53 protein-coding genes and 1 pseudogene (2 of these 54 only partly in view) are annotated in these 57,671 nt (G+C 56.7%); 50 read left to right on the top strand and 4 right to left on the bottom strand.

Annotated elements, in window-relative coordinates; genetic code table 11:
- From kdd to C7459_RS00990, 19 genes are all read left to right on the top strand, one after another.
- Positions 1–313, top strand: the end of a protein-coding gene (kdd, locus tag C7459_RS01085) for an L-erythro-3,5-diaminohexanoate dehydrogenase (RefSeq protein WP_109685390.1). Its footprint begins 728 nt before the window's first position; only the last 313 of its 1,041 coding nucleotides appear in the window; its start codon lies off the left edge, out of view; the stop codon is at positions 311–313.
- A gap of 32 nt (positions 314–345) precedes the next feature.
- On the top strand, positions 346–1,719 hold the full coding sequence (kamA, locus tag C7459_RS01080; protein WP_109685389.1) for a lysine 2,3-aminomutase: 1,374 nt from the start codon (positions 346–348) through the stop codon (positions 1,717–1,719).
- 5 nt (positions 1,720–1,724) lie between these two features.
- Complete coding sequence (gene kamB / locus C7459_RS01075; protein ID WP_109685387.1) at positions 1,725–2,768, top strand: lysine 5,6-aminomutase reactivase subunit KamB; 1,044 nt, start codon at positions 1,725–1,727, stop codon at positions 2,766–2,768.
- Between the two features lie 2 nt (positions 2,769–2,770).
- Positions 2,771–4,408 (top strand): MutS-related protein, encoded by a 1,638-nt coding sequence (locus C7459_RS01070; RefSeq protein WP_109685385.1) that lies wholly within the window; start codon positions 2,771–2,773, stop codon positions 4,406–4,408.
- Between the two features lie 5 nt (positions 4,409–4,413).
- Positions 4,414–5,985, top strand: coding sequence for a lysine 5,6-aminomutase subunit alpha (gene kamD, locus C7459_RS01065; protein ID WP_109685383.1), 1,572 nt, complete (start codon positions 4,414–4,416; stop codon positions 5,983–5,985).
- On the top strand, positions 5,982–6,758 hold the full coding sequence (kamE, locus tag C7459_RS01060; protein ID WP_109685381.1) for a lysine 5,6-aminomutase subunit beta: 777 nt from the start codon (positions 5,982–5,984) through the stop codon (positions 6,756–6,758). The genes kamD and kamE overlap by 4 nt, the downstream gene beginning before the upstream one ends.
- A 1,144-nt stretch (positions 6,759–7,902) precedes the next feature.
- A complete protein-coding gene (locus C7459_RS01050; protein WP_109685377.1) occupies positions 7,903–8,313 on the top strand; it encodes a hypothetical protein in 411 nt (136 codons plus the stop codon).
- Between the two features lie 103 nt (positions 8,314–8,416).
- Positions 8,417–9,631, top strand: coding sequence for a DUF2515 family protein (locus tag C7459_RS01045; RefSeq protein ID WP_170119192.1), 1,215 nt, complete (start codon positions 8,417–8,419; stop codon positions 9,629–9,631).
- Positions 9,632–9,727: 96 nt separating this feature from the next.
- The gene (locus tag C7459_RS01040; protein ID WP_109685373.1) at positions 9,728–10,156 is read left to right on the top strand and encodes a hypothetical protein; all 429 of its coding nucleotides are present in this window, start codon (positions 9,728–9,730) and stop codon (positions 10,154–10,156) included.
- Positions 10,157–10,321: 165 nt separating this feature from the next.
- Positions 10,322–11,566, top strand: a complete 1,245-nt coding sequence (locus C7459_RS01035; protein ID WP_109685371.1) for an AAA family ATPase — start codon at positions 10,322–10,324, stop codon at positions 11,564–11,566.
- Positions 11,563–12,228 carry an RloB family protein gene (locus tag C7459_RS01030; protein WP_170119191.1) on the top strand — a complete coding sequence of 222 codons (666 nt, stop codon included), beginning with the start codon at positions 11,563–11,565 and terminating at the stop codon, positions 12,226–12,228. The genes C7459_RS01035 and C7459_RS01030 overlap by 4 nt, the downstream gene beginning before the upstream one ends.
- A gap of 207 nt (positions 12,229–12,435) precedes the next feature.
- Positions 12,436–14,475, top strand: a complete 2,040-nt coding sequence (locus C7459_RS01025) for a (Fe-S)-binding protein (protein WP_109685367.1) — start codon at positions 12,436–12,438, stop codon at positions 14,473–14,475.
- 189 nt (positions 14,476–14,664) lie between these two features.
- Positions 14,665–15,849: an acetyl-CoA C-acetyltransferase gene (locus C7459_RS01020; protein ID WP_109685366.1), complete on the top strand. Its 1,185-nt coding sequence runs from the start codon at positions 14,665–14,667 to the stop codon at positions 15,847–15,849.
- Positions 15,850–15,907: 58 nt separating this feature from the next.
- On the top strand, positions 15,908–16,759 hold the full coding sequence (locus C7459_RS01015) for a 3-hydroxybutyryl-CoA dehydrogenase (protein WP_109685364.1): 852 nt from the start codon (positions 15,908–15,910) through the stop codon (positions 16,757–16,759).
- A gap of 21 nt (positions 16,760–16,780) precedes the next feature.
- On the top strand, positions 16,781–17,563 hold the full coding sequence (locus C7459_RS01010) for an enoyl-CoA hydratase-related protein (protein ID WP_109685361.1): 783 nt from the start codon (positions 16,781–16,783) through the stop codon (positions 17,561–17,563).
- Positions 17,564–17,599: 36 nt separating this feature from the next.
- Complete coding sequence (locus C7459_RS01005; protein ID WP_109685359.1) at positions 17,600–18,742, top strand: acyl-CoA dehydrogenase; 1,143 nt, start codon at positions 17,600–17,602, stop codon at positions 18,740–18,742.
- Positions 18,743–18,766: 24 nt separating this feature from the next.
- Positions 18,767–19,912, top strand: coding sequence for an acyl-CoA dehydrogenase (locus C7459_RS01000; protein WP_109685357.1), 1,146 nt, complete (start codon positions 18,767–18,769; stop codon positions 19,910–19,912).
- 4 nt (positions 19,913–19,916) lie between these two features.
- Positions 19,917–20,861: a methylmalonyl Co-A mutase-associated GTPase MeaB gene (gene meaB / locus C7459_RS00995; protein WP_109685355.1), complete on the top strand. Its 945-nt coding sequence runs from the start codon at positions 19,917–19,919 to the stop codon at positions 20,859–20,861.
- A 178-nt stretch (positions 20,862–21,039) separates the two neighbouring features.
- On the top strand, positions 21,040–21,885 hold the full coding sequence (locus tag C7459_RS00990; protein WP_109685353.1) for an arylamine N-acetyltransferase: 846 nt from the start codon (positions 21,040–21,042) through the stop codon (positions 21,883–21,885).
- A gap of 49 nt (positions 21,886–21,934) precedes the next feature.
- Here C7459_RS00990 and C7459_RS00985 read toward each other — a convergent pair whose 3' ends face one another.
- The 3 genes and pseudogenes from C7459_RS00985 to C7459_RS00975 form a co-directional block, all read right to left on the bottom strand.
- Complete coding sequence (locus tag C7459_RS00985) at positions 21,935–22,282, bottom strand: DUF4870 domain-containing protein (RefSeq protein WP_211320315.1); 348 nt, start codon at positions 22,280–22,282, stop codon at positions 21,935–21,937.
- An 83-nt stretch (positions 22,283–22,365) separates the two neighbouring features.
- Positions 22,366–22,476: a cortex morphogenetic protein CmpA gene (gene cmpA / locus C7459_RS00980; RefSeq protein ID WP_109685349.1), complete on the bottom strand. Its 111-nt coding sequence runs from the start codon at positions 22,474–22,476 to the stop codon at positions 22,366–22,368.
- Between the two features lie 82 nt (positions 22,477–22,558).
- Positions 22,559–22,972 (bottom strand): annotated as a pseudogene (locus tag C7459_RS00975) (ComE operon protein 2); the annotation flags it as partial.
- Positions 22,973–23,289: 317 nt separating this feature from the next.
- Here C7459_RS00975 and spoIIE point away from each other — a divergent pair.
- From spoIIE to C7459_RS00825, 30 genes are all read left to right on the top strand, one after another.
- On the top strand, positions 23,290–25,872 hold the full coding sequence (gene spoIIE, locus C7459_RS00970) for a stage II sporulation protein E (protein ID WP_109685345.1): 2,583 nt from the start codon (positions 23,290–23,292) through the stop codon (positions 25,870–25,872).
- Between the two features lie 136 nt (positions 25,873–26,008).
- Positions 26,009–26,749 carry a vWA domain-containing protein gene (locus tag C7459_RS00965; RefSeq protein WP_109685343.1) on the top strand — a complete coding sequence of 247 codons (741 nt, stop codon included), beginning with the start codon at positions 26,009–26,011 and terminating at the stop codon, positions 26,747–26,749.
- Positions 26,721–27,662: a protein kinase domain-containing protein gene (locus C7459_RS00960; RefSeq protein WP_170119190.1), complete on the top strand. Its 942-nt coding sequence runs from the start codon at positions 26,721–26,723 to the stop codon at positions 27,660–27,662. Before C7459_RS00965 ends, C7459_RS00960 begins: the two co-directional genes overlap by 29 nt.
- 78 nt (positions 27,663–27,740) lie before the next feature.
- Positions 27,741–28,517 (top strand): threonine/serine exporter family protein, encoded by a 777-nt coding sequence (locus C7459_RS00955; protein ID WP_109685339.1) that lies wholly within the window; start codon positions 27,741–27,743, stop codon positions 28,515–28,517.
- The gene (locus C7459_RS00950) at positions 28,514–29,017 is read left to right on the top strand and encodes a threonine/serine exporter family protein (protein WP_109685337.1); all 504 of its coding nucleotides are present in this window, start codon (positions 28,514–28,516) and stop codon (positions 29,015–29,017) included. Before C7459_RS00955 ends, C7459_RS00950 begins: the two co-directional genes overlap by 4 nt.
- Positions 28,971–30,452 (top strand): tRNA lysidine(34) synthetase TilS, encoded by a 1,482-nt coding sequence (tilS, locus tag C7459_RS00945; RefSeq protein ID WP_109685334.1) that lies wholly within the window; start codon positions 28,971–28,973, stop codon positions 30,450–30,452. Before C7459_RS00950 ends, tilS begins: the two co-directional genes overlap by 47 nt.
- 4 nt (positions 30,453–30,456) lie before the next feature.
- Positions 30,457–30,996, top strand: coding sequence for a hypoxanthine phosphoribosyltransferase (gene hpt / locus C7459_RS00940; RefSeq protein WP_109685332.1), 540 nt, complete (start codon positions 30,457–30,459; stop codon positions 30,994–30,996).
- A 24-nt stretch (positions 30,997–31,020) separates the two neighbouring features.
- Positions 31,021–32,946 carry an ATP-dependent zinc metalloprotease FtsH gene (gene ftsH / locus C7459_RS00935; protein ID WP_109685330.1) on the top strand — a complete coding sequence of 642 codons (1,926 nt, stop codon included), beginning with the start codon at positions 31,021–31,023 and terminating at the stop codon, positions 32,944–32,946.
- 186 nt (positions 32,947–33,132) lie between these two features.
- A complete protein-coding gene (locus tag C7459_RS00930) occupies positions 33,133–34,218 on the top strand; it encodes an HD-GYP domain-containing protein (RefSeq protein ID WP_109685328.1) in 1,086 nt (361 codons plus the stop codon).
- A 30-nt stretch (positions 34,219–34,248) separates the two neighbouring features.
- Entirely contained in the window at positions 34,249–35,943 is a 1,695-nt protein-coding gene (locus tag C7459_RS00925) for a formate--tetrahydrofolate ligase (RefSeq protein ID WP_245884356.1), read from the top strand.
- Positions 35,944–36,102: 159 nt separating this feature from the next.
- Entirely contained in the window at positions 36,103–37,053 is a 951-nt protein-coding gene (gene nadA / locus C7459_RS00920; RefSeq protein ID WP_109685326.1) for a quinolinate synthase NadA, read from the top strand.
- Between the two features lie 33 nt (positions 37,054–37,086).
- Complete coding sequence (gene nadB, locus C7459_RS00915; protein WP_109685324.1) at positions 37,087–38,697, top strand: L-aspartate oxidase; 1,611 nt, start codon at positions 37,087–37,089, stop codon at positions 38,695–38,697.
- 3 nt (positions 38,698–38,700) lie between these two features.
- Positions 38,701–39,543 carry a carboxylating nicotinate-nucleotide diphosphorylase gene (nadC, locus tag C7459_RS00910; RefSeq protein WP_109685322.1) on the top strand — a complete coding sequence of 281 codons (843 nt, stop codon included), beginning with the start codon at positions 38,701–38,703 and terminating at the stop codon, positions 39,541–39,543.
- Between the two features lie 15 nt (positions 39,544–39,558).
- A complete protein-coding gene (locus C7459_RS00905; RefSeq protein WP_109685320.1) occupies positions 39,559–40,338 on the top strand; it encodes a type III pantothenate kinase in 780 nt (259 codons plus the stop codon).
- Position 40,339: 1 nt separating this feature from the next.
- Positions 40,340–40,834: a peptide deformylase gene (gene def / locus C7459_RS00900; RefSeq protein ID WP_109685318.1), complete on the top strand. Its 495-nt coding sequence runs from the start codon at positions 40,340–40,342 to the stop codon at positions 40,832–40,834.
- A gap of 120 nt (positions 40,835–40,954) precedes the next feature.
- Positions 40,955–41,143 (top strand): hypothetical protein, encoded by a 189-nt coding sequence (locus C7459_RS00895; protein ID WP_109685316.1) that lies wholly within the window; start codon positions 40,955–40,957, stop codon positions 41,141–41,143.
- Between the two features lie 152 nt (positions 41,144–41,295).
- The gene (locus C7459_RS00890; RefSeq protein WP_109685314.1) at positions 41,296–42,312 is read left to right on the top strand and encodes a LacI family DNA-binding transcriptional regulator; all 1,017 of its coding nucleotides are present in this window, start codon (positions 41,296–41,298) and stop codon (positions 42,310–42,312) included.
- 83 nt (positions 42,313–42,395) lie between these two features.
- A complete protein-coding gene (locus C7459_RS00885; RefSeq protein ID WP_109685312.1) occupies positions 42,396–44,492 on the top strand; it encodes an amylo-alpha-1,6-glucosidase in 2,097 nt (698 codons plus the stop codon).
- A 19-nt stretch (positions 44,493–44,511) separates the two neighbouring features.
- Positions 44,512–45,759: an ABC transporter substrate-binding protein gene (locus tag C7459_RS00880; protein WP_109685310.1), complete on the top strand. Its 1,248-nt coding sequence runs from the start codon at positions 44,512–44,514 to the stop codon at positions 45,757–45,759.
- A gap of 63 nt (positions 45,760–45,822) precedes the next feature.
- Complete coding sequence (locus C7459_RS00875) at positions 45,823–46,698, top strand: carbohydrate ABC transporter permease (protein ID WP_109685308.1); 876 nt, start codon at positions 45,823–45,825, stop codon at positions 46,696–46,698.
- 16 nt (positions 46,699–46,714) lie between these two features.
- Positions 46,715–47,524, top strand: coding sequence for a carbohydrate ABC transporter permease (locus tag C7459_RS00870; protein ID WP_109685306.1), 810 nt, complete (start codon positions 46,715–46,717; stop codon positions 47,522–47,524).
- Positions 47,525–47,621: 97 nt separating this feature from the next.
- Complete coding sequence (locus tag C7459_RS00865) at positions 47,622–49,310, top strand: glycoside hydrolase family 13 protein (protein ID WP_109685304.1); 1,689 nt, start codon at positions 47,622–47,624, stop codon at positions 49,308–49,310.
- A 223-nt stretch (positions 49,311–49,533) separates the two neighbouring features.
- Positions 49,534–49,905: a response regulator gene (locus tag C7459_RS00860; RefSeq protein ID WP_109685302.1), complete on the top strand. Its 372-nt coding sequence runs from the start codon at positions 49,534–49,536 to the stop codon at positions 49,903–49,905.
- 19 nt (positions 49,906–49,924) lie between these two features.
- On the top strand, positions 49,925–50,323 hold the full coding sequence (gene kal, locus C7459_RS00855) for a 3-aminobutyryl-CoA ammonia lyase (RefSeq protein ID WP_245884355.1): 399 nt from the start codon (positions 49,925–49,927) through the stop codon (positions 50,321–50,323).
- Positions 50,324–50,325: 2 nt separating this feature from the next.
- Positions 50,326–51,153 carry a 3-keto-5-aminohexanoate cleavage enzyme gene (kce, locus tag C7459_RS00850; RefSeq protein WP_109685300.1) on the top strand — a complete coding sequence of 276 codons (828 nt, stop codon included), beginning with the start codon at positions 50,326–50,328 and terminating at the stop codon, positions 51,151–51,153.
- A gap of 87 nt (positions 51,154–51,240) precedes the next feature.
- Positions 51,241–52,098 (top strand): class II fructose-1,6-bisphosphate aldolase, encoded by an 858-nt coding sequence (fba, locus tag C7459_RS00845; protein ID WP_109685298.1) that lies wholly within the window; start codon positions 51,241–51,243, stop codon positions 52,096–52,098.
- Between the two features lie 53 nt (positions 52,099–52,151).
- Positions 52,152–52,796 carry a fructose-6-phosphate aldolase gene (gene fsa / locus C7459_RS00840; RefSeq protein WP_109685296.1) on the top strand — a complete coding sequence of 215 codons (645 nt, stop codon included), beginning with the start codon at positions 52,152–52,154 and terminating at the stop codon, positions 52,794–52,796.
- Between the two features lie 80 nt (positions 52,797–52,876).
- A complete protein-coding gene (locus tag C7459_RS00835; protein WP_109685294.1) occupies positions 52,877–53,536 on the top strand; it encodes a hypothetical protein in 660 nt (219 codons plus the stop codon).
- A 47-nt stretch (positions 53,537–53,583) separates the two neighbouring features.
- Complete coding sequence (gene dapD, locus C7459_RS00830) at positions 53,584–54,300, top strand: 2,3,4,5-tetrahydropyridine-2,6-dicarboxylate N-acetyltransferase (protein ID WP_109685292.1); 717 nt, start codon at positions 53,584–53,586, stop codon at positions 54,298–54,300.
- A 12-nt stretch (positions 54,301–54,312) separates the two neighbouring features.
- Positions 54,313–55,443: an N-acetyldiaminopimelate deacetylase gene (locus tag C7459_RS00825; RefSeq protein WP_109685290.1), complete on the top strand. Its 1,131-nt coding sequence runs from the start codon at positions 54,313–54,315 to the stop codon at positions 55,441–55,443.
- Positions 55,444–55,498: 55 nt separating this feature from the next.
- On the opposite strand, the gene C7459_RS00820 is transcribed toward C7459_RS00825, so the two are convergent.
- The gene (locus C7459_RS00820) at positions 55,499–57,013 is read right to left on the bottom strand and encodes a M1 family aminopeptidase (RefSeq protein ID WP_109685288.1); all 1,515 of its coding nucleotides are present in this window, start codon (positions 57,011–57,013) and stop codon (positions 55,499–55,501) included.
- A gap of 150 nt (positions 57,014–57,163) precedes the next feature.
- Here C7459_RS00820 and glpX point away from each other — a divergent pair, with 150 nt between their 5' ends.
- Positions 57,164–57,671, top strand: partial view of a class II fructose-bisphosphatase gene (glpX, locus tag C7459_RS00815; RefSeq protein WP_109685286.1) — the 5' portion only. The gene runs 461 nt beyond the window's last position; 508 of the gene's 969 nt are visible here — the first part of the coding sequence; it begins with the start codon at positions 57,164–57,166; the stop codon falls past the right edge of the window.

Raw genomic sequence — 57,671 nt, 5'->3', positions numbered from 1 at the left:
GAAGCCGGTCGATGTGCTGCAAGCGGTGGAAAAAGCGACGGAGGGTCGCATGGCCGATGTCACGATCAATTGTGTAAACATCCCAGGTACGGAGATGGCGTCGATTCTCTCGACGCGCGACGAAGGCACGGTTTACTTTTTCTCGATGGCCACGTCGTTTACAGCGGCAGCCCTTGGAGCAGAGGGCGTCGGCAAGGACGTGAACATGATCATCGGCAATGGCTACACCAAAGGCCACGCCGATCTGTCGTTGAACCTGTTGCGCGAGTCGAAACAACTGCAAGCGCTTTTTGAAGCCAAGTACGGGATGTAAAAATACACCTACTTTGAGAGGGGATTTTTTTCATGAGCATTCTCGAACCGACCCAAGATCGTCTGCCACAGCACCACTATGGCAAGCAAAACCGTCACTTCCGCGACATCGAACTGTGGAAGGATGTCACCAACGAGCAATGGAATGACTGGATGTGGCAGTTGACGCACACGATCAACGACATGGAGTCGCTCGGCAAAGTCATCAACCTGACTGATTCGGAGAAGGAAGGCATCGAGAACATCAAGCTGTCGATCCCGCTGCGCATCACGCCGTACTACGCGATGATGATGGACCCGGAAGATCCGGAGTGCCCGGTGCGCCTGCAAGCCGCACCGAAGTCGGATGAGATGACCCGTGCCCCGTGGGATATGGAAGACCCGCTGCATGAGGACGAAGACGCGCCGGCACCGGGCCTGACGCACCGTTACCCGGACCGCGTGCTGTTCTTGATCACCAACCAGTGCTCGATGTACTGCCGTCACTGTACGCGCCGTCGCTTCTCTGGGCAAGTTGGCCACTCCGTGCCGAAGCCGCAACTGGACGCGGCGATCGACTACATCCGCCGCACCCCGCAGATCCGCGACGTACTGCTCTCCGGCGGTGACGGGCTGCTCGTCAACGACAAGACGTTGGAATACATCATCTCCAACCTGCGCGCGATCCCGCACGTCGAGATCATCCGCATCGGCACTCGTGCCCCGGTTGTCTTCCCGCAACGCATCACCGACAACCTCGTCAACATGTTGAAAAAGTACCATCCGATCTGGATCAACACGCACTTCAACCACCCGGATGAGCTGACCCCGGAAGCGATTGCCTCCTGCCACAAGATCGCGGATGCAGGCATTCCGCTGGGCAACCAGACCGTCCTGATGCGCGGCGTGAACGACTGCGCACACATCATGAAAAAACTGGTACACGACCTCGTCTACAACCGCGTGCGTCCGTACTACATCTACCAATGCGACCTCTCCGAAGGCATCCAGCATTTCCGTACCACCGTTTCGAAGGGTCTGGAAATCATGGAGCAATTGCGCGGCCACACCTCTGGCTATGCGGTTCCGACGTTCGTCGTCGACGCACCGGGCGGTGGCGGCAAGATCCCGGTCATGCCGCAATACGTGCTCTCACAAGGTCACTCGAAAGTCGTTCTGCGCAACTTCGAAGGTGTCATCTCCGTCTACCACGAGCCGACCTACGAAGACAAAGGGTGCCCGCCGACCTGCACGCATGACCACAGCACCGACAATGAGATCGGGATCGCTCGTCTGCTCAACGACAAGCAACTGTCGCTGGAGCCGAAGGGTCTGAAACGCCGCCGTCCGAAGGAGCAAGTTGTGATGCAAGAGACGGCTGCGGCTACGATCAACGACCATCTGTTGCAAGCAGACGGCGAGGAGTAAGCGCGATGATCTACCGGGCGATTCAGCAGGCAAACGCCCGCCGCGTCGCCATCGTCGGCATCGCCAAACACGCTGGCAAGACGACGGCGATGAACAGCCTGATCTCGGATGCTACTGCTGCGGGACGTCGGTTGGGCATCGTGTCCATCGGTGTCGACGGTGAGCGCCGCGATGCGATCATGGGGGTGCCGAAGCCGGACGTTTACGTCCCGATCGGCGCCCTCGTGGCGTCTGCGGGGGATGTGTTGAACACAGGAAGTGCGGTGTTGAGCATCGTCGAGTCCACCGGCTATTCTTCAACGCTTGGAGATGTGTACCTCGCACGGGTGGAGCGTCCGGGGACCGTGTTGCTGGCAGGTGTCAGGTATGCCGCACAGGTACATGCCGTTTTGGAAAAAATGGAGCGGCTCGGCGCAGACTTGTGTTTGGTCGACGGAGCGTTTGATCGGATGATGGCCGCGTCGCCAGAGCTGACTCATGGTGTGGTGCTGGCGACGGGGGCTGTTGTGGCTCCGACGGTGGAAGATGTGGCGCGCAAAAGCGCGTTTTTCGTCCAGCGGTTTGCGTTGCCCGTGGCAGAGGAGCGCGTCGGACACTTGCTCGATCTGGCGGTGGCGCGTGGCGGGATGGTTGTGGGCTGTCCGGTCGGGGAATCCGGCTGGGACCCTGTCGTGTTAGAGCGCACCTCCTCCTTCGTGGCGAACCCGCTGACCGATCCGATGTGGCCCGGTGCTGATCGGGCGCGTGTGCTGGCAGTGGCCGGTGCGGTCACCGATCGATTGCTTGCGATGGTGGAGGGCTTGCCGCGCGGGTTTGTGGTAGTGCTGTCGGATACGACGCACTTTTTTGCCACACAGCAGGCTTGGCGAAAGTTTCTGCGCCGTGGGCATCAGGTGTTGGTGCGCTGTCCGGTGCGGGTGTTCGGCTTGACTGTAAATCCACACTCCGTGGCTGGCTATGACCTGCCGCGCCACCAATTGGCGGCTGCGGTACAAGCGGCAGTCGGCGCGGAGTTGTTGGTTCAGGATGTGCAAGGGGAGGAGGCGTGACGGTGTTCTGGGACGAGACGACCAAGGAAGCGATCGGATGGACGGACATCTGGGGGCAGTTTCTCCCGCTCTCGAAACCGGGGCAACGCGTGCGCCGACAAGCCTGTGCCTACTTACCCGATCAACGGGAAGCTTGGGAAGTCGCGATGCGCGATTGGCAACAAGTGCGTGAGGCGGCACGCGATGCCCAGTGGGCGAAGTCGTGCCGGGATGCATTCGCTCGGTTGCCAGATGTGTTGCCGATCCTGAACTTGCTGCGCCAAGGGGCGAGTGTGCGGGTGGTGGACGTTTTTGAGTTGAAAACGTTCCTCTGGCACGGGCGTGAGTTGCAGGCCTTGCAAACGTTCGCGTGGTGGCCAGCGCTCGATTGGGAAGTGTTGTTGCGCTTGCTCAATCCGGGCGGTACACTGGTGCCGACCTTTTCGCTGGCAGATTTACAAGATCAGACGTTGAACGCGTTGCAGGATGACTTGCAGCGTCTCGACGCCGAAGTGTATCGGGGTAGAAAAGAACAGACCGACTCCTTGTGTCAAAAGTTCGGGCGGGCTCCCACTCGCGATGGACTCTTTATAGTAGAGAAAAATCAAGCAGACCTCGAACATCCAGACCTTCGGTTGCAGAGTGTCAATCTGTTTGAAGCTGTATTTGAAGTGATCGAGCCGCCGCGAGTGCGCGAATTGCAGGCGGAGCGTGAGCGCGTGCTGATGCGGATCGAAGACCGTGAGGCAGAGGTTTTGCAAGGGCTGGTCGAGCAGCTCGCACCCCACGTAGAAGTCGTTGAAAAAATGTACGATGCTTGCGGGCGTTTCGACTGGGCGTTTGCGAAAGCGACGGTGGCGATGAAGTGGGAGGCGGGTGTGACAGCATGGCTGGACGGCCAGCGCGATGCGGAACCTGCATCGGCTGACGGGAACTCCGTCGAGGCAAGCACCGCACTCGCACCGTGGTTCGTCCTGAGCGGGTGGCATCCTACCGCTCGCACCACAGTTGAGTCCCGTGGCGGGACGTTTACGCCGCTCGACCTGACTTTGTCCCCGGGCGTCGGTCTGATCACCGGGCCGAACATGGGGGGCAAGACCGTTTCCTTAAAAACGCTCGGCTTGCTCCAAGCCCTCGCGCAACACGCCTTGCCCGTACCGGCAGCGGAGTTTCGCTTCCATCCAGTGGAGCGCATCGGATGGTCTGGCGGGGACGAGCAAAGCCTCGTCAGCGGCTTGAGTTCATTTGGCGCGGAGATGCAACGACTCGCGACGTTGCTACATACACCGGGCCATGCCTTGCTCCTCCTCGATGAAGTGGCACGAACCACCAACCCTGAGGAGGGCGAAGCATTGGCGGTCGGCCTCGCGAAGTATCTGCGATCCAGCGCCCACACGGCGCTTTTTGCCTCCCACTTCCCTGGGGTGACACAGGTCTCAGGGCTGCAGGGTTTCCGCGTGGCGGGCCTGCGCCCAGATGTGCTCACCGCGTGGGAGTTGACTGGACACCCACCTGACCCCGACCGTCTGCTTGCCGATTTGCAACAGGCGATGGACTACCGCCTCCTCCCGGCGCAGGGTCTGGAATTCCCGCGCGATGCCTTGCGGATTGCGCGCCTGTTCGGACTGCCGGAGGAGATCACTCGAAAGGAGGGCCAATGAGTCCTATGAGCAAACTGTACCTCGACCCGCAACTGATCGACCGGGCCCGCACGGCGGCGTCCGACATCGCTGACTCGTTGCAATCGTTTATCCTCGAACGCACCACCGTCGCTGTCGAGCGCACCGTCCTCCGTCTGTACGGATTGGATGGCGTGGATGCTGACTATGTGCCACTCCCGAACGTCGTCGTCGACCACCTGAAGGAAGGCGGCCTGCTCGAACACGGTGCCGCCCGCTACGTCCTGAACGCAGTGCTGCAAAAAGGCCTGAGCATCCAAGAGATCGGCGAGAGCGTCGCCGCGGGCACGCTGAACCTCTGCGAACTCCCGCTGGCCTCCGACGATGAGATTCGGCAAAAAGGTCTCGAACTCGCGCACGCGAGTCTCGACCTGATCCGTGCCAACCGTGCCAAGCGTGATGACTATCTCTCGCGTCTCGGCGAAGGTCCACAACCGTATCTCTACGTCATCGTCGCGACAGGCAACATCTACGAGGATGTCGTACAAGCGAAAGCAGCCGCTCGCCAAGGGGCGGACATCATCGCTGTCATCCGCTCGACTGGTCAATCGTTGATCGACTACGTGCCCTACGGTGCGACGACAGAAGGTTTCGGTGGCACGTATGCGACGCAGGAGAACTTCAAAGTCATGCGCGAGGCGCTCGATGAAGTTGGCGAGGAAGTGGGACGCTACATCCGCCTGTGCAACTATTGTTCCGGTCTGTGTATGCCGGAGATCGCGGCGATGGGCGCGATTGAACGTCTCGACGTGATGCTCAACGATGCGCTCTATGGCATCCTGTTCCGCGACATCAACATGCAGCGCACGATGGTGGACCAGAACTTCTCGCGGATGATCAACTCGTTTGCAGGTGTCATCATCAATACGGGTGAGGATAACTACCTGACCACCGCCGATGCGGTCGAGCAGGCACCGTCTGTGCTGGCGTCGCAGTTTATCAATGAACAGTTGGCGTTGCGCTCTGGCTTGCCAGAGGAGCAGATGGGTCTGGGTCATGCCTTTGAGATGAGCCCAGAATTGGAGGATGGCTTCCTATTGGAACTGTCACAAGCGCAGATGGCGCGTGAGATCTTCCCGCGCGCACCGCTGAAATACATGCCGCCGACCAAGCACATGACCGGGAACATTTTCAAAGGGCACGTTCAGGACACGCTGTTCAACATGGTCGGTGTGATGACCAACCAAGGCATCCAGTTGCTCGGGATGATGACCGAAGCGATTCACACCCCGCTGATCCACGACCGTCACATCGCGATCGAAGGGGCGAAGTATGTGTTCAAGAACCTGCGCAACTTCGGCGAGGAGATTGAATTCAAGCGGGACGGCAAGATCGTGGCGCGTGCCCAAGATGTGCTGACGGACGCCGCTGGCAAGTTGGAGGAGATCCGCGACATCGGGATGCTGGAAGCGATCTCGCGCGGGATGTTCGCCGATGTGAAGCGCACGATGACCGGCGGCAAAGGTTTGCATGGTGTGTTCATGCGGGCAGAGGATTATTGGAATCCGTTTGAGACCTTGTTGCGGGCGGAGTTGGGGTTGGAGGCGATGGCACGATGAGCGAAACGAAGCGCTACGAACCGTGGAAGGACCGCGACATGACCAAGGTGCGCCCGTATGGGGACACCTTCGATGACGGGATGATCCAGCTCTCGTTCTCAATCCCTGTCCCGCCCGGTGAGGAAGCGGCGGAAGCGGCACGGCAGTTGGTCACGCAGATGGGGTTGCACGAGCCGGCGGTGGTGCATCAGCACGATCTCGGTGAGGACTTTACCTTTGTCGTGATGTACGCCAAGACCAAAGCGATGATCGACTACACCAAGATCAAAGTGGCCAAAGTCGATTCTCCGCGCATGTCGTTCTACGAGATCAACGAGTATATAAAGGAACAAATCGGTCGCAAGATCACGATCATCGGCGCTTGCACGGGGACGGACGCGCACACGGTCGGGATCGACGCGATCATGAACATGAAGGGGTACAACGGCGAGTATGGTCTGGAGCGCTACCCGATGGTCGAGGCGTACAACCTCGGCGCGCAGGTGGAAAATGAAGAGATGGTGGCGAAGGCGATCGAGTTGAACGCCGACGCGATCCTCGTCTCGCAGGTCGTCACGCAGAAGGACGTACACATCCCGAACCTCGCGCAGTTGGTCGAGTTGCTAGAAGCGGAAGGGCTCCGAGAGAAGCTGATCCTGATCTGCGGCGGCCCGCGTCTGGGCCACGAACTGGCGCTGGAGCTCGGGTATGATGCGGGGTTCGGTCCTGGGACACTGGCACCGGATGTGGCAAGTTTTGTCGTACAAGAGTTGGTGAAGCGGGGATTGAAGTAGGGGCAAGCATGTATAGGAAAAAAGAGAACCACTCCGATGGGAGGGGTTCTCTTTTTTATCGAGAAGAATTTATAATATTCAATGAAATAGAGTTCACAAAAAACATAAGACATGTATAATTGGGTATGGTTGATATAATTCAACAGCACGGATGCATGTGGTAAAATACGATGAAAATAGAATTAATCAGTGTCGACATCATTTTGGCACTATGCACATCGAAGTAGGACAATAACTTAGAATTATACAAGTACAAAGGGAAACTATTCTAGTAGTAGAGTAAGTAATCTGAGGAGGTAGAGATCTATTCAATTGATCTGGACGATAAGTAGATACTTGCTTTCCACGTTATGTTGTTCGGTTCTTGCAATTATCTACGTACTCCTACTTTTGAGGTATGATGTGATTCATATCAGATGGGAAGAAGACGTAATGTCGGGCTCATCAAAGGTTGAGTATGCCTATCTTATAGTATGTAGTGGACCAGTTGCGGGGGTCATTTATGCGACAAGGCGCAAAGGAGCACGTCTTCTATTTCTTTTTATCGCCTTACTCTGGATATTGCCTTTCATAACGGATTAGAAAAAACTAGCTACTATCTTATCAAGCAAAATGAGAGGGAGCACGAGCCTCATGTAGATCAGGTTGCGGTGGTAAATGTGTCTGCTGAAAGAGAGTATCAGGGTCTACTTGATTGGAATTTGCATCAATTTATGATCCAGATCTCATTTTTGCCCGATAGGAAGGAGGCTGTTATCTTGCGTTTCGTTCTGTACACAGTAGGCACGTTTTTCGTATATCTACTGTATGCGTTTTTGTTGCTAAAATTGGAATTTGCAACTCTCTATAACCCTGATCACGATCAAGTGTATGAGCTGAACAATGAATCGTTGAAAATCATGATGTATACAGTACCGTTTATCGGCATCATGTGGGCATCTAGGAGTAAAATAGTGCGAATCGTAGCGGTTCTCCTGATCCTATTCTTTTGGATTTGGCCACTTTTTCATTGGTGTATGATCGGGGCCCCCAATCCAGCTAGAGTATGACAAAAAGGACCGCTGTCCGCATAGGACGATGGCATTTTTACACCTGGGGCAATCAATACAAGACGCTTTTTCAGGAGCAAAGGAGGCTAGCATCCATGTTCAACCGCTTGAGCGAAGCGTGGCTAATCTTCTATAAGCGACTGAGGATGCGGGTGCCCGACTTTTCAAATGTAACTGAGGTGGGAAGTGTGAAACCTAACATAATGCGCATCATAAAGATCTTCCTACGTTATTGTCTGTTTCTGATTGGTTCTGTTCTCGCCATGCTCCTGTACCAATTGTGGTTACTACATCTCGGATTTTTCACCCTGATCAGTTCAGTGCCGAACAGCGGCACGGCCCAACGGTTGGATCAATACTTTTATTACATGTTCTACTCCTGTTTGCCGATTGGATTCTTGTTGGCCACAAGGGGGAAGATCGTTCGCATCATCGCAGTGTTGGGGATTTTCGTTATCTATGTGGCACCCGTGCTTATCTGGTATTGGAACGGTGCTCCATCGTAATTAGGAAGTAAAGACCACAGTAGGCAAGCAACTGTGGTCTTTTTTTCATCCAGGGCATACCATACAAGACCGCATGTTCAGGAGCAGAGGGGGCCAAGCATCCATGTTCAACCGCATGTGTGAAGCGTGCCTGATGTTCTGCAAGCGATTGCGGGCGCGGGTGCTCGGCTTTTCCAACGCAGCGGAGATTCGAGAGATCCGCCGCCAACTCGACGCGTGTTTAAAAAAAGGCCCTCGCCAGCCAGCCGACCCTGCTGCGCTGACCGGAGCCGACCGCGCTCTCTACGAGCGCATCCAGACAGAAACGAAACGACTCAACCGCAACAACATCACCCGCACCCAAGCCTATTGGGAGCTCTACGAACGCGTCCCCGAAGTACACTGGGCCTTGCTCGCCCACATGGTTTCGCGCAACGGGGGCTACAGCATGACCGACTTGCGTGGCGATCTGCTCGCACGGGTGCTGGAGGGTGACGAAGCGGAGCGTTTTTTCCAATTCCTCGAGCGGGCGAATCATTTGATTTTTGGCGATGCTTATCCGCAACTGTTACTTTATGAAGCGAGCCGCGACGCAGGTCGGCCGCTTTTTCACCTGCTGCCGTACTTTGGGGTATCGCAGTTTATGGGTATCGTGTGGGAGCGGTTCTGGGAGACCCATGATTCGGAACTGTTGACGATGGCGTTGGTCGTCAATGAACAGAATTTCATCGAGCACCGCGTCGTGCGTCACCCGAAGTATCGTCCGGTGGTCACCTCGTTTGAATTCGCGGCGCAGACCCTGCTCAATTTGACGCAGGTGGTGTTTCCATATGAAAGCCCTAGCGCGACTCCAGAGGTGCAGTTGGCGGGGGTGACGGTGGATACGTTCCTCTCGCTGACGGAGCGCATCGACACGGGGCGGCGGTTGTATGCGATCTTGTTTGGCCGCTCTGAGGTGTATGAGGGCGTGATGCGCTGGGCTGCTCGAACACCGCATACCGGCTCACGAAGCGACTATTGGCCACATCTCTATACCTACAAAGCCCCGCAGGAGAGCCCGAAACGCTACCACCCTCGCCTGAACGGACTGTTTTTGAAAAAAGGAGCGTCTCCCTTGCACTCGCCGCACCTAGTTGATGTATGGCCTGATGTACGTGACCCAGAACCCGCAGATGGACACGACTGGTGTGGGACTCCTGAGGCTGCGGAGGAGTTGTTTGGCACCAAGCCAGCGAGCGGGTTCAACATCACCGTCGCGTATGGCAAAACGCTCGCGCTCGTCGAGCGAGCAGTCGCCACCGAAACGTGGTGGGCGGAGGAAAAACACAACCGCGAGTGAGAAAAAAGCCTGTGCCCGGTCGATGCGGGCACAGGCTTTTTTTGCAACATCGTGGTGGGTGTTGGGCATTCTAGAGGAAAAGTGAGGTGTGAGTGGATGTGGAAGCGCGTGGTGACGAGCCTGCTGTTGGTGGTGACTCTGGTGAGCGCAAGCCCTGTACAGGCGGCCTTGGAACCGGAGAAGATTCAGGTGTACGACGTGAAAAAGCAGGAGGTCGTGAAGAAAATTGAGAACACCGAGCAACTGCAAGCCGAAGCGAAAAAGTGGCTGGGCTCGATCACGGGCCCCTCACCTCGGGTGAACATGGGGGCGGACAAGGGCCTCCTCGTGAAGATTCCCATGGACCCGCCGACCCGCGTGGACAACGAATGGCTGGCCGCCCAGATCACGGAGATCAACCTCATCCTCCGTCCAGGGGACAAACCCGCGCTGCTGCTGTACAGCGACCAGAACCAAGCGCAAGTGTTCGAGTTCACGCATGACGTGACGAAGTTTTTGAAAAAGGTGCACTTGCAGGTTCCGTGACTGCGAGTGCACCTTTTTTATATGAAGATGTATTGCTTTCGAAAGTCTGTGTTTCATCTTAGAGAGGAACGGCAACCATTTGTTGTATAGGAGGTGTTCTATGTTCCTTTTAGGAACATAGAGGTATACTAGTAAGAGGTCTGAACGGTGGAGGGATAGCAGTCTATGATCCTTGAATTTAGCGTGAAAAACTTTCGTTCCATTCGGGAACAGGTGAAAGTAAGCTTGTCAGCCTCCGATGAGAGTGGGCACACATCCAATCTAGTAGATTTGCCGGATGATCTAGGTTCTGTTTTGAAGACAGCTATTATCTATGGGGCCAATGCGTCAGGGAAATCCAATGTCTTGAAGGCTATGGCATTTGTTTATGAATTGATAACGCGTTCGCATTTGATCCAGTCTGGAGATAAAATAGAGGTTACGCCTTTTCGTTTAGATGGAAAGTCGGAGCAGGAACCTAGCGAATTTGAGGTTTACTTTCTAGTAAATAGCACGGAGCATTGCTACGGACTTTCAGTAACCCAAGAACGGGTCCTGGAAGAATATTTGTATGCCTACCCAAGCGGACAAGAGACGATGATCTTCGAGCGAAAAGACTCAAATACCTATACATTTGGCGAAGACGTGGAAAAGCAAAAGACGATTGCGGAGATGACACTCGATAACAAGTTGTATCTCTCCAACGCCACCCAATTCAATTATAAGCCGATTAAGGACGTTCATGATTATTTTAAAAATAAAGTGGTGATCGCGACTGATATCGAGGCGATGAAATGGGATACATATACCAAAACGAAGTTACATGAAGACACGGCGGCGATTGATTTGGCTCGTGAGCTTCTGAGAAATGCGGATACTGGAATTGATGATATTAGCATTACGCGTAGAGCTAAGAGGGTTCTTGTAAGCGGGGATGATGGGAAAGCACCCTATTTCAGAACTGTGAATCGCCCGGAAGTGAACTCCTACCACAAGTACCTCGACGACCAAGGAGTCGAGCAACGTGTACAATTCAGCCTCACCGACGAATCCAAAGGTACACAACGCATGTTTGAATTGCTTGGGCCGTTGATTGATGCCTTGCGCGAGGGCAAGGTTTTGGTGATCGACGAATTGGAATCCAGCCTGCACCCATTGCTTACCGAGCAACTCATTCAACTCTTCCACAATCCTGAGATCAACACGTTGGGCGCTCAACTCGTGTTCACCACGCACAACACCAATTTGTTGAATGAACTACTGTTCCGCCGTGACCAAGTTTGGTTTACCGAGAAGGACTCGAAAACAGGCGCAACTTCTCTCTACTCACTGGTCGACTTCAAGCCGCGAAACAACGAAGACATCGAAAAAGGCTATCTGATTGGGCGCTACGGTGCGATTCCCTTCTTCAAGGGAGGTTCGTTGCTGTGAGCCGTTCTCGAAGCCGTGAGCGTCGAACTGTGGGAAGCAAGGAAACCCGGGACACCATCCTCATCGTGTGTGAGGCTAAAAATCAAACCGAACGCATCTATTTCCGCAACTTCGCGACTACCGAAAAATCTGGGGTACGCGTACAAGTGGCGGAAGAACATAAATACTCAGTACCTGCTGATCTGGTTGACTACGCTCAAAAATTGGCTGTGGACACCTTCAAACTCGATCTTCAAGACGGGGATCAGGTGTGGTGTGTACTTGATGTGGATGCTCAGCAAAACAGCGGTCCGCGAGATGAGCAATTGCGAACTCTACGGGACCGTGCCAATCGCAGAGGTGTTTCCTTAGCGATCTCCAATCCCTCCTTTGAAATTTGGTTCCTCGCGCATTTTGAGTACAGCACCCGAAACTACACCAACCGAGAACTGCTCGACAAGTTGAACTCCCGCGAGGAACTAGGTGGATATCAGAAGACCAAGTGCGTTTTTTCCAAGATCGTCAACCTACAATCAACCGCCGTCCGCAACGCGTTGCGTCTTGACCAGCATCATCGTGACTTGGGCCGCAACTTGGATCTTTCGGAAAGCAACCCGTCGACGCAGGTGTACAAGCTTATTGAACAGATCGACGCCGTGGCTCGGAAAAATTCCACTCGATAACGATTGCAAAAAAGCGACTCTTCACGCTAGCGTGAGAAGAGTCGCTTTTTAAGACTGGCTATCCTAAATTTCACTCTCGAATTTTTCCCGCAAATCGTGTATAAATAGAGTAGGACATTTTACGCTTCGAAAACCGACCGTTCGGTCGAATCTGAATGAATGATGCTTCATTCAACCATATGAGCGTACAGAAGGAGTGAGGAGTACATGGAGTGGATTCGCGTTCTGCTGTTTTTGGTATTGGCAGGGACGGCCGGGTATTACAGCTTGTCGGCTTTTTACAAGCGTTATCAATACCTGATGCTCGGCGCCCAAGAAGATCGTTTCGACGATCGTGACGCCCGGATCGGCGGCTTCTTCAAATACGTTTTGGGTCAGGCGAAAGTCTTGGCTGAACCGTCTGGTATCGCCCACATGATCATCTTCTACGGCTTCATCATCATCTCGATTGGTGCGATGGACTTTTTTGTTTTCCATCTGACCGGTGGGCACCACATCCCAGGCTTAGGCTCGGATGTATTCGTTTTCTTGCACGAGATGGCGAACATCCTCGTGCTGATCTCGCTCGCCATCGCCGCTCTGCGTCGCTACGTGCTCAAGCCGATGCGCCTCGACGTGACGATGGAAGCAGGTCTGATCGTCGGCATGATCGCCTTCCTGATCCTGACCGACTACGTGTTCTGGGGCGCAACTGACGCTCTGGACGGCCACAATCCGGGCTTTGTCGCTCCGGTCGCAGGCTGGGTTGCCACCTCGATTTTTGATGGCATGTCGGAGAACTCGCTGACCGCTGTGAAGGAAATTTTCTTCTGGCTGCACTCGGCGATCCTGTTCTACTTCGCCGTCTTCATCCCGCGCTCCAAGCACTTGCACATGGTCGGCGCGATGTTCAACACCTACTTCCGCAAAACGGATGCAACCCGTCCGAAGGGCCGCTTGAAAAAGCTCGATCTCGAAGACGAATCGATCGAGGAATTCGGCGTCGGCCGCATCGATCAATTCTCCTGGCGTCAACTGCTCGACGGGTACGCGTGTACCGAGTGTGGCCGTTGCCACGTCAACTGCCCGGCGACACTGTCCGGCACGGAACTGTCGCCGAAATACCTGATCCTCAAAATGAAAGACCACCTGCTCACCGTCGGTGACACGCTCGTCGCCCAAAAAGCAGGCACCGTAACCGGCGCTGACGGCACGCAAGTCGAAGTCGCTGCCACCGCTGAACTGCCGATGCTGATCGGGGACGTCTACACGGAGAACGAGATCTGGGCTTGCACCACCTGCCGCGCTTGTGAGGAAGCCTGCCCGGTCTTCAACGAGCACGTCGACAAGATTATCGACATGCGCCGTTACCTCGTGCTCACCGAAGGCAAGGCAGAACCGGAAATCAACCGTGCGTTCCAAAACCTTGAGCGTCAATCCAACGAGTGGGGCCAAAACCGCAAAACTCGTGGCGATTGGGCGAAGGAGATGGGCGTGCGCACGATGGCAGAAGTCGACGGAGAAGTCGATTGGCTGTACTACGTCGGTTCCTCCGCATCGTTTGATGCACGCAACCAAAAAATCGCGCAAGCCTTCGCAACCCTGCTCCAAGAAGCGGGCATCGACTTCGCGATTCTCGGCCAAGAGGAAGAGTCGGACGGCGATACGGCACGACGTCTCGGCAACGAGATGCTCTACCAATCGCTCGTCGAAGCGAACATCGAAATCTTCAAGGAATACGGGATCAAGAAAATCGTCACAACCTGCCCGCATGCCTACAATACGTTCAAAAACGAATACCCGGACTTCGGTTTTGAACTCGAAGTCGTGCTCCACCACACCGAGTTGCTGGCGCAACTGGTCGATGAAGGCAAGCTGAAGCCAGAGCATGAAGTCAACCACACGTTGACCTTCCACGATTCCTGCTACCTCGGTCGTTACAACGACATCTACACCGCACCGCGCTACCTGATCTCGATCATTCCGGGCGTCAAGCTCGTCGAGATGGAACGCAACCGCAACAAGTCGATGTGCTGTGGTGCAGGCGGCGGCGGTCTGTTCAAGGAAGACACCGGTGAACAACGCATCAACGTGATGCGCACCGAGCAAGCGATGGAAACCGGCGCTACGGCGATCGGCACCGCCTGCCCGTACTGCATGACGATGATCACCGACGGCACCAAGGCGAAAAACGTCGAGGAGAATCTCCCGGTTTACGACGTTGTCGAGCTGCTTTCGATGTCTGTATTCGGTACCGAAAAACACTAATCGCGGAAAAGACCGGGGCGTGCCCTCGGTCTTTTTTTGTGCGCGGGATTCGTTATCTGATTTTTCGCTCTCATCACGCATCACCACATTTCGTGTATAATGGAAAAGAAACCGTTTCCAAGCGAAACGACTGTTTGGTTGCAACTGAATGATTCTTCATTCATCACATAACGTAAGGGAGTGAGTCACATGCGCAAGACGGTCATTGTCAGTTCCGCACGTACTCCGTTTGGCAAGTTTGGTGGGGCGCTCTCCTCCTTGACCGCCACCGACCTCGGGGCGATCGCGATCAAGGAAGCGCTTACTCGTGCGGGAGTCTCCGGCGAGCAAGTCGAAGAAGTGATCATGGGCATGGTGCTCCAAGGGGGCGCCGGTCAGGTCCCGTCCCGCCAAGCGGCGGTCAAAGCGGGCCTTTCTTGGGAAGTCCCGACCCAGACGATCAACAAAGTCTGTGCGTCCGGGATGCGAGCTGTCACGCTCGCTGACCAGATCATCCGTGCGGGTGACGCAGACGTGATCGTCGCAGGCGGGATGGAGTCGATGTCCAACGCTCCGTACATCCTGCCTAAGGGCCGCTTCGGCCTGCGCATGGGCGATGGACAGATCGTGGATCTCATGCAATACGATGGTCTGCGTTGTGCCTTCCACGATGTCCCGATGGCGGTCCACGGCTCTGTCGTCGCCAACGAGTATGACATCTCCCGCGAGGCACAGGACGAGTGGGCGCTACGCTCGCAACAGCGCGCCTCGGCTGCACTGGAATCCGGCAAGTTTGCAGAGGAGATCGTCGCTGTTGAAGTTGCCGGGAAAAAGGGCGCGGTCACGGTGGTGGATCAGGACGAAGCGATTCGCCCGGACACCACGCTCGACAAGCTCGCCGCCCTCAAACCGGTCTTCATGAAGGACGGGTCGATCACGGCAGGCAACGCACCGGGCATCAATGACGGCGCGGGCGCACTGGTGTTGATGTCGGAGGAGAAGGCACAGGAGCAAGGCATCCAGCCGCTCGCGACCATCCTCGGTCACGCACAAGTCGGCCAAGATGCTCCGTATATCGCCACCACGCCCGGTCTGGCGATTCAAAAGTTGCTTAAAAAGACAGGCTATAAACTGGAAGACATCGACCTCTTCGAAGTCAATGAAGCATTTGCCGCGGTGACGCTCACCTCTGGCAAACTGCTCGAATGGGACGAAGACAAAGTCAACGTCAACGGCGGTGCTGTCGCGCTCGGTCATCCGATCGGCGCATCGGGTGCCCGGATCATCGGTTCGCTGATCTACGAACTTCGCCGTCGTGGCGGAGGACTGGGGGTCGCGGCGATCTGCTCCGGTGCTGCACAGGGCGACGCCATTCTCGTTCGCGTTCACGCATAAGGCATAGAAAAGGGGCATCCCATGCCCCTACCTACATAACGCAGGAGGTTTCTCACACATGGAAATCCGCAAAGCGCTCGTCATCGGTGCTGGCCAGATGGGCAGTGGCATCGCACAAGTTTTTGCACAAGCAGGGTTGCACGTCGTTCTGAATGATATCAAGCCGGAATACCTCGAACGTGGCATCGCGACGATCACCAAAAACCTCTCCCGCGACGTTGAAAAAGGCCGCAAGACGGAGGAGGAAAAAGCGGCGGTCCTCGCGCGCATCCACCCGACCACCAACATGGGCGACGCACACGATGCGCAATTGGCTGTCGAAGCGGCGACCGAAAACATGGAGATCAAGAAAAACATCTTCCGCCAGATGGACGAAGTGCTTCCGCAGGGCGCAATCCTCGCGACCAACACCTCGTCGCTCCCGATCACGGAGATCGCAGCGGTCACCTCCCGCCCAGAACTGGTGATCGGCATGCACTTCATGAACCCGGTGCCGGTGATGAAACTCGTCGAGATCATCCGGGGACTCGCCACCACCGATGATGTCTACGCATCGATCGAAGACCTGACCAAGCGCATGGAAAAAGTGCCTGTTGAAGTCAAAGACTTCCCAGGCTTCGTCTCCAACCGCGTGTTGATGCCGATGATCAACGAAGCGATCTATTGTGTCTACGAAGGCGTGGCTTCGGTTGAAGCGGTTGATGAAGTGATGAAGCTCGGCATGAACCATCCGATGGGCCCGCTGACTTTGGCAGACTTCATCGGACTCGACACCTGCCTCGCAATCATGGAAGTGCTCCACGAAGGTTTTGGCGATTCCAAGTACCGTCCGTGCCCACTGCTTCGCAAGTACGTCAAAGCCGGCTGGCTCGGCAAGAAAACTGGCCGTGGCTTCTACCAGTACAGCTAATTGACGAGGAGGCAACCACCTATGACCTACGAAAACATCCTGTTCGAAGTTCGCGATCACATCGCGTTCATCACCTTGAACCGTCCGAAGTCGCTCAACGCGCTGAACTCCGCGCTCCTGCGCGAACTTGGCCACCTGCTCGACGAGATCAGAGCCAGCGAGGACATCCGTGTCGTGATCCTGACGGGCACGGGCGAGAAAGCATTTGCCGCGGGCGCTGATATCTCCGAGATGCAACCGATGACCGCGATCCAAGGCCGCAAGTTCTCCACTGCCGGCATGGATTCGATCACCAAGTTGGAAACCCTGCCGCAACCGACGATCGCGGCGGTCAACGGATTTGCACTGGGTGGCGGCTGTGAAGTCGTGCTCGCCTGCGACATCCGTGTCGCCTCGACCAACGCCAAGTTCGGCCAACCGGAAGTCAACCTCGGCGTCACGCCAGGTTTTGGTGCTACCCAGCGCTTGCCGCGCCTCGTCGGAGCTGGCATCGCGAAGGAACTGCTCCTGACAGGTGATGTGATCGGCGCAGAACGCGCCTACCAGCTCGGCCTCGTCAACCACGTCGTCGAACCGGAACAACTGATGGAAAAAGCGATCGAGATCGCGACCAAGATCGCTGGCAAAGGCCAGATCTCGGTCCGTCTGACCAAGCAAGGCGTCAACGAAGGGATGAACATGGACGTCGAACGCGGTCTGCAGTACGAGACCGAGCTGTTTGCGCTGTCCTTCTCCACAGAGGACCAAAAAGAAGGGATGCAGGCGTTCCTCGAAAAACGCCCCGCAACCTTCTCAGGCAAGTAACGTTTTTCAGTACTTTATCGGGAGGAGCAACAGGCGATGGACTTCCTTTTTTCCAAAGACCAACTTGACATGCAGCGAATGGTGCGTGACTTTGCACGGAATGAAATTACGCCACTTGCCGCTGAGATCGACCGCACCGACGAGTATCCACGCGAACTGCTGCGCAAAATGGGCGAGCTCGGACTGCTCGGCATCCCGATTCCAGAGGAATTCGAAGGGGTCGGAGCGGACTTCATGTCATACATCTCCGCGATCGAGGAGCTCTCCTACGCGAGCGCTTCGGTTGGCGTCATCGTCGCCGTACACACTTCGGTCGGCACCTACCCGATTCTCAACTTTGGCACCGAGGAGCAAAAGCAGAAGTACGTGCCGAAGCTCGCCACGGGCGAGTTGATCGGCGCTTTTGGCCTGACTGAACCGGGTGCGGGTTCTGATGCTTCTGGTCTGCGCACCCGCGCGATCAAGGATGGCGACAACTACATCCTGAACGGTTCGAAAATTTTCATCACCAACGGCGAAGTTGCTGACATCTTCAACGTGTTCGCTGTGACCGATCCGCAAAAAGGCGCCAAGGGCGTCTCCGCTTTTATCATCGAGCGTGGGACACCGGGCTTCTCGATCGGCAAAAAGGAGCACAAGATGGGGATGAACGGCTCTGGCACGGTCGAGTTGATTTTTGAAGACGCGGTCGTTCCAGCAAGCCAACTGCTCGGACAGGAAGGCGAAGGCTTCAAGATCGCGATGAGCAACCTCGACGGCGGTCGGGTCGGCATCGCCGCACAAGCGCTAGGCATCGCCCGCGCTGCTTTTGACACGTCGGTGGAGTATGTGAAGCAGCGTCGCCAGTTCAACAAGTCGATCGCTGACTTCCAAGCGATTCAGTTCATGATTGCGGACATGGGCACCAAGATCGAAGCAGCGCGCCTGCTGACCTACCAAGCGGCATCGCTGCGCCAACAAGGTCTGCCGTGCTCGCAACAAGCCTCGATGGCGAAGTACTACGCGTCTGACGTGGCGATGAGCGTCACCACCGATGCGGTGCAACTGTTCGGCGGCTACGGCTATAGCAAGGAATTCCCGGTGGAGCGCTTCATGCGCGACGCGAAAGTGACGCAGATCTACGAAGGCACCAACCAGATTCAACGCGTGGTGGTCTCCAAGAACTTACTCAAAGGCTAAGGCACATGAAGGAGCGAGATGACGATGAACTTTCAATTGACGCAAGACCAACAGGAGATTCGCAAGCTTGTGCGCAACTTCGCACTGAAGGAAGTAGCACCGACCGCTGCTGAGCGTGACGAGAAGGAAGAGTTCTCGCACGAGATCTTCAAAAAAATGGCGGAGATCGGCCTGACGGGTATCCCGTGGCCGGAAGAGTACGGCGGGGCGGGCATGGACTTTGTCTCCTACGTGATCGCGGTTGAAGAGCTTTCCCGCGTCTGCGCCTCGACCGGCGTCACCCTGTCGGTTCAAACTTCGCTGGCTGGTTGGCCGCTCTATGCATTCGGCAACGAAGCGCAAAAGCAAAAGTACCTCCGCGCACTGGCAGAGGGAACCTCGATCGGTGCCTACGGGTTGACCGAGCCGGGTTCTGGCACGGATTCGGGCGGCATGCGCACCAATGCGGTGGAAAAAGACGACCACTGGCTGCTGAACGGCTCGAAGATCTTCATCACCAACGGTGGCGTTGCCGACATCTATGTGGTATTCGCTGTGACGGATGCGGAGAAACGCACCCGTGGCGGCATCACCGCTTTTATCGTCGAAGCGTCCTACCCGGGCTTCTCCGTGGGCAAGCATGAGAAGAAACTTGGAATTCGTGCGTCGACCACGACGGAGATTATCTTTGAAGATGTGAAAGTGCCGAAGGAAAACGTGCTCGGCCAAGTCGGTGAAGGCTTCAAGATCGCGATGATGACCCTCGATGGTGGACGCAACGGCATCGCGGCACAAGCGTTGGGGATCGCCCAAGGCGCACTCGACCACGCAACCGAATATTCGAAGCAACGCAAACAGTTCGGCCAATCGATCTCTAACTTCCAAGCGATCCAGTTCAAGCTGGCCGACATGGCGACGGAGATTGAAGCAGCGCGCCTGTTGACCTACCAAGCGGCATGGTTGGAGAGCGAAGGCCTCCCCTATTCCAAGCAATCGGCGATGGCGAAAGTGTTTGCTTCGGAAGTGGCGGTGAAGGCGGCATCGGAAGCGGTGCAGATCTTCGGCGGCTATGGCTTCTCCCGCGAGTATCCGGTGGAGCGCTTCTACCGCGATGCGAAAATTACCCAAATCTACGAAGGTACCAGCGAAGTCCAACGCATGGTCATCTCGCGTCACCTTCTGAAGGACTGATCCTATGCATGAGTTGGTGCAACGCATTCTCTCAGGAGACAAACGGGCAGTCGCCCGCGCGATCACACATATCGAGAATGACGCACCGGAGAAAACTCAGATCCTGCGCGACTTGCACCCGCATACGGGGAAGGCATTTCTGGTCGGTCTGACCGGACCGCCGGGGGCGGGCAAAAGTTCGCTCACCGACCGGATGATCGGGTACTTGCGCCGGGAGTTTGATTACTCGGTCGGAGTGGTCGCTGTCGATCCGACCTCGCCATTTACCGGCGGGGCGATCCTCGGTGACCGAGTGCGGATGAACAGCCATGCGCTCGATCCGAAGGTGTTCATTCGTTCGATGGGGACGCGTGGCAGTCTGGGCGGTCTCGCGCGGGCGACGCAAGAGGCGATCCGCGTGCTGGATGCGTATGGCTGTGATGTGGTGTTGATCGAGACGGTCGGTGTCGGGCAATCGGAGCTCGACATCATGAACGTCGCCGATTCGACGGTGGTCGTGCTGAACCCATCGGCCGGGGATCATATCCAGACGATGAAGGCAGGGATCATGGAGATCGCGGATTTATTTACGATCAACAAAGCCGATCTGCCAGGGACGGACAAGACGGAGCGCGAGATTCACTACATGCTCGACATGCTCGGTCACATCCCGTGGCGACCGCCGGTGGTGCGGACGATTTCGCGGGACAACCAAGGCTGCCCAGAACTTTGGCAAGCCATCCAAAAGCACAAGCAGCATCTCCAAGACTCCGGTCTCTGGTCACAACGCCGCCATCAGCGTCGTCAGGAGGAGATCGTCGCCATCGTCGAAGGCACGATCGCTCGCCGCTTGAAGGAACAGATCAACGCGGACTCCGATTGGGCGCAGAAGCTCGCCGATGTGGAACAAGGGCAGCGTGATCCGTACCAGCTGGCGGACGAGATGATGCGGAACATCTTGAAGCGGTAAAAAGGGGAAGCAGAACCCTGTCGCGAAACGTACACGTATACGGGTTCGCAGGAAAACCCTCGGCCCTGCGCCGGGGGTTTTTTGGCAACCGAGAGGAATCCTCCGACGTCTTGCCCCCGATCAGAGCGGAACCACGGGGTGACATGGCGTCCACGGGGATGGAGTGCGGAGGGATTATATGAACTGGAAACAACGGTATCTCGACAAACTAGGGGTCACTTTTGAACGGCCCGACTTTGTTGCACTGTGCGACTTGATCCAAGCGCACTTGCTCACCGTCCCCTATGAACTGCTCAGCAAGATCCACTACTACAATCAGCGGGAGGACAACGGCTGGCTGGTGCCTCCGGTGGAGGTCTTTGTGGAGAATTTGGTGAGCAAGGGGAGGGGTGGGAACTGCTACATCCTGAACTTTAACTTCGGGCGGTTGCTCGAAGCGCTCGGCTACCAACTCGACTATTGCCGCGTGTCACCGAGGCATATGGCGATCCGCGTGTACCTTGGAGGGCAGATCTGGTACGTCGATGTCGGGTATGGAGCCCCGACGTTCCGCCCGCTGTTGCTGGACGAGGAGCCCAACTTCACTTCGCTGTACGGCGAAGAGGTCAAGATCACCCGACTTGATGAGCACTCCTACGAGATCGAACGCTTTTATAACGAGAAATCCTTTGTGAAAAAAGTCATCGAGTGGCACCCGCTGACCTTCGCTGACTTTGAGGAGGACATCTCGTTCTCGCACCGCGACACGGATGACAACGTGTTCATGCGCCGGGCCTCGGCGGATCGGTTGGTCTCGCCGTACCGGAAAGTTTGGATCGACACCAATCGCTACTTGAGCATGGATGTATCAGGGCGGCATGAAACGCCGATGCCCGATGTGGAGACGTTCTACCGCTTGATACACGAGACCTTCGGCATCGACCGCGACGTGGCGGCGGAGGCGGTCGCTTTTGTCACCGCACCGGAGCGCGTGGGGAAGACGCAGGAGTTTGGGGAGAGCAACCCACGCCGCTATGGCGGGTAGGGACCCGAGGTAGGAAAAAGCCCTGCGCGCGAAGCTGCAGGGCTTTTTCTCACTTGATGAACCGGATGGTCAGCGGGTAGCGGTAGGACTCACCTGAGTTGGCACGTACGCCGGCGATGATGATGAACACCAGCGAGGCGACCCCGATGATCGGGAGCAGGAGCAGGCCGATGAAGATGATGCAGAGAATCCCGGCGACGATCAGATAGAGGATGACGGAGATCTGGAAATTCAATGCTTCCTTGCCTTGTTGGTCGACAAACGGGTGTTGGTCACGCTTGAGCAACCAGAAAATCAACGGTCCGATGATGTTGCCAAACGGGATGACGTATCCTGCGAGCGCTGCGAGGTGACACAGCATGCCAAATGTACGCGCCTCTTGGTTTGTTTCGTGCATAGACATCCTCCTCTCCACTTCGTCCTAGTCTATGCAACGTGATAAAAAAGAAGGCATCCGCCTGTGTACGGATGCCTTCTTTTTTAGTGGAGATTGCTTCTGTATTTGAAAAAAGCGCGGTTGAGCATGATGATCGATCGTTTGTCCTTCTCACGATACGCGCGTGAGAGTTGGGTTTTCAGCCAGCTCGGCATCATCCGCCCCCCTCGACGTGGTTTTGCTGGTAGGGTATGCAAAACGTCGAGGGGGTGTGCATCACTCTGTAATTTGTACGAGAATTTGCGTCAGGGAGACTCCGGCTTGCTGCAACAACTGCTCCGCATACGGGTCGATCCGGTAATCGGCTTCGTAATAAATCTGTGCAATTCCTGCCTGGATGATCTGCTTGCTGCACAGCAGGCACGGGAAATGGGTGACGTAGATCGCCGCCCCCTCCGTCGAGACACCGAACTTGGCGCACTGGAGGATCGCGTTCGATTCGGCGTGGATCGTGCGGATGCAGTGGCCGTTCACCACGTTGCACCCCTCATCGTGGCAGTGTACATCGCCAGAGACGCTACCGTTGTAGCCGGTGGAGATGATTCGTTTGTCGCGCACGATCACCGCGCCGACGTGTAGGCGGTCACAGGTCGCACGGGTGGCAACCATTCGGGCCATATCCATAAAGTATTCGTTCCAAGGTTTGCGCATTGAGACAGGGCCTCCTCATGGTGAAATCTACATCTCTATTCTACCTCGCTTGAAAATAGGTGTCGAACCTCCAATTAGTTTCCGACAAATCAGCCCAACCGCGCGACAATTCGAGCCGTCGTGCGCGGAGCTTTTTTTAGAATGCTTCTATCAACAGCAGGCGTCGCCGTCGATCAGGGGAGCGGGTGTTCGTGTGCGGACAGGGCATTCTGTGTCGGAAATTTCCCAAGTGAAGGGGCGCGTTTTGACAAACTATTCAAGGCGGACATGCTATTCTGAACCTACAAATTCTACGGAAACGGGATGGTGGGGACCAGATGTGGAGAGAATTTTTCCAGCGTGCGAAGCAAGTTCGAACAGGGAGCAAGGCAACCGTTCAAGCGGTAGCCGGTTCGGCCCGTGTGGGGCAGGCCGGATCGGCAGGACCGCTGAGCAGGATGCGCCAACGGATCGCAGAGACGATGGGGGGCGCGCAAGTGTTCCTCGGGCGGTCATCAACAGTGCTGACGATCATGGCGTTTTTCCTCGGACGTGCGATGATCCTCGGGGAGCTCTCCCCGTTCGCGATCGCCTTCTACGCGGTGATCCTGCGACTCAAACGCTCCGCCGCACGCTGGGTGCTGGGTGCGCTGATCCTCGGGTCGTTCACAACCAACGGACTGTTCTCGATCTGGCCGGTCCTCGTCGCGGCGTTGCTGCTCTACCGCTTCGTCTATGGCATGCTGAGCAAGAAAAAAGCCCTGACGCTCGGCTCCGTGCCGTTCGTGGTCTTCCTCGTCGACAGCGGGGTCCGACTTGCGGGCAACGCGGCAACTGGAGACATGAGTTCCTACAGCTTGTTGATGGGCTTGGTCAACGGGTTCCTGTCGATGGTGCTGACGCTGATCTTCATCCAGTCGCTGCCGATCTTCACTTTCCAGCGCGGCGTCAAGGAACTGCGCAACGAGGAGATCATCTGCCTCGTGATCCTGCTGGCGTCGATGCTGACCGGCTTGCACGGGTTGCATTATGGGGCGGTGTCCTTTGAAAATGTCTTCTCCCGCTACCTGATCATGCTGTTCGCGATGATCGGCGGGGCCGGGGTGGCGGCGAGCGTCGGGGTGGTGACCGGGATCATCCTGACGATGGCAAGCGTGATGTCCGCCTCGCAAATCGGTCTGCTCGCCTTCTCCGGCTTGCTCGCAGGACTGCTGCGCGATGTGAAAAAAATCGGCGTCGGCATCGGATTTGGACTCGGGGCGGCGATCCTCACGGTCTATGTGCAGGACACCTCCTCGGTGCTGGTGGCTCTGGAGGAATCGGCGGTGGCGTTCGGGATGTTGATCCTGACGCCGAAGAGCTTCATCGACCAAGTCTCCCGCTACGTGCCAGGGACACACCAACACAGCCTCACCCAACAGGACTACGCCCGCCGCATCCGCGAGCTGATGGCGATGCGCATCCGCGAGGTATCGAGCGTTTTTCAAGAACTCTCGCACACGTTCACCCAGATCTCCAGCGCTTCGCAAAAAGTACATGCGCAGGACGAAGTGATGAACAAAACGTTCGAATCGGCCGCGGGCCAAGTGTGCAAAGGGTGCTTCAAACAGGAGCAATGCTGGGAAAAAAACTTCTACCAAACCTATCGTGCGCTGTTCGACACCGTGACGTTGATCGATATAGAAGGCAGCATCACGAAAGCACAAGTTCCACAGGAGCTGAACAAATTCTGTGTAAAAACGGAAGCGATGATCCCGGCGCTGACCGGAGCGGTCGAGATGTCCAAGCGGGACATGCAGTGGCAGAACCAACTTGCGGAGAGTCGCAACATGGTGGCGGAGCAACTGGTCGGCATCTCCTCGATCATGGCGGACCTCGCGCAGGAGATTCGCAAGGAAAACCATGTCTCCGCCGATCATGAGGAGCACATCGTGGCGGCGCTGGAGCATCTCGGTCTGTCGATTCGCTCGGTGGACATCGTGTCCTTGGAGGAGGGGAAAGTCGAGATCGAAGTCACCTCGACAGGCGCAACCTCGGCGGACGAGGGGGAAAAACTGATCGCCCCGCTGCTGTCCGAAGTGCTCGGCGAGAACATCGTGGTCACGAACAGCCGCTACTGGGCGGACGAAAACGGCGTGACGATGACGCTGTCCAGCGCGAAGTTGTATCACATCGAGACTGGGGTCGCGAGTGCCGCCAAGGACGGGCGGTTGCACTGTGGCGATTCGTTCACGGCGCTGGATGTGGGCAACGGCAAGTATGCGGTGGCGGTCAGTGATGGCATGGGCAACGGCGAGCGGGCGATGCAGGAATCGAGCGCGGCGATCCGGCTGTTGCAGCAGTTGTTGAAGGCTGGGTTTGACGAGCAGTTGGCGATCAAGACGGTGAATTCCGTGCTGTTGCTGCGCTCGCAGGATGAGATCTTCACGACGATGGACTTGGCGCTGATCGACATGTTCACGGCCAAGACGGAGTTTTTGAAGATCGGGTCTGCGCCATCGTTCATCAAGCGTCATGGCAAGGTCAACGCGATCTCGGGACAGAATGTGCCGATCGGCATCCTGAAGGAGATCGACATCCAGACGGTCGAGGAGGAGTTGCAGGAGGGGGATCTGCTGATTCTGATGTCAGATGGGATCTTCGATGCACCGAAGCATACGGATGACAAGGAAGGGTGGTTGAAGAAGAAACTGGAGGACTTCGATAGCAGTGACCCGCAGGAGATTGCGGACATGCTGGTGGAACTCGCGGTGCGGATCAACCACGGCAAGATCATCGACGACATGACGGTGCTGGTCGCGAAGGTCGCCAAGTACAAGCCGGAGTGGGCGACGATCCGCCTGCCCGGTGTGCAGAAGCTCAAACGCAGAGGCGAGGGCGGAATGCTCGCCGAGCAGGACAAGCTGGTGCCGATGACGTGAAAAAAAAGCTCTCGACGCGGTGGTGCGTCGAGAGCTTTTTTATGCCCAATTCGGTTGGAATCTTGCATTCTATGGTTTATAGCTCCCACCCACGGTCATACTAAAACTAGAAACTATGCCTTGGAGGGGTGGAACTATGTGGAAGAATGTGATGATGAAACAGATCTTGTTGATCACGGATGGGTGCTCGAACCGGGGGAGCAATCCGATTGAGGCTGCGAAGTTTGCTCGGCGGTTGGGGATCACGGTCAACGTGGTCGGGATTCTCGACGGGGGCGACTTGAACTCGGCGGGTCGGCAGGAAGTGCAAGCCATTGCCGAAGCGGGCGGCGGCATCTCGCGCATCGTCCAAGCCAAGCAGTTGGCGATGACGATGCAGATGGTGACCAAACACACCGTGCAGATGACGATCCAGCAAGTCGTCAACAAGGAACTTCGCCAGCTCATGGGCACCGACGCGGACGGACTGCCGCCGGAAAAACGCTCCGATGTCGCGGAGATGGTCGAACGCCTCGGCGACGAAGCACAGCTACAACTCGTGCTGGTCATCGACACCAGCGCTTCGATGCACGACAAACTTCCGACCGTTCGCGAAGCGATTCGCGACCTGAAAATCGGCCTCGACGTGCGCCACGGACAACACCAAGTCGCGATCCTCACCTTCCCCGGTCAGTCTGGCGAGGAAGTCTCGGTGATCACCGACTTCACGCACAACGCCAACCTGATCGATCTGATGAATGGCCTGCGTGCCAACGGAGGTACGCCGACCGGGCCGGCGATTGAGAAGGCGACACGCATGCTTTCACAAGAACTGATCGAACGACCCGCCAAGCGGAAGGATGATGGAGATGGCGACATGGCAGCATACGTTGTCTGATCCTTTTTTTCAAAAGGGCCAGATCGTCACCGGTCTATGGAACAAAAAACGCTACCGCATCGATGGCCTGCTCGGTAGCGGTGCCAACGGAGAAGTGTACCGCGTCACCTGTGACGGGCAGTACTACGCGCTAAAAGTGTCGGTGCAAGCGGCGGAGATCTCTTTGGAACATAAAATCTTAAAACAATTGCAGGGGGTGGCTCGGGGCGTCGACCTTGGGCCGCTCATCTTTGATTTGGACGATGTGCAGACGGCAAAGGGCAAGGCGTTTTTTTACGTCATGGAATGGGTGCGCGGGACCGACCTCGACGATTTTCTTCAAAAGAGAGGCCCGCACTGGACTCCCGTGCTGTTGCTCCAACTCTGCACCTATCTCGAACGCCTCCATACCCAAGGCTACTGCTTTGGCGATCTCAAGGCGGAGAACTGCCTCGTCGATGAGGGGCGGGGCGTGCTGCGGCTGGTCGACTTCGGCGGCGTGACACCATTTGGACGCGGGGTGAAGGAATACACCGAGTGGAACGACCGCGCATGGTGGGGACAGGGGAGCCGCTTGGCGGAGGAGAGTTATGATGTGTTCGCCCTCTCGATGCTGGTGATTCAACTGCTGGCCCCGGAAACGCGCAAGCAAGTCGGACAGATCGGGCCGAACTACTCGCTCGTCAAAAAATCAATCCTCAGCGATCCGCGCTTCGAGGACTGGCGCGGGCTGTTGCGCGGCGTCTGGGATGGGCGCATCCGCACGGTCGCTGCCCTGCGCGAAGCCTTGACCCCGCTGGTCAAAAAAAGCGTGGAGACCGAAAAGAAACGCAAAAACAAAAAAACGCGCCACCGCGATTGGACCGATTGGCTGTTGCTCGGTTCAGCGGCGGTATTGGTGTTGGTATTTTGTCAATTTATCCTCGCCAAATGAGGAAGGAAAGTTTGGCCGCGCCACGAAATCTAACGGGAATGAGCGTAGGACTATACTTAAGAGACAGGATGAGTGCTCATGAACAGCGAGCAAAGCCAAGACCGGGTGCTCGACCTCTGTTTGCGCGCAGGCGATCTGATGTTAAAACACGGTGCGGAGACGTCGCGTGTAGAAGAGACGATTGTGCGCATTGGTCGGGCGTCTGGTGCGAAATTGGTACATAGTTTTGTGACGCCGACGGGCATCTTCATTTCTGTCGGAATGATCGGTGCAGAGAAGACCGGTTTGATCCGGATTCGCACGACGTCCGCGATTAACCTGTACAAAGTCCACGAGGTCAACGACCTCTCCCGGCGGTATGAGCGCGGCCAGATGACGTTTGAAGAGATGTCAGACCGATTGCGAGCGATCCATGACGCGCCGCCACACTTCCGCATCCGCTGGCAGCATCTGGCGGCGGCCATTTCCAGCGGCGCGTTTGCGGTGCTTTTTGGCGGCGGGTGGCGCGAGTTTTTGATCGGTGCGATCTGTGGGTGGTTGAGCAACACCACGATGGACGCGATGTTTGACAACGTTCCGCGATTCTTGCGCGTGTTCACAGCGGCGCTGGTCGGCGTGTCACTCGCTGTGATGAGTGTAAAAAGCGGCTTTTCCAGCAACCTGGAAGCCGCTGTCATCGGGGCGGTCATCCCGCTGGTTCCTGGCCTCAGCCTGACCAATGCGATCCGCGACCTGATGGCGGGTGAACTGCTCTCCGGCGTCGCGCGGGCGAGCGAGGCGACATTGACCGCATTTGCAATCGCCGTCGCGGTTGCCTTGGTGCTGTCCTTCGCATCGTATGGAGTCGCGCGATGAGCGGGCCGTTCTCACTGGAACAACTCCCGCATTTATTGATGTTACTGCTGATGACGCTGCTCGCAACCATTGGGTATGCGGTGCTGTATCACGTGCCGAAGCGGGCGGCGCTGTGGGTTGGGATGGTCGGGATGATGGCGTGGTTGGCACAATACGTGGCGGTGCAGTACGGGGTATCGTCTGTCGGGGCTGCCTTTATCGGGGGCTTGATGGTCGCGGTGACGAGTGAGCTGTTGGCGCGCTTGATGCGGATGCCCGTGATCGTGTTCGTCGTCGGCGGCATCGTGCCGCTGGTGCCGGGCTCGTCCGCTTTTGCCACGATGCGCGAATTCGTCACCGGGCACGATCTCGAAGGCCTCGCCAAAGGGACGGAGACGTTCCTGATCGCCAGCGCCATCTCCGCGGGCCTTGTCATCGCCGGCACGATCATGCGGTTGGACAGGAGGAGACGGTATGAAAAAGCACCCGCTGATCGAACAGGTGCAGCAGAGCGCGATTGACCACAACCTGTTCGAACCGGGGGAAAAAGTCCTCGTCGCCGTCTCCGGCGGCGTGGACTCGGTCGTGTTGCTGCACGCGTTGCTGAGCCTCTGCGAGCAGTTTCGGATCACGCTCGCCGTCGCCCATGTGGATCACGGACTGCGCGGTGCGGAGTCGCAAGGGGATCGCGAGTTTGTGGAACGGCTGGCCGCTCAGCAGGGCCTGGACGTTTTTGCCAAAACGTTTGACGTCAAAGCCTATGCCAAGCGAGCGGGTCTGTCCACACAACTTGCGGCGCGCGAAGTCAGGTATCAGTACTTGAAAAAAGTGGCGAACCTCATCGGCGCCACCAAACTCGCCACCGCCCACCATGCGGACGACCAAGCGGAGACGGTGCTGATGCGCATCCTGCGCGGCACGTCGCTCAAAGGTCTCGGGGGCATCCCGACCCGGCGACGGGAGGAAGGGGCGGAGTTTGAGCTGATCCGCCCGCTTTTGCACGTCTGGCGAGCCGAGATCGAATCATATGCGCGAGACTATGGAATCCTGTACCGTGAGGACTCTTCCAATGCATCAACACACTATCTGCGCAATAAGATACGTATACAACTTCTCCCCGAACTCACGACAGCGTACAACGAGGGAACCAAGTCTCACCTCGTCCATCTCGCAGAGCAAGCGCGCGAGGATGACCAGTACCTGAGCGAGTTGGCGGAGAGGGAGTATCGGCGCATCTGCCAGACGGAGCGAGATGGCACAATCTCTGTAGACGTGCGGCTTCTCGGTGTGAGCCCGCTTCCTTTACAACGCCGGGTAATTACACTAATATTATATTATCTGCGCGGACATACCAGTCTATGGGAGCAGGTACATATCGAGAGCATCCGCTCTCTGCTTACGAATCGCTATCCGAGCGCGGAGTTGCATCTCCCGCACGGCATCGTCGCCCGCCGGGTGTACGACGCACTGCTTTTTACCACCACACAGGCGCTAGATCCTGTGCAGGAAGTTCCACCGGCACCTTATGAACTGACATCGCTCGGGCGACATGAACTCCCAGAGTATGGGATCGCGCTGGAGTTGACGGAGGTTGAAGGTGTGCCTTCGCGTCCTCTCGACGCGTGGACCGCCCATTTCAATGCTGATGAACTGTCCAGTTCGCGCATATACATACGGTCAAGGGCGGGCGGAGATCTCCTACGCCCTATCGGTTTACACGGCACCAAGCGCATCAGCGATGTGTTGGTGGACGCCAAAGTCCCCAAGTCTCGCCGCGCCACCTGGCCGCTTTTCTGCATCAATGACTCCATCGCGTGGGTCGTCGGCCTCACCCGTGGTCAAGCAGGACTCGTAACGCCCGAGACAGCGCGCACGCTCGTCATCCGGGCACACGTGCTCCCCGCACCCGGTCCACAGTCCTACGAACGCAGCGACCCGTTTTCAGGAGGTACTTAAACCCATGCATACAGACGTATCAGAAGTTCTCTTCACCGAACAGGCGGTACAAGACCGCATCCGTGAACTTGGCGCCCAGATCACGCGCGATTACGAAGGCAAGAACCCGTTGATTATCGGCATCTTGAAGGGGGCGACGCTCTTCATGTCCGATCTGGTCAAGCGCATTGAGATCCCGGTTGAGTTGGATTTCATGGCGGTATCCAGTTATGGACACTCCTCCGAATCCAGCGGTGTGGTTCGCATCATCAAGGACCTTGAACAGAGCATCGAGGGCCGGGATGTGATCATCGTAGAAGACATCATCGACACCGGTTTGACGCTGATCTACCTGAAAAACCTCTTGCAACAGCGCAAGGCCGCGTCCGTGAAATTGGTTACGCTTCTGGATAAGCCAGATCGCCATAAAGTGGACATCACGGCGGATTATCTTGGATTCACCGTTCCTGACCACTTTATTGTAGGTTTTGGTCTCGATTATGCTGAACGCTACCGCAACCTCCCCTACATTGGGGTGCTCAAACCAGAAGTCTACCAATCCTAGCACGGTGCCGAGAGGAGGTAAGAAATGAACAGATTTTTCCGCAATGCCGGCTTTTACCTATTGATCTTCCTGATCACCGTGGGTATCGTCAACTTCATCACAGGTGAGAAGGAACAGAAAAGCGAGATCACGTACAGCCAGTTCATTTCCAAGGCGCAAGCAGGGGAAGTGCAGGAAGTCAACGTCACCTCCGAAGGCCTGACCTTGAAGCTGACTGGTAAGTTAAAGGACGATAAAGAGTTCATTTCCCGAGCGCTGTTCAGCGAGGATTTCTCGACGAAGGTCAACAGCGACTTGATCAAGGCGAACGTCAAGATCAACGAACCCCAGAAGGAATCGGTCTGGCTGACTTTCTTGACCTCGATCGTACCGTTTATCGTCATGTTCATCCTGTTCTTCTTCCTCTTTAACCAAGCGCAAGGCGGCGGTTCGAAAGTGATGAACTTCGGCAAGAGCCGCGCCAAGCTCTACACCGAGGAGAAGAAAAAAATTACGTTTGAGGACGTGGCAGGTGCCGATGAGGAGAAAAACGAACTCGTCGAAGTCGTCGAGTTCCTCAAGGACCCGCGCAAGTTCGCCGCACTCGGCGCGCGCATCCCAAAAGGCGTGCTGCTCAACGGGCCGCCGGGTACCGGTAAAACCTTGCTGGCGCGTGCAGTTGCCGGCGAAGCAGGCGTTCCGTTCTTTTCGATCTCCGGTTCCGACTTTGTCGAAATGTTCGTCGGGGTCGGGGCATCCCGCGTCCGCGACCTGTTCGAAACTGCGAAAAAGAACGCGCCTTGCATCATCTTCATCGACGAAATCGACGCTGTCGGTCGTCACCGTGGCGCAGGTTTGGGCGGCGGTCACGACGAGCGTGAACAGACGCTCAACCAGTTGCTCGTCGAGATGGACGGCTTCGGTGCGAACGAAGGCATCATCATCATCGCAGCAACCAACCGTCCGGACATCCTCGACCCGGCGCTGTTGCGTCCGGGCCGCTTTGACCGCTCGATCATGGTCAACCGCCCAGACGTCAAGGGCCGTGAAGCGATTCTGAAAGTCCATTCCCGCAACAAACCGATCTCTCCGGATATCCCGCTGGGTGCGATCGCCAAGCGCACGCCGGGCTTCACCGGGGCAGACCTTGAGAACGTCTTGAACGAAGCCGCGCTGCTGGCAGCTCGCCAGAACAAGCGCTTGATCGAAACCACGGATATCGACGAAGCGATCGACCGCGTCATGGCCGGACCGGCGAAAAAGAGCCGCGTCATGAGCGAGCACGAACGCAAATTGGTCGCTTATCACGAAGCGGGTCACGCGGTTGTCGGTTACCACCTCGAACATGCGGACGAAGTTCACAAAGTCACGATCGTACCGCGCGGCATGGCTGGCGGCTATACCGTGATGTTGCCGAAGGAAGACCGCTACTTCATGACCCGTTCGGAGATGTACGACAAGATCTCTGGATTGCTCGGGGGTCGTGTCGCGGAAGAGATCGTCCTCAACGAGATCTCCACCGGGGCGCACAACGACTTGGAGCGCGTCACCGACATCGCCCGCAAGATGGTCACAGAGTACGGGATGAGTGAAAAATTGGGCAATCTCCAATACGGTCATCGCCAAGGCGGTCAAGTCTTCCTCGGTCGCGACATCAATGCGGAGCCGAACTACTCCGACACGATCGCGCTGGAGATTGACAAGGAGATGCGCCGCATCGTCGACCAATCGTACACCTCTACTCGTGAGCTGTTGCTCAAGCATCGCGACCAACTCGATCTGTTGGCACAAGCGTTGCTCCAGACGGAGACGATCGACAAAGCTACGATCGACTCGCTGATGGAGACGGGCGTCCTGCCGGATGGCTCGCGCGTTGATTTCAACGTGAACATTAAGGCGTCGGACGACACCCCTGAAAAGGGCGAATCCACGATTGCCGAAACGGTTGCCGAAGACGAAAAAAGCGAATAGTAGTTTGGAGAAAGGCACCTCTGCGCAGAGGTGTCTTTCTCTTTGCTTCTTGCGCAAAACAGGCAAAGTAAGTCGGTTCGTTGTAAATCGCGCTTGCTTTCTTGTTCTTAGAGTTAGTACAATGAAATAAATGATCCTTTGTATGACATAAGCAAGTAAGATTAGAATTTTAAGGAGTGAGAGCTGTTGCGATTGGCTGCCTTGGAAAAACAGACACCCGGTGTCAGGTTGGCCCGCCCGATTTTGGATGAGAAAGGACTCATCCTCGTGGGTACAGGGGTCGAATTGACCGCCTTTTTGCAGAAGCGGCTCATTGCAATGGGTATTACTTCCGTATATATTGAAGATGAGCGAACGGATGACATCGTCGTCGAGGATGTGATCTCCCAACAGACGCGACAGGAAGCGCTGCAGTTGGTCCACACCTCGATCCAGACCTTCACCGAGCCCGCGAAGCTGCCACGTCAGTTTCAACAGCAGCAGATCGGGCGGAAAATCCGCGACATGTTCGACATGATTTTATCCGAGATGAAATCAAAGCCGAACGCCACGTTCCACCTCTCGAACATCTACTCGACCGACAATTTTCTCTACCACCATTCGGTCAATGTCTCGATCATCGCGATGGCGATTGGGATGGAAATGGGACTGACCCAGAAGCAATTGCTGGATCTAGGGGTCGGCACACTTCTCCACGATGTCGGCAAACTGTCCTTGCCACAGGAGATTCTCAACAAACCAGGCCGACTGACCCCCGAGGAGTTCAGCGTGATCAAGCAACATCCGATGTTGGGCTACGAGATCCTGCGCCAACAGGATGACATCTCGCTGCTCTCGTCGCACGTTGCGCTCCAGCACCATGAGAAGATCGACGGCACCGGCTACCCGCGTGGCCTCAAAGGTGACGAGATCCACATCTATGCCCGGATCACCGCCGTTGCAGACGTCTACGAGGCGCTCACGGCGAACCGCGTGTACCGCAAGGGGGCACTGCCACACTTGGCGTTAGAACTGTTGCTTGGCTCCTGTGGGACGCACTTTCAGACGGACATCGTGCAAAAGTTTCTCAAGACCATCGCCATCTACCCGATCGGCATGACCGTGGTGCTCAGCAGCGGTGAAGAGGGTGTGGTGACGGCGGTACAAAGCAATCATCCTCAACGACCGACCGTGCGCGTTCTGCGCAATGCGAGCGGTGAGGACATCTGCAACCCGTATGAACTGAACTTGATGGATCACCTGACGACGATGATCGTGGGGTGTGAGCAGTAGAGACCAGAGACTATAGGGGGAAGCTTACGAATGGCTATGAAAAGCGATATCGAGATTGCTCAGGAGGCGCAACTACGACCGATCACTCAGATTGCGCAATCGATTGGTTTGTCAGAGGATGACATCGAGCCCTACGGCAAGTACAAGGCAAAAATCTCGCTCGACGTCTACCGCCGTCTACAAAAAGAGAACAAGCCAGACGGGAACCTGATCCTCGTCACCGCGATCTCGCCGACCCCGGCGGGCGAAGGCAAGTCGACCACGACGGTCGGCCTCGGTCAAGCGCTCGGTCGGAAATTGGCGGGCACTGGCAAGACTTCGATGATCTGCTTGCGCGAACCCTCGCTCGGCCCGTCGTTTGGCATGAAGGGCGGAGCTGCGGGCGGTGGTTACTCGCAAGTCGTGCCGATGGAGGACATCAACCTGCACTTCACCGGCGACTTCCACGCGATCACGGCGGCACACAACCTGCTGGCCGCGCTGATCGACAACCACATGCACCAAGGCAATGCGTTGCGCTTCGACGTGCGCCGCATCACGTGGAACCGCGTGCTCGACGTCAACGACCGTTCGCTGCGCCAAGTGAACATCGGCCTCGGCGGTGTGACCAACGGCATCCCGCGCGAGTCTGGATTCGATATCACCGTCGCCTCCGAAGTGATGGCAGTGCTCTGCCTCGCTGCTGACGAGCAGGATCTCAAGGAGCGCTTGAAACGGATGATCATCGGCTACAACGTGGACAAGCAACCGATCACCGTCGCAGACCTCGGAGCAGAGGGCTCGATGACGGTGTTGCTCAAGGACGCGATCAAGCCGAACCTCGTGCAGACGCTGGAACACACGCCGGCACTCGTGCACGGCGGGCCTTTTGCCAACATCGCGCATGGCTGCAACTCGGTGATCGCGACCAAGATGGCGCTGAAACTTGCCGACTACGTGGTCACAGAAGCAGGCTTCGGAGCGGACTTGGGCGCGGAGAAGTTTTTCCACATCAAGTGTCGCCAAGCGGGGATCAAGCCCTCTGCGGTGGTCGTCGTCGCGACCGTTCGTGCGCTCAAGATGCACGGCGGTGTGGAAAAAACCGACCTGTCCACGCAGAACGTGGAGGCCGTTCGTCGCGGTCTCGACAACCTCTCCAAGCATGTGGAGAACGTGCAGATGTTCAACATGCCGGTCGTCGTGGCGGTCAATAAATTCCCGACCGACACCGATGAGGAGATGAACGTGATCCGCGAGTGGTGCAACGAGTATGGCATCGCGGTTGCGCTGTCTGAAGTGTTCACAGATGGCGGTGCGGGCGGCGAAGAGCTGGCCGAGAAAGTCCTCGACATCGTGAACAACCGTCCAGGCGGGCTGATGTACCTCTACAACGAGGAGGACAGCATCGAGGTCAAAATCGACACCATCGTCCGGGAAATCTACGGCGGTCAAGGCGTGCAGTACGCACCGAAAGCGCTGACCACGTTGAAAAAGCTCGCGGAGATGGGGCTGACCCATCTGCCGGTCTGCATGGCGAAGACCCAGTACTCCTTCTCTGACAACCCGAACTTGCGCGGGCGTCCAGAGGGCTTCACGATCATGATTCGCGAACTGCGCATCTCGGCGGGAGCGGGCTTTGTCGTGGCGATTACGGGCGAGATCATGACGATGCCGGGCTTGCCGAAAGCGCCGGCCGCTTTGCAGATCGACCTGCTAGAGGACGGCAAAATCATAGGCTTGTTCTAATAAATGAGAACTCCCACGGGAACACTGCTCCCGTGGGAGTCTCTTTTGTGTCGTATGACAAAAGTTCGACAAATTGACAGCTACCGCGTTGCGAGTTAGAATGCATTCATATGGCATTTTTTAAAAGCCCATCCCAATTCTAAGGGGGCATTGTCCGCGATGAGCAAATTACAAGCTGTCCCGAATCGTGAACAAAATGAATTCTACATTGAACGCCTGCAACAGTTGAAAAAAGAGCGCAACGCGATCATCCTGGCTCATTACTACATGCGCCCGGAAGTACAAGCGGTCGCCGATTACATCGGGGATTCGTTTGGCCTCTCGCAAAAAGCGCGCGATACAGATGCAGACGTCATTTTATTCTGTGGCGTACACTTCATGGCTGAGAGTGCCAAAATTCTCAATCCAGATAAAATTGTATTGATGCCAGACGAACGCTCCGGTTGCCCGATGGCCGACATGGTCACGGGTGATGGTCTGCGCAAACTGAAAGCGGAGCACCCGAACGCGACGGTCGTGGCCTACGTGAACACCTCGGCTGACGTCAAGGCGGAGACCGACATCTGTTGCACCTCGTCCAACGCGCTCAAAGTCATCGAGTCTGTGGAATCGGACGAGATCATCTGGGTGCCGGACAAGAACCTCGGGCACTACGTGTCCCAGTTCACCGACAAAAAGATGATCATCTGGCAAGGCTACTGCAACACGCACGACCTGCTGACCCCGGAGGAAGTGTTGGAACTCAAAGCCCAATACCCGGACGCACCGATCGTCGTACACCCGGAGTGCCGTCCAGAAGTTGTCGCACTTGGCGACTATGTCGGCTCGACGACTGGCATCTTGAAGTTCTGCGCAGAGTCGAACTTCGAGCACTACATCGTCGCCACAGAGGAAGGCGTTCGCTACATGTTGGAGAAGGACAGCCCGGACAAGACCTTCCACTTCGCATCCCGCTTCATGGTCTGCCCGAACATGAAAGTACACAACGTCAAAAAGATGGTCCGCGCGCTGGAAACCATGCAGCCGCAGATCGAAGTCGATCCGGAAGTGGCAGCCAAAGCGAAACGCTCCTTGGATCGCATGCTCGAAGTCGTTCCGTCCAAAGCGTAATTCCAGACCGCTGTCGGTGAAGGAGATCAGACGATGTTCGCGAGATTTATTGCCAACGTTTCCCCGGATCAACCGCACGTCCACGACACGGACGTGGTGATGGTCGGCACCGGAATTGCGGGGCTGTACACCGCCCTCAAGATCGCCGAATACGCTGACGTCGTGATTCTGTGCAAAAAAGGTCTCACCGAGAGCAATACCAACTGGGCACAAGGGGGAATCGCAGCGGCCATCGCCGAGGGCGATTCCCCTGACTTGCATCGGGAAGACACCTTGATGGCGGGCGCGGGATTGAACTCGCTCTCCGCCGTCGATGTGTTGGTACACGAAGGCCCAGGTCTCGTGGCAGACCTGATTCGACTCGGCACGCATTTTGATACCGAAGGCGAGGACGAGCATCTCGCCCTCACGATGGAGGGCGCGCACAGCCGCCGCCGCATCCTGCACGCCAACGGCGATGCGACCGGTGCGGAGATCGTGCGAGCATTGGCGACCCAAGTTCGCAAAAACCCGCGCATCCGCGTGATCGAGAACGCATTTGCCATCGACTTGGTGACAGCGGAGAACGGTTCCTGCAAGGGCTTGCTCTACCAGTACGAAGGGAAGTTCTGCTACATCCGTTCCAAAGCGACCGTCCTCGCCACCGGCGGGGCTGGTCGCATGTACCGCTACACCACGAACCCAGACGTCACCACGGCGGATGGGTTCGCGATGGCGTACCGTGCAGGCGCACAGTTGCAGGACCTCGAATTTATCCAATTCCATCCGACGGTGTTGGTGTACCCAGGCGCACCACGCTTCTTGATCTCGGAGGCGGTACGCGGTGAGGGTGCCGTGCTGCGCAACGCAGCGGGCGAGCGGTTCATGCCCGCGTATCACCACTTGGAGGAACTCGCGCCGCGTGACATCGTGGCGCGTGCGATCGTCTCGGAGATTGAGAAGACCAAGTCCACCTACGTCTACCTCGACATCACGCACCAGTCGCCGGAGTTGATCAAGTCGAGATTCCCGACGATCTACGCGTTCTGCTTGAGCTATGGTCTGGACATGACGACCGACTGGATTCCGGTCGCTCCAGCGCAGCATTACGCGATGGGCGGTGTGAAAACCGACTTGCACGGCGAGACCAACGTCCGTCGCTTGTTCGCTTGTGGGGAAGTCTCTTGCACCGGTGTACACGGCGCGAACCGGCTGGCCTCCAACTCGCTGTCGGAGGCGATCGTGTTTGGCAAGCGGATCGCAGATCGGGTACAGGCCTTTTTGGATGAGCCTTGTGAACATATCGACCTGCCGTTCGTGCCGACGCGCTACCCAAGCCCGGTCGAGATGATCGAAGACCGCAAGTTGCACCTGCAAAAAGTGATGGTGCGCCACGTCGGCGTCAAGCGCACCAAGGAGTCGCTGGAACGTGCGCTCGCGGAGATGGGGCGTCTCGCGCCGATGTTGTCACATGCCTATAGCCAGCCGTCCGAGTGGGAGTTCATCAACCTGCTGACGGCGGCGATGCTGACGGCACAAGCGGCGTTGTTACGCGAGGAGTCACGCGGCGGACACTACCGCAACGACTTCCCCAAGCAAAATGAGCAGTGGCTGAAGCACATCGTATTCCAACATGGGATCGGTGTTATTGAAGAGGGGTGCTAACGAATGAAGCTGGATATTCGGGCCATCGAGAACATCGTGCGCAATGCACTAGAGGAAGACATCGGGTTCGGTGACATCACCACCAATTCGATCGTCCCGACGGACAAGCAAGGGCGCGGCGTGTTGATCACCAAAGAGCCGGGCTTCATCGCCGGGCTTGATGTTGCGGAGTTAACCTTCCGTTTGGTCGATCCGACCTTGACGATCACCCGTCATGTGGAAGACGGTGACCAAGTGCCGAAGGGCCAAATGCTGATGGAAGTCACGGGATCGGCACGTTCGATCCTGACGGGTGAGCGCGTGGCGCTGAACTTCCTGCAGCGCATGTCGGGAGTCGCGACCCGCACGGCGAAATTTGTCGACCTCGTGCGCTACTACAACGCCAAGATCGTCGACACCCGCAAGACCACCCCGGGGATGCGCGTGTTGGAGAAGTACGCAGTCGTCGTCGGCGGAGGACGCAACCACCGCTTCGGGCTGTTTGACGCGGTTTTGATCAAGGACAACCATATCGAGATCGCCGGGGGCGTGAAAAACGCGATCATGGCGGCTCGCCACCAGATCCCGCACACGATGCGCGTCGAGGTGGAAGTTGAGAACATGGAGCAGATCGATGAGGCGTTGGAAGTAAAAGCCGACATCATCATGCTCGACAACATGACGCCCGAGCAGATGGACGAAGCTGTAGAGAAGATCGCCGGCCGTGCGCTGGTAGAGGCATCCGGCGGTGTCACCGAAGAGACGATTGTCGAGATTGCCAAGACCGGCGTCGACTACATCTCGATCGGTGCGCTGACCCATTCGATCAAGTCGCTGGACATCTCGTTAGATATCGAAGCGAAGTAAAAGGAGTCAACCTCGATGATTCTCGTATTGGATGTAGGCAACACCAACATCACCCTCGGCGTCTACAAGGATCAAAAGCAGCTCGTACACTGGCGCATCGCGACGATTCGCGACCGCACGGAAGACGAGATGGGCATCCTGATCAAAAACTTGTTTGCCGACCGGGGCTTGAACCCGCAAGAAATCGAAGGCATCGCGATCTCGTCTGTCGTTCCACCGCTGATGTTTGCTCTGGAGCGCATGGCGATCAAATATTTCGGCCACAAGCCGATCATCGTAGGCCCGGGCGTCAAAACCGGATTGAACATCAAGTACGAAAACCCGCGTGAAGTCGGGGCTGACCGCATCGTCAATGCGGTGGCTGCGCTGGAGAAATACGGCGCGCCGCTGATCATCGTCGATTTCGGCACAGCGACAACCTTCTGCGTAATCAACGAAAAAGGCGATTACATGGGCGGCGTCGTCGCACCGGGGATCGGCATCTCGACGGAGGCGCTGTACAACAAAGCAGCGAAACTCCCGCGCATCGAGATCGCCCGCCCGGCGAGCGTCGTCGGCCGCAACACCGTCACGTCCATGCAATCAGGTGTGCTCTACGGCTTCACCGGCCAAGTGGACGGCATCGTCTCACGCATCAAAAAAGAATTTAACCTCCCGTTCAAAGTCGTCGCGACCGGGGGCCTGTCGGGTCTGATCGCCGCCGAGTCCTACGAGATTGAAATCAAGGATGATGAACTCACCTTGGACGGCTTGCGCATGATCTGGGACCTGAACAAAGAAAGCGGGGTATCGTAAGATGGCGGTAAGACCTGTAGTGTTAGAAGGGGAGCCCGTCCTGCGTCAAATCGCAGAACCGGTACTGGAAATCGACGCTGAAATTCACAAGCTCCTCGATGACATGGCGGATACCATGTACGAATACCACGGCATCGGCCTCGCTGCGCCGCAAGTGGGCGTTTGCAAGCGCGTGATCGTCGTCGACTACGGAGATGAGTACGGCGGTCTGATCGAGATGATCAACCCTGTGATCGCGGAAAAAAGCGGATCGGTCGTCGATGTCGAAGGGTGCCTGTCCATTCCCGGCGTGCGTGGCCATGTCGAGCGCTTCGACAAGCTCACGATCCACTTCCAATCTCGCGAGGGTGAATCCTACGAGATGAAGCCGGAGGGGTACTTTGCGCGCATCTTCCAACATGAGATCGACCATCTCGACGGAATCCTTTTCACCGATACTGCGATCGATACCTTCCCAGTTGACGAAAGTGAACAAGTTCCGGAGGACGAGCAGTAAGGGTTGTATTTTTTGCCTAGACGCGTCCTGCTGTGTGCTATACACTAGTGATAAAAGCCCTTGCTGTCTGCGAGGGCTTTTGTCTGTAAAAGTCCAATGAGGACAAGGAGTGACAGGCAGATGTCGGACAAACATTTGGAAGACACGGTCAGCAAGGTCGTCTCGCTGATGGAGCGGATGCTCGATTTGCAAGACCGCATGGTCAAGCAGATGGAGATGGTCACCGCGCAAGTCGAGGAACTGCAAGAACGCCTCGACGAGATCGCGCCCGTCGCCCCGAAAAGCGTCAGTACTTCACGACTGAACTAATTCTCAACTTCCCACGATTTCATTTCTGCCTAGGAACCATGCGAACGAAGATTCTGATTGCCAGAGTTTTCTGTCGTGTGGTAACCTACAAGTAGTATTGAAAACGTTTTCGGTTTCACATGCAAGAAAGCGTTTTCGGAGGTGAAATATCAGTGAACCCGACCATCAAGGATGTGGCAAAGGCAGCCGGAGTTTCGATCACGACCGTCTCGCGTGTGCTCAACCAATACTCGGACGTCAATCCGAAGACCCGCGCCAAAGTCCTCAAAGTGGTCGAGCAATTGGGCTACAAGCCCAATTCGGTCGCACGATCGTTGGTGATGAACCGCACGAACACAGTCGGTCTCGTCGTCTCCGATCTGTCGCGTTCGCGCAATGGGCATCACTTCATGTTTGAAGTGCTGTGCGGCATCAATGACCGCGTACAGGAACTAGGCTATGACCTCGTGCTGTTCTCCACCTCGACCACCGCGCAGAAGAAAACGCCCTACATGGATTTCGTCCGCCAGCGCCGAGTCGATGGAGTGCTGATGATGGGCATCCGCCTCGACGATCCGTATACACATGAAGTGGTGGCGGCCAGCGTCCCGAGCGTCTTGATCGATGTGCCGCTAACTTCACAGACTTGCTCCTATGTCAGCACCGACAACATCGCCGGCGCACGGATGGCGATTGAACATCTGCTCGAACTGGGCCACTCGCGCATCGGTTTCGTCAACGGACACGCCCAAGCTGCCGTCTCACAGGAGCGATTGCAAGGCTATCGGATGGCACTCGAAGCGGGCGGGATCGCCTATGATCCGCAACTGGTCTACTACGGGAACTTCGAGCAGGAGGATGGAGCGATCGGCACCGCGGAATTGCGGAGCCGCTTTGACGATTTGACCGCTGTGTTTTTTGCCTCCGACCTGATGGCACTCGGTGCCTTGAAGTACGTGCAGAACTTAGGCCTGCGTGTGCCAGAGAACTTGTCGATCGTCGGATTCGATGACATCGAACTCGCCGCGCTGATGCAGCCAATGATCACCACCGTGCGCCAGAAGCGCTACGAGATGGGCCGTTCCGCCGCCGAGTCGCTGATCCGCATCTTGGAACAGCAAGAGCAAGGGCGCGGCATCATCCTCCCACCAGAACTGGTCGTGCGGGAGACGACCGCACCGCACTCATAAGCTAACCAAAAACGCTTCCTTTGTCGGGAAACGTTTTTCTTTTAGAATCTATCGAAAACGTTTTCGGAAATAGGAGGTCGGGGATGAACTACCAAGTCATAAAAGAAAACGATCTGTTCTTGCTCACCAACAACCGTGGCGATGTCCTGCCGGGAAGTGACGAAATTCTCGGTCTGTTCACCGACGACACGCGCTTTCTCAGTCGCTTTGAAGTACGCATCGAGAACTTGGAGATGATCCTGCTCTCGTCGCGCGTGTCGCACGACTTCATCGGTACGATCAAGCTGACCAACAAGGAGCTCGTCGAGAACCAGGAGGTCAAAGTCTGGCGTGAATCGGTGGCGATGGAGCGCAAGCGTTTTGTCGCCCAAGGGGTGCTCTACGAGCAACTGAGCTTTCGCAACTACAACAACTACCCAGTTCCGCTCGCGGTGCGGGTAGAGGCGGCCTCCGACTTTGCGCACATGTTCACGGTGCGCGGCTACGAGGACGGAGCGAGTGGAACGCACCTCGCGACGGAGGCCGTCGCGGACGGGGTCCGTTTTGGCTATGACGGTCAGGATGGCGTCAAGCGCCGCACACACGTGCAAGCCACTCCAGTTCCGACAGACATATCAGCAGAAGGTTGGTTGTCTTTCCACTTTCAACTTCCCGCACATGGCGGCACCTACGAAATTTTGCTCACCGTCGTCCCGGAACTCGACGGCCGGCGCGCCCTCGTGCAAGATCCAGAGCAAGCCCTCGCCCGCCTCCAGCATTCCTACGCAGACTGGCGAACGGCCTGCACGGAAATCGTTACCGACAACGCGGCGTTCAACTCGCTCTACGCACGCTCCCTACACGACATGTTCGCCCTGCTGACCGATCTCGGTGATGGTCGGTTTCCCACGGCAGGCGTTCCGATTTTTGCCGTCCCGTTCGGGCGGGACTCGCTGATCGCCGCATGGCAGTTGGCGGCGATCCAACCGGAGATCATGCGTGGCACGCTCAAGACGATGGCGCGTCACCAAGGGACGCAGACCGATCCGTGGCGCGAGGAACAGCCGGGCAAGATCCTGCATGAGATCCGCTACGGCGAACTCGCCAACCTCGGCGTGATACCGCATGCGCCGTACTACGGCTCGATCGACGCGACCCCGCTGTTCCTCGTGCTGGCGGCGGAGTACTTCGATTGGACGGGGGATGAAGCGTTCCTGCGCGAACTGCTTCCGAACCTCGAAGCCGCGCTGAACTGGATCGATCAATATGGCGATCGCGACGGGGACGGATATGTCGAGTACTACCAAGAATCGAGCAAGGGCTGTGCCAACCAAAACTGGAAGGACTCCGGCGATTCGATGGTGCATCGCGATGGATCACTCGCCCAAGCACCGCTGGCCCCCTCCGAAGTCCAAGGCTACGTCTACGATGCCAAACTGCGTCTCGCGCGCCTGTTCGAGCATCTTGGACAGGGGGAAAAAGCGGACTCGCTCCGTCGCTCCGCCGCCGAACTACAAGTCAAATTCAGCACCGATTTCTGGATGGCGGACGCCCAATACGTCGCACTCGCCCTCGATGCGGACAAAAATCAGGTCGGCTCGATCGCTTCAAACGCGGGGCATTGCCTGCTCTCAGGGCTTCTCAACGCAGAGCAAGCGCGTGCGGTGGCTGACCGACTGCTGGCAGACGATCTGTTTTCCGGCTGGGGCATCCGCACCCTGTCCGCCCATGAGCAGGCGTTCAACCCGATGAGCTACCACAACGGGTCGATCTGGCCGCACGACAACTCGCTGATCGTGATGGGGCTGAAAAAGTACGGCTTCCACGCCCATGCCAACACCGTGATGCAAGGATTGCTGGCGACGGCGTCGCACTTCCCTTACGACCGCTTGCCCGAGTTGTTCTGCGGGTATGGGGCGGACGAAGACCCGGTGCCGTATCCGGTGGCCTGCTCGCCGCAAGCGTGGGCGGCGGGCACTCCGCTGACCTTTGTCCGCGTCATGCTCGGCTTAGTGCCGGATGTGCCGGGTGGTACGATCACAATCGCGCCGTCGCTGCCAGACGGCCTGAATTCGATGGAAGTTCGCAACCTGCGAGTGGGCAACGGGTCCCTCGACCTGTTGATACAAAAATACAACGCCAGCCACACCACTTGGAACGTGCTACGCAACACAACCGGACTGCAAGTCATCTCCGGTTAAAAACAAGGGGGAATCAAGCGTGAACAAGAAAAGCGTCATCACCGGTTTGATGGCAACTTCGCTCGTTATGACCGCACTGGTCGGCTGTTCCAGCAAGACTGCAGATACCCAAGACACAGCTTCCAAGGACGAAAAAATCACCCTGCGCGTCGGTGGCTGGTCCTCCTCGCCGGAGGAGCAGGCGATGCTCGACAAGCAGATCGCCGGCTTCAAATCTGCACACCCGAACGTCGAAGTCAAATTCGAGCCGGTCGTCGGTGACTACCTGCAGAAACTCCAGCCGATGATCGCCTCCAAGACCGAACCTGACCTGTTCTACCTCGATGCTTATGCCGCGCCAGAATTTATGGAAAAGGGCGTCATCGAACCGATCGACGACCTGTTGAAAAAACACAACGTCAACCTCTCCGACTACGAAGACGCGGCGGTCAAAGCGTTCCAATCCAACAACAAAACCTACGGCCTCGCCAAGGATTACAACACCCTCGCCCTGTTCTACAACAAGGAACTCTTCGAAAAAGCGGGCATCACCAGCCCGCCCAAGACGTGGACGGAACTGCAAGATGATGCCAAGAAACTGACCAAGGACGGCGTGACCGGCTTCTCGATCTCAGCGGAACTGCCGCGCTACCAGCCGTTCCTCTACCAAGCGGGCGGCACCGTCTACGCGGACGGCAAAGCGACGCTGACCAAATCGGAGAACGAGACGGCGATCAACTTCATCTACGACCAGATGATGAAAAAGGACAAATCGGCGGCGATCCCGAAAACGCTCGGCAAAGACTGGGCGGGCGATGCGTTCGCCGACAGCAAGGCGGCGATGGTCGTCGAAGGTTCGTGGCTGATCCCGCACGTCGCCAAAAAATCCCCGAGCCTCAAATACGGCATCGTCGAGTTGCCGGTCAAGGAAGGCGCGAAACCGTCGAACATGATCTTCACCGTCGCCTACGCGCTGTCGAAGAACTCCAAGCACAAGGACGAAGCGATCGACCTGATGGCGTACCTGACGGGCAAGGAAGGGCAAAAAATCACTGTCGAAGGCGGTTTGGCGCTTCCGACGATCAAAGAGATGGGCAAGGACTACCTGACCAAGTACCCGGAGCGTGAAGCGTTCGTCAAAGGTGCCTCGTATGCACTTCCGTACCAATACGGCACGATGGGTGTCAAACTGGTCGATGCGATGAACAAAGCATCGGAAGCGGTCGTACTGGGTGCGAAAGCGGATGCCAAAGCAGCCCTCGCCGAAGCGCAAACCAAGATTCAATAACGAAAAAAAGGCCCGTCGCATGGCGGGTCCTTTTTTCCTAAACAGGAGAGGGGGAGGGAGAGCATGCGCACACGCGGTGATCTCGCAACCGGGTATCTGTTTGTCTTGCCTGTCGTCGTCTCGTTGGCGGTCTTTCTGATCGGGCCGATCCTCTATGCCTTGTATATCAGCTTCCATCACTTCTCGTTCCTCGCACCTGACCAAGCGACATTTGCCGGTCTGGACAACTACTTGAAGCTGTTCAAAGACCCGCGCTTCATCCGGGCGCTGGGCAACACCAGCTTGTATTCACTCGGTGTTGTGCCGATCCAAATTGCGATTGCACTCATGCTCGCGTTGATCGTCGATGCCAAAATCAAGGGCAAGACTTTGTTTCGCGTCGTGTATTTCCTGCCGACCGTGACCTCGACTGTCGCCGTCTCCGTCATGTTCATGTACCTGTTCAAAAACGACGGACTCGTCAACTTCGTCCTGTCGAAGCTGAGCATCCCGACGTTCGATTGGTTCAACTCGCTGACCTTCGCGCTGCCAGCGGTGATGATGATGGCGATCTGGACGACGGTGGGTCAATTCATGGTCATCTATCTCGCGGGCTTGCAAGACATCCCGCAGGAACTCTACGAAGCGGCGGAAGTCGACGGGGCCACACCGTGGCAACGACTGCGGTTTATCACGTGGCCGATGTTGAAGCCGACGACGTTTTTCATCCTGATCATGTCGATCATCGGGACCTTTCAGGTCTTTGACCAGATGTATGTGATCTCCAAAGGCGAGGGGGGTCCCCAAGACCGCACCTTGACCGTGGTGTTCTACCTCTACCGGGCGGCCTTCAAAGATTTTGACATGGGCTATGCGTCGGCGATGGCGTTCGCGCTGTTCCTGATCATCCTGTTGTTGACGATCATTCAGCGCAAGTTTTTCAAGGAAGAGACCAACTAGAAAGGGGATCGAGCAGATGAAAAAGCTATGGCGAGTCCTGTTTTACACCGTGGTCATCGGGTATGCGGTGCTGACGATGATCCCGTTCCTGTGGTCGATCCTGACTTCGCTGAAATCGACGCCGGACATGGATAAATTTTGGGTGCCACTTTCCAGCTTGACGCTGGAAAACTACACCTATATCGTCACCAAGTTTCCGTTCTTCAAGTGGTTGCTCAACTCCGCGATCGTCGCGGGCTCCGTAACGCTTGGGAACTTGTTTTTCAACACGTTGGCGGGGTATGCGTTGGCGCGCATCAAGTTCCCCGGACGCGGCTTGATCTTCTACGTCGTCCTCGGGGTGATGATGGTGCCCGGGCAAGTCGTGATGATCCCGGTCTATATCATGTTAGCGAACTGGGGGTGGATCAACACCTATCAGGGATTCATCATCCCGTTCCTGACCTCGTCCTTCGGCATCTTCATGATGCGGCAATTCTTCCTCGCGTTGCCGGTGGATCTGGAGGAGGCGGCGTTGATCGACGGACTGTCGCGCTGGGGGATCTTTTTCCGAATTGCACTCCCGCTGGCGAAACCCGCGCTGGCGGCCCAGACGATTTTCATGTTCCTCGGCAACTGGAATTCGTTCATGTGGCCCTCGTTGCTGGCCTCATCGGACGATATGTACACACTTCCGGTGGGCTTAAATTCGTTCCACTGGCAGTACGTGGCGTATTGGAACCAAGACTTGGCGGGGACGATGTTCATGACGATCCCGATGTTGCTGGTGTTCCTGATCTTCCAGCGGTGGTTCATCAAGGGAATTGCCACCTCGGGGCTCAAATAAGCGAGAAAAAGCGGCGCAGAAGCACGCCGCTTTTTTCGTGCAAACGTTTGACTGTGGGGGTATACTGGAAAAAACGCAGGCACGAGGGAGGATACATATGGAACGCAAATGGTGGAAAGAGGGTACCGTCTATCAGATCTATCCGCGCAGTTATGCGGATAGCAACGGGGACGGGATCGGTGACATCCCCGGTATCATCACCAAACTGGATTACCTCAAAAACCTCGGCATCGACATCATCTGGCTGAGTCCGGTCTACCAATCCCCGAACGACGACAACGGGTACGATATTTCCGATTACCAAGCGATCATGGATGAATTCGGCACCATGAGCGACTGGGACCAACTCCTGCAGGAGCTGCACGACCGAGGGATGAAACTGATCATGGACCTCGTGGTCAACCATAACTCCGACGAGCATCGGTGGTTCGTGGAATCCCGCAAGTCCCTCGACAATCCATATCGGGACTACTACATCTGGCGTGCGGCCAAAGCAGACGGAACGGAACCGAACAATTGGGAATCGATTTTTAGCGGATCGACGTGGCAGCACGACGAACAAACGGATCAATACTACCTGCACTTGTTCGCCAAAAAGCAACCGGACCTGAACTGGGAGAACCCGAAAGTCCGCCAAGAAGTGTACGACATGATGACTTGGTGGTTGGACAAAGGGATCGACGGATTCCGCATGGACGTGATCAACATGATCTCCAAAGTCGAGGGTTTGCCGGATGCACCCAATCCGGAGGGGCGCAAGTACGCGTCAGGTGGCGACTACTTCATGAACGGCCCCAAAATTCACGAATACCTCCGAGAAATGAACGAACAAGTGCTGTCCAAGTACGACATCATGACCGTCGGGGAAACGCCGGGCGTCACGCCCGAACAAGCGATTGACTACGTCAACGATGACCGGCATGAATTGCAGATGCTGTTCCAGTTCGAGCTGATGGACATCGATTCAGGGCCGGGTGGCAAGTGGAACGTGGTTCCGTATACCTTGACGGACTTCAAGCGCATCATGAGCAAGTGGCAATATGGCCTCGGGCGCGGCAAGGGCTGGAATTCGCTATACCTGAACAACCACGACCAGCCGCGCATGGTATCGCGCTTCGGGGACGATTCGACCTATCGACTGGAATCGGCAAAAATGTTAGGCACCCTGCTCCACACCTTGCAAGGAACGCCGTATATCTATCAGGGCGAAGAAATCGGGATGACGAACGTCAAGTTCGACACCATCGAACACTACCAAGACATCGAAACCCACAACATGTACAACGAAAAAGTGCACCAAGAGGGCCAAGACCCAGCCAAGGTCATGGAATCGATCTACATCAAAGGGCGGGACAATGCGCGGACGCCGATGCAGTGGGATGACAGCGAACATGCAGGATTCACCACCGGCACACCGTGGCTCCAAGTAAACCCGAACTATCCCCAGATCAATGCCAAGCAAGCGGTCAGCGACCCGAACTCGATCTACAACTACTACAAGCGCCTGATCCAAACGCGCCGCGACAACCTCGTGCTCGTCTATGGCGAGTTCGACGAGCTGCTCTCAGACAGCGAGACGTTCTACGCGTACACGAGAACGCTCAACGAGGAGCGCGTGCTCGTGATCCTGAATTTCACCTGCAGCGACCAAGCCTTCGAACTTCCGAAGGAAGTGACCTACCAAACCGCCGAGTTGCTGATCAGCAACTACGAAGTGGACCCGGCCCAAGACATCCGCAATTTCACAACCCGCCCTTACGAAGCACGAGTCTATCGCCTGAACTAAGACCCGTCGCCCAAGTCGGACTCTAGCAAAAAAAGACAGCACCCCACGGGGAGTGCTGTCTTTTTCATAGAACCGTAATCGCAGAATACGTCGAAAAACCGCAGAAAATCTCGGATACTTACTACTTTCGACCCATCTTTCCTAAAAAGGAATTTCTACCCTTGGAAGCGAATTACACATAGTATATTGGGATACTGGATTGTTAGAAAGGGGCCTTACCGAAATGGATCGGAAGGATAAAAAAGTTCTCATCGTGGATGATCAATATGGCATTCGTGTACTTTTACAAGAGGTGCTCGACAAGGAAGGCTATACCATTTTCCAAGCCCCGAACGGCGTGACCGCATTAGAAATCGTGAAGCAACACCAGCCGGATCTCGTCCTGCTCGACATGAAGATCCCGGGCATGGACGGCCTGGAGATACTTCGCCATATCCGCACCATCGAACCGGATACCAAAGTGATCATGATGACCGCCTACGGTGAACTCGACCTGATCAAGGAAGCGACCGTGCTTGGCGCGATCACCCATTTCACCAAGCCGTTCGACATCGACGAACTGCGCCAAGCTGTCAACGCACAACTCGTATCTTAGAATGTAGGAGGCATACCCTGTGGACAAAGTGATGATTCGCCTGCGCATGAGCGCACATGATGCGCACTACGGCGGCGACCTCGTAGATGGAGCGCGGATGCTCGGACTGTTCGGAGATGTCGCAACCGAACTGCTGATCCGTCTCGACGGCGACGAAGGTCTGTTTGTCGCGTATGACAAAGTTGAATTCAAAGCCCCAGTCTATGCGGGGGATTACATCGAAGCACACGGGCAGATCACGCACGTCGGCAACACCTCGCGGAAAATGGAGTTCCACGCCTACAAAGTGATCCGTGGTAACATCGACCCGGCCAACCCTTCGGCGGCGGAATTGCTCGAGGAGCCGATCCTCGTCACCTACGCGAGTGGCACCTGCGTCACGCCCAAGGACAAACAACGCCTGCAACAGGGGGAGTAAACGTGGAGAAACTGATCATCACCGTCGCGCTCGTCGGGGCGGAAGTCACTCGTGAGCACCAGCCGAACTTGCCGCTCTCACCGGATGAGATTGCAGATGCGGCCTATGAAGCGTGGAAAGCAGGAGCCTCGATCGCGCACATCCACGCCCGGGACGGCGCAGGCGGTGCCTCGCAGGACCGAGACATCTACCAAGAGATCATCGCGAAAATCGAAGCCAAGTGCGACATCATCGTCCAAGTTTCCACCGGTGGTGCGGTGGGGATGACGCCAGCGGAGCGTCTGCAACCGGTGACCTTACGCCCGGAGATGGCAACGCTTACAGTCGGCACGGTCAATTTCGGTGACGATGTGTTCATGAACACGCCGCGTGATATCGAGACCTTCGCCCAAGCGATGCTCGACCACGGGGTGCGCCCGGAATTGGAGATCTTCGACGTGGGCATGATAACGAACGCCTTGCGCCTTTTGAAAAAAGGGCTCGTGCGCGAACCCTTGCACTTCGACTTCGTGCTCGGCGTTCCGGGTGCGATCGCCGGGACGGTGGAGAACCTGCTGCACATGGTGCGGTCGATTCCGGAAGGCTCGACATGGTCGGTTGCCGGAGTCGGACGGGCTCAATTGCCGTTGAATACGATGGCGATCCTGCTCGGCGGACATGTGCGCGTCGGGTTTGAAGACAATGTCTACTATGAAAAGGGCGTGCTGGCAACCAGTAATGCCCAATTTGTGGAGCGAATTGTCAGACTTTCCAAGGAACTGGGTCGTGAAGTGGCATCGCCACAAGAGGCAAGAAAAATCTTGGGGCTGTCCACTGTAAATGTTGGGTAAAAAGCGGTATGATAAGAGCAGAAACCAGAGGCTCATACATACTAGAGACAGAACCCAAATTCTACGATAGGACGGAGGAGGCACATCATGGCATTCGCATCTTTTAAAGAAGTGTTGCTTGACGGTCTCAAAAACGGTTATGCGGTAGGGCAGTTCAACATGAACAACCTCGAATTCACCAAAGCGATCGTCGAAGCGGCGAACGAAGAAAAGTCCCCGGTCATCTTGGGTTGCTCCGAAGGCGCAATCAAGTACATGGGCATCGACTACACCGTCGCGATGGCACGCGTGGCAGCAGAGACCGCGAAAGTTCCGGTCATCCTGCACCTCGACCACGGCCCGAGCTTCGAGTATGTCGTGAAGTGTGTGCGCGCAGGCTTCTCGTCGATCATGATCGACGCGTCGCACTACGCACTGGAGCAAAACATCGCGCTGACCAAGCAAGTGGTAGAACTGTGCCACCCGCTGGGCATCGAAGTCGAGGGCGAACTTGGCCGTATCGGCGGCACCGAGGATGATCTGACGGTCGACGAACTCGACGCAACCCTCGCCCTGCCGGCGGAAGCGCTGCGCCTGGTTGAAGAGACCGGCATCGACGCACTGGCACCGGCAATCGGTTCTGCACACGGCGTGTACGTGGGCACCCCGAAACTGTCCTTCGATCGCCTCGAAGAGATTCGCGACCTGCTCTCGAACGTCCCGATGGTTCTGCACGGTGGCTCCGGCATCCCGGACGCAGACATCCGCAAAGCGATCTCGCTGGGCGTTTCGAAAATCAACGTCAACACCGAAAACCAGATCGCATTTACCCATACGATTCGCGAGATCTTCAACAAGGACGCAAAAGTCTACGATCCGCGCAAATACCTTGGCCCGGGCAAAGAGGCTATCAAGGAAGTCGTCAAGGAAAAAATGCGCCTGTTCGGTTCCTCCGGCCGCGCGTAATTTCGGGGTTTTTATCGCATCCTAGATCTGAACTCATCGAGGAGGTATGACCCTTGAAATTTTTCTTGGACACTGCTAACGTAGCTGATATCAAAAAAGCGGTCGAACTCGGCGTGATCGCTGGCGTCACCACCAACCCTTCGCTCGTCGCGAAGGAGGGTGGCGATTTCCATGCGATGCTGCGCGAGATCGTGCAGATCGTCGATGGACCGATCTCTGCAGAGGTCATCTCGCTGGATGCAACCGGCATGGTCGAAGAAGGCCTGAAGCTGGCTGAAATCCACGAGAACATCACGATCAAGCTCCCGATGACCTTGGAAGGCTTGAAGGCCTGCCACCAGTTTTCGAAGCGCGGCATCAAAACCAACGTCACGTTGATTTTCTCCGCGAACCAAGCTCTGATGGCTGCACGTGCCGGCGCAACGTTCGTTTCGCCGTTCCTCGGTCGTCTCGATGACATCTCGACCGATGGCATGGGCTTGATCAACGACATCGTGCAGATCTTCGACGTGCACGGTATCGAAACCGAGATCATCGCGGCTTCGATCCGTCACCCGATGCATGTGACGCAAGCTGCTCTGGCAGGTTCGCACATCGGCACGATGCCGTACAGCGTGTTGACCTCGCTCGTCAAGCATCCGCTGACCGATGCAGGGATCGAGCGCTTCTTGGCCGATTGGAATAGCATGCAGAAATAAGCAAACACTACGCAGTACTTCCCAAGCACCTTCTTGTGAGGTGCTTGTTTTCTGTTGTACGAAAGGGGACTTACTACCTCATGAACGCATCTGCTTGGGTCCCGTTGGGGGCTACCCTCGTCTCCTCGTGGTTTGCCGTGATGTTGTTCCGCCAATACGGGGAACGTCAGCGGTCGTACCAACTCTGGTGGGCGATCTCCATGCTCTCTTATGCCAGCGCCTCATTTGGTGAATATTATGCACTGGCGTTTGGCTGGAGCGCACCGATGTACAAATTCTACTATTTCAACGCCGTCTCGCTGGTCGCGATCATGGCAGCAGGTGAGATGTACATGCTCTTCAAGGCAAGGGTCGGGCATATCTACCTGTTCGTAACGCTCGCCTTGATGGCTGTATTTGCCTATCTGCTCCTCATGGTCACACCTGACCCGACCATCCTGTCGCAAAACGGTGCCGCCATCGGTGGTGATGCGCTGCAGAAGGGTTCGGTGATCCGCTCGGTGTTCCCTCCGATTCTGTCGGGCGTGGGCGGGATGATCCTGATCTTCGGTCCGCTGTGGTCGTGGTGGAAGACCCGCTTCGCCGGAAACTTGTTTATCGCGGCGGGCGCGGTGCTGCTGTCGATGGTGGGACGCTTGGCAGTTCTGGGCTACCCGGAGTGGTTGCCGCTTGGAGAATTGCTCGGCATCGTCGTGATTTTCTACGGCGTGTTCGGGTGGGGACGAGCGAAAAAGGCGTAGGTCTATGCTATGATTACATATACATCTGTGTGGAAGGGGAATGAACGATGAGCAACATGATGGACGCACGAGAAATTATTGAATTCATTCAAAAAAGCGAGAAGAAAACGCCGGTGAAAGTACATATCAAAGGTACCGATCTGGAAAGCATCGACTTCGGCGCGAACTCCAAAACCTTCCTGACCGGCAACGTAGGCGTTGTATTTGGCGACTGGAAAGAGATCGGTCCGGCTCTGGAAGCGGCCGGCGAACAAGTTGTGGATTACGTGGTGGAGAACGATCGTCGCAACTCGGCGATTCCGCTACTCGATATGAAAAACATCAAAGCTCGTATTGAACCGGGCGCGATCATCCGCGACCAGGTGGAGATCGGCGACAATGCGGTGATCATGATGGGCGCCTCGATCAACATCGGCGCCGTGATCGGTGCGGGCACGATGATCGACATGAATGTCGTCGTCGGGGGTCGTGGCACGATCGGCAACAACTGCCACATCGGCGCAGGTTCCGTCATCGCGGGCGTCATCGAACCGCCGTCCGCACTGCCGGTCGTCATCGAAGACGACGTGCTGGTCGGCGCGAACGCAGTGATCCTCGAAGGGGTTCGCGTTGGCAAAGGCTCTGTTGTGGCAGCGGGCGCGATCGTCACGCAGGACGTTCCGGCCGGTGTGGTCGTCGCTGGAGCACCCGCGCGCGTGATCAAAGAGATCGACGCGAAAACCAAGTCCAAGACGGAGATCATGCAAGAGCTTCGTCAACTGTAAGGAGCCTGATCCATGTCGACTCCCGCAAAGTTCATCCAGATCCGCCGAGATCTGCACCAGATCCCGGAGCCAGGTTTCCAAGAGTTCAAGACGCAGCAGTACCTCCTGAACTACATCTCGACGCTCCCACAGGAGCGTCTCGAAGTCAACGTGTGGCGCACGGGCATCCTCGTCAAAGTCAAAGGCTCCCGTCCGACGAGAACCCTCGGGTTCCGTTGCGACATGGACGCGTTGGCGATCGCCGAGGATACGTCGTATCCGTTCCGTTCGACACATCCGGGGTATATGCATGCGTGTGGGCATGATGTACACATGACGATCGGACTGGGCGTGTTGACGCACTTCGCGGAGCATGCGGTGGACGATGACTTGCTGTTCATCTTCCAGCCGGCGGAGGAAGGCCCAGGTGGGGCGTTGCCGATGCTGGCAAGCGTTGAGTTTCAAGCGTGGCGACCGGACCTGATCTTCGCGTTGCACATCGCCCCGGAATACCCGGTCGGCACGATTGCGACCTGCCCCGGCATCCTGTTCGCCAACACGTCGGAGTTGTTCATCGACTTGGTGGGCAAGGGCGGTCATGCGGCGTTCCCGCATAGGACCCATGACATGGTGATTGCACAGGCGCACCTCGTGACCCAGTTGCAGAGCATCATCTCGCGCAACATCGACCCGCTGGACGCTGGTGTGATCACGATCGGCAAGATCGAGGCGGGCACCCGTCAGAACATCATCGCCGAACGCGCACGCCTCGAAGGCACGATCCGCACGCTGTCGATGGAGTCGATGGCGAAGATCAAGTCGCGCATCGAGGCGGTCGTGAAGGGGATTGAAGTCGGGTTTGAATGCAAAGCGGAGATCGACTATGGCGCGAACTACTGCCAAGTCTTCAACGACGAGGCGCTGACCACCGACTTCATGAACTGGTTGCAAGAGACAGGCACTGCGAATCTCGTCGTCTGCCGGGAACAGATGACGGGCGAGGACTTCGGTTACTTCCTCGCTGAGATCCCTGGCTTCATGTTCTGGCTGGGTGTAGACACCCCCTACGGCTTGCATCACGCCAAGATCGAGCCTAGCGAGGACGCGATCGGAGTCGCTCTGAACACCATGACCCAGTACCTCACCAAACTAGCGACCAGATAAAAGACAAGGGTCTCTCCGCGAGTGGAGAGACCCTTTTTTATGTAAGGAGAATGACCTAGCCACCGAAACTTCCCTGCACCTGCGGAATCAAGAGATCGTTGGGCGTATCCAACCACAGCTTCATCCGCGCCACCATCTGCGGGTCGATGTCGGAGAGCGCTTGTTCTAGATCTCCGCGCGTCGCTGTTTTTTCCACGTTTTTGAGGTAATACTGCTGGAGGAACTTGAAAAACTTCTCATCCCCCAACTGCCCCCGCAAGTCATGGTACATCAGGATCGGGCGCAGGTAGCTGTAATAATAGTGCGCTTGCGACGTCGCATAGCTGCCATAGGGAACGGCGGTCTCGCCGTTTTTCACCCCGGCGGGCGTGCCGGGTTTGTACGGGGAGTAGGTGTTGCCCGACTTGAAACGCTGCCAATTCGCCGCCATCGTCGCTTGGTACGCAGCGAGCCCTTGGCGGTTCTCCTGCTCCAACAGCGACAGGTAATCGGCCAATCCTTCATCCAACCACGGTGTCTCCGCTTCATAATTCCCAACCGCGTTGTAGAACCACACATGCCCGATCTCATGCGCAATCCAATGCTCAGGATCGTCATAACCCCACAAGTCTTGGCTGAACAACGCCATGTTCGGCAACTCGTGCGCATAGACCGTGCCGCTGGGCAACTCCAACACGTTCAACACGGGATACGGATCGATCCCCACTCGCGCGGAGTACGTCCCGACCGCTGAGTGCGCCAACTCGGTCACCTGTGCCAATCGCGCAGGCTCCACCGTCGCGACGACTACGCGCGTGCCATAGCCCGTCGCGAACTCCGTCTCCTGAAACCCACGCCCGCCGACGAGGGCGAAGTTGCGGACGTGATCGGCCTTCCACGTCGTGAGCACACGCCCGCCCTCCGCGGGGGCCTCTGTGACTTTCGTTCCTGACCCGTACCACTTGTATCCGGCGGGACTGTTCCATTCCACTGCATAGTTTCCGAGGTCCATCAGGTACGGATCGCCAAATCCCAGCGAGTCGGGGCGAGGCACCCAGTTCCCGTCGCGCTCGACGGCGAGGATCGGATACCAGTAGCTCACGGTCGCGACCCCCTTCCACAGTCCGAACCGCTTGGCACTCTCCGGCACGCGGACGTCAAAGGTCAGCGACACCGTCTGAGGTGTGTCGCTTTTTGCCGTCTGCAGGGTCAATTGCTTGGGCGTCAGATCGTAGGGTACATCCTGCCCGTTGAGCTGCACCCGACGAATCTGCATCGACCCGGATGGGGTGTAGAGGTAAAAAGGAATCCCATCCAACTTCAACTGTGGGATTCTCACCGTCGCCTCCGCATGGATCACGAGGGCCGTGTCATCAAATACGGCGTGCAACTCATAGGCCGACTCATGCGGCGTCGGCGCGACTAAGGGTTGGGAGGGGAGCGTCCGTTCGCCGAACCACCGCGTATACTGTTCCTGCACGATCGGGCTCCAGCCCTCAGGTGGACGCAACACCACGGCGAGAATGCCCAGCGTCGCCACCAACGTTAACATCAATGAATACAACAGCATCCCTCGACGCGACCGTTTCATCAAGTCGCCTCCATCCGTTCCGAATCCAACAACCCCCCACTTCGACAAGCATTCCTAGCTCTCCTGCATAAAATGGTATAACACATTACCTCCAATGTGTTATAATCAAGGACGAAGAGACAGCACAGTGAAACGGAGATGACTTTCTAGATGGAACGTGAACTAGCGCTTGAGATCGTACGTGTCACCGAAGCAGCAGCCTTGGCAGCCGCCCGTTGGGTCGGGTCTGGCAAGAAAAATGAAGCTGACAACGCCGCCACCACCGCGATGCGCGCGATGTTTGACTCGGTCAACATGAAGGGGACCGTCGTGATCGGCGAAGGCGAGATGGACGAGGCACCGATGCTCTATATCGGCGAGCGTTTGGGTGCTGGCTGGGGCCCGCAACTCGACGTTGCCGTCGATCCGCTGGAAGGCACCAACATCGTCGCCAAAGGGCTCTGGAACGGTCTGACCGTCGTCGCGGTCGCACCGAAGGGCACCTTGCTCCACGCTCCGGACATGTATATGGAAAAACTCGCGGCCGGCCCGCGCGCCAAGGGGCTCGTCCACCTCGACGCCACCGTCAAGGAAAACCTCGAAGCCGTCGCCAAAGCCTCCAATAAAAAAGTCAAGGACGTCGTCGCGACGCTCCTCGACCGCGAACGTCACCAAGGGC

Source organism: Tumebacillus permanentifrigoris (assembly GCF_003148565.1).
Lineage (GTDB): Bacteria > Bacillota > Bacilli > Tumebacillales > Tumebacillaceae > Tumebacillus > Tumebacillus permanentifrigoris.
The sequence above is the reverse complement of the archived record's forward strand: the minus strand, read 5'-3'. Positions and strand labels throughout refer to the sequence as shown.

Coding starts and splice junctions, on each gene's coding strand:
- C7459_RS00870 (WP_109685306.1), top strand. CDS start 46,715: ATGAAAAAGCTATGGCGAGTCCTGTTTTACACCGTGGTCATCGGGTAT.
- kamA (WP_109685389.1), top strand. CDS start 346: ATGAGCATTCTCGAACCGACCCAAGATCGTCTGCCACAGCACCACTAT.
- kamD (WP_109685383.1), top strand. CDS start 4,414: ATGAGCAAACTGTACCTCGACCCGCAACTGATCGACCGGGCCCGCACG.
- C7459_RS00875 (WP_109685308.1), top strand. CDS start 45,823: ATGCGCACACGCGGTGATCTCGCAACCGGGTATCTGTTTGTCTTGCCT.
- C7459_RS01050 (WP_109685377.1), top strand. CDS start 7,903: ATGTTCAACCGCTTGAGCGAAGCGTGGCTAATCTTCTATAAGCGACTG.
- fba (WP_109685298.1), top strand. CDS start 51,241: ATGGCATTCGCATCTTTTAAAGAAGTGTTGCTTGACGGTCTCAAAAAC.
- dapD (WP_109685292.1), top strand. CDS start 53,584: ATGAGCAACATGATGGACGCACGAGAAATTATTGAATTCATTCAAAAA.
- meaB (WP_109685355.1), top strand. CDS start 19,917: ATGCATGAGTTGGTGCAACGCATTCTCTCAGGAGACAAACGGGCAGTC.
- C7459_RS00825 (WP_109685290.1), top strand. CDS start 54,313: ATGTCGACTCCCGCAAAGTTCATCCAGATCCGCCGAGATCTGCACCAG.
- C7459_RS00925 (WP_245884356.1), top strand. CDS start 34,249: ATGGCTATGAAAAGCGATATCGAGATTGCTCAGGAGGCGCAACTACGA.
- C7459_RS00835 (WP_109685294.1), top strand. CDS start 52,877: ATGAACGCATCTGCTTGGGTCCCGTTGGGGGCTACCCTCGTCTCCTCG.
- nadA (WP_109685326.1), top strand. CDS start 36,103: ATGAGCAAATTACAAGCTGTCCCGAATCGTGAACAAAATGAATTCTAC.
- C7459_RS00985 (WP_211320315.1), bottom strand. CDS start 22,282: ATGCACGAAACAAACCAAGAGGCGCGTACATTTGGCATGCTGTGTCAC.
- kamB (WP_109685387.1), top strand. CDS start 1,725: ATGATCTACCGGGCGATTCAGCAGGCAAACGCCCGCCGCGTCGCCATC.
- C7459_RS00965 (WP_109685343.1), top strand. CDS start 26,009: ATGTGGAAGAATGTGATGATGAAACAGATCTTGTTGATCACGGATGGG.
- C7459_RS01005 (WP_109685359.1), top strand. CDS start 17,600: ATGGACTTCCTTTTTTCCAAAGACCAACTTGACATGCAGCGAATGGTG.
- C7459_RS01015 (WP_109685364.1), top strand. CDS start 15,908: ATGGAAATCCGCAAAGCGCTCGTCATCGGTGCTGGCCAGATGGGCAGT.
- hpt (WP_109685332.1), top strand. CDS start 30,457: ATGCATACAGACGTATCAGAAGTTCTCTTCACCGAACAGGCGGTACAA.
- nadB (WP_109685324.1), top strand. CDS start 37,087: ATGTTCGCGAGATTTATTGCCAACGTTTCCCCGGATCAACCGCACGTC.
- C7459_RS00905 (WP_109685320.1), top strand. CDS start 39,559: ATGATTCTCGTATTGGATGTAGGCAACACCAACATCACCCTCGGCGTC.
- C7459_RS00885 (WP_109685312.1), top strand. CDS start 42,396: ATGAACTACCAAGTCATAAAAGAAAACGATCTGTTCTTGCTCACCAAC.
- C7459_RS00990 (WP_109685353.1), top strand. CDS start 21,040: ATGAACTGGAAACAACGGTATCTCGACAAACTAGGGGTCACTTTTGAA.
- C7459_RS01010 (WP_109685361.1), top strand. CDS start 16,781: ATGACCTACGAAAACATCCTGTTCGAAGTTCGCGATCACATCGCGTTC.
- C7459_RS01035 (WP_109685371.1), top strand. CDS start 10,322: ATGATCCTTGAATTTAGCGTGAAAAACTTTCGTTCCATTCGGGAACAG.
- spoIIE (WP_109685345.1), top strand. CDS start 23,290: ATGTGGAGAGAATTTTTCCAGCGTGCGAAGCAAGTTCGAACAGGGAGC.
- C7459_RS00955 (WP_109685339.1), top strand. CDS start 27,741: ATGAACAGCGAGCAAAGCCAAGACCGGGTGCTCGACCTCTGTTTGCGC.
- C7459_RS00820 (WP_109685288.1), bottom strand. CDS start 57,013: ATGAAACGGTCGCGTCGAGGGATGCTGTTGTATTCATTGATGTTAACG.
- kamE (WP_109685381.1), top strand. CDS start 5,982: ATGAGCGAAACGAAGCGCTACGAACCGTGGAAGGACCGCGACATGACC.
- tilS (WP_109685334.1), top strand. CDS start 28,971: ATGAAAAAGCACCCGCTGATCGAACAGGTGCAGCAGAGCGCGATTGAC.
- C7459_RS01025 (WP_109685367.1), top strand. CDS start 12,436: ATGGAGTGGATTCGCGTTCTGCTGTTTTTGGTATTGGCAGGGACGGCC.
- nadC (WP_109685322.1), top strand. CDS start 38,701: ATGAAGCTGGATATTCGGGCCATCGAGAACATCGTGCGCAATGCACTA.
- C7459_RS00895 (WP_109685316.1), top strand. CDS start 40,955: ATGTCGGACAAACATTTGGAAGACACGGTCAGCAAGGTCGTCTCGCTG.
- C7459_RS00960 (WP_170119190.1), top strand. CDS start 26,721: ATGGCGACATGGCAGCATACGTTGTCTGATCCTTTTTTTCAAAAGGGC.
- C7459_RS00860 (WP_109685302.1), top strand. CDS start 49,534: ATGGATCGGAAGGATAAAAAAGTTCTCATCGTGGATGATCAATATGGC.
- C7459_RS01000 (WP_109685357.1), top strand. CDS start 18,767: ATGAACTTTCAATTGACGCAAGACCAACAGGAGATTCGCAAGCTTGTG.
- C7459_RS00865 (WP_109685304.1), top strand. CDS start 47,622: ATGGAACGCAAATGGTGGAAAGAGGGTACCGTCTATCAGATCTATCCG.
- C7459_RS01045 (WP_170119192.1), top strand. CDS start 8,417: ATGTTCAACCGCATGTGTGAAGCGTGCCTGATGTTCTGCAAGCGATTG.
- def (WP_109685318.1), top strand. CDS start 40,340: ATGGCGGTAAGACCTGTAGTGTTAGAAGGGGAGCCCGTCCTGCGTCAA.
- C7459_RS01040 (WP_109685373.1), top strand. CDS start 9,728: ATGTGGAAGCGCGTGGTGACGAGCCTGCTGTTGGTGGTGACTCTGGTG.
- C7459_RS00950 (WP_109685337.1), top strand. CDS start 28,514: ATGAGCGGGCCGTTCTCACTGGAACAACTCCCGCATTTATTGATGTTA.
- ftsH (WP_109685330.1), top strand. CDS start 31,021: ATGAACAGATTTTTCCGCAATGCCGGCTTTTACCTATTGATCTTCCTG.
- C7459_RS01020 (WP_109685366.1), top strand. CDS start 14,665: ATGCGCAAGACGGTCATTGTCAGTTCCGCACGTACTCCGTTTGGCAAG.
- cmpA (WP_109685349.1), bottom strand. CDS start 22,476: ATGCCGAGCTGGCTGAAAACCCAACTCTCACGCGCGTATCGTGAGAAG.